We start from the raw sequence: 57,671 nt of genomic DNA on the forward strand, positions 1-57,671 counted from the left end.
GCTCCTGCTGTGCCTTCGGTTGCTCGCGCGTATCGCTTCTGACGTGCTGAGCCGCCGTCGCACGGTTGTTCGTATTCCATTCGTAGTAGTTGTAGATCTCCGAATTGTTCTTCACAGCCTCTTCGAAATAGCGCGGATAGAAGCCCAACGAGTTGTCGGGCTCGATCGGATAGATCGGCAGCCACCAGTTGAGCTGGCACATCGGCGCCGAGTACCACGTATCGCGATGCGGATGAAAGGCGTAGGCAATGCCCGAGGAAAGAAAATGCGACGGATACGCTGAACGCAAACGAGGAACGTCAAAGTACAAACTTTCCAGATCAACACCGTGCTCGCGCATGATCTGCGGTATGATCTGCTTACACTCGGGGTGATGAATGAATTGCGGCTTCAGCTTGCCAAGGATCGCCGCGACCTCCTCCGGCGTCTTCCACTTGTGAATCGTCCTGGGGTCATGAGGTGCGAATGCCTCCTCGAGCATCTGGCGCGCAAGATCGATCAACGCGCGCGTTCCCTCGGTCGGCGAACAGATGAAGATGTCTCCGGCATAGAGTCTGCTCCGCCGCTCCTCGTCCGTAATCTTGGAATCGATATACACTGAACCCATGATATCCTCCTCGGCCGGCGGGGCATGGTTGCTTGCCAGAATGGGGCTTGGTCGGATCGCAATCTGATCAATCAAGGCCAGACAGGTTTTGACGATCATCAACTTGCCGGCGCATATTTTAAGCTTGCCCACGGCTCTGATCCGTCCGGACCCAATCGTCTGCAACACCAAGCGGCCAGATCGACACTGTAAGATGCCGATCCCCTGTCATCGATGGCGTTCTGGACTTTCGCAGTGGATCGATTCGTTCAGCCGCTTGGCATCACAATGTGGCGACGACCAGGCTGGCGCACCGCGTCGCTATAAAAGGCGATGGCACGGGCAATACCGTCCGGCAAAGACGTTGTGGCACTGAAACCGAGGAGTTCGCGAGCCTTGGCTGCATCTCCGACGCGGACGATCTCCTCACCCCGCGCTCCGTCGCCAATCTGCAGAAGATGCGTTCGGCCAAGTTGTCGGCCAATTTCACGCGCTACGTCAGCAACACTGACCAACGCCCCCGATCCGAGATCGACCGTAGTTGGCACGTCCGGCACGCAAGCTGCAGCTAGCAGCCCCTCGACCACGTCGTCGAGATAGACCCAGTCGACAAGCCGTGAACCACTGCCGATGGCGATCCGTTGATTCGCCAACAGGGACAGGATCGTACTTGGCACGAATTTCCATTCCTTCTGCCCAGGCCCGAATGTCATCATGGGCCTGACGACACGCACATCCAGATCGTAAAGGTGCCGAAACATCCGGCCGTAGCCGCTTGCTGCCCATTTTGCGGCCGCATACGGCGACATCGGGGTCGGCTCCGCGCCCTCTGGCTCCTCGAGCGAAGCCGTCATGACAAACCGTTCGACCTTTGCGTCAGCGCTTGCTGCGCCGTGCAGAACATTGATCGTCGCTACGAGATCGTTGTGCACGCTTCCCGGCAACAACGAGAGTGCGCGCCCACCCTGACTATCGCTTGCGAGATGAAACACGACCGCCGGCCGAAAAGAGGAGAACAGCCGATTTACGAATTCAGCGTCGGCAGCGTCGCCGTGCGCCCAATGGATGTTCTCGGCATCGGCTTCGGGCGACTTCCGGCACACCGCACAAACCCTGGACCCGCCTGCCGCAAGACGGGTCGCAAGGGGACGGCCTAGAAAGCCGCTCGCGCCGACGACGAGGATATTCTTTCCCTTAATCGCAACGAGATCGTGCATTCAGCGCTCTTGATCTTTCACAGGCTGCTTCGAAGGAAGACCACTCGGATGCATTCGCCTGACGGTAGCAGATTCGAGCCGCTCGAACCCTCCCGCATCGAGCCGCAGGCGCTCACGATCGCGGAACGAACCCGCCCGCCGCATCAGTCGGTGAAACGCGGCCGCGTCCGGAGGAAGGCCGCAAGACAGAGCTTCGAGCGCCAGCGCATTGGGAGAAACACATCGGTCGCGCCGGCAGCTCCACTTCATCAATCTCCATGTCGCTCGAGTCGTCAGGCGGATTGATGGTCCCTGTATCCATCCTTTCTTTGCCGCGCCACGAACAAGCTCACCGGGTCCTCGTACCCGGCCATCAACTCGGACTTCTGTTGATGGCCCATCGACGCTCTCGCGATTTCCGGCCCGACAATAATCGTCAGACCAAGCAGAATGCCGCCGACCAGGGCCAGGATAATGAGATGCGGGACCTGCGGAAAAACAGGATCCGTCGGAGCGATTGGCCTTTGGACGACCCTCAGGCTCGAGAGCTGGGTCTTCTTGGCAACCTCGGCATTGATCTGTTCCTCGAGCATCCGATTTGCATAATGCGCGGCGGCCTGCGACGCCGCGGTGAGGATGCGCTTCAACCTGCCATACTCAGCTTCCTTCGAGGAGAGCGATGCCAGGTCCGCGTTCACGTTCTCGAGCTCCGTGCCAAGTTGGTTCAACAGCTCTGTCGCACCATTGAGATCGGCGCTGACCTTCATGAGCGTGGCCATGTTGTCCTGATAGACCTTCACCAGAAGCAACGGAGGCGTTTCTTCGAGCTCCTGCCTTGTCGCGGCTTCAGTCGGTCGTCGCGGATCCTGACCGCCAAGCGTCCCGACGATGCGAGTAACGGTTCTGGAGCTCGTGACCGGCTTGAGCACCTGCAGCTGGTCGACGATCGCCTGCTTCTGTCCTTTTCGTTCCTCGATAAGCCCTCGCGTCGTCGACATCTGGGTCGCCAGTTCGTTGGCCCGCCTGAGCAGGAGCTGCCGCTGTTCGTCGACCGCGTAGATCTGCGCATTAACCGAGAAGTTCTCCAGATTCGAAGCCGCCGTTACAGCCTCTTCCTCGAGGCGTTTCATTTGCTGGTAGAAGAATTCCTGCGCTCCCGGCACTTGAACGTCAGCGGTATGGATTGCCACCAGCGCATTGGCGAGTTCGTCCAGGAAACTTGCGGCGACGACCGGATTTTTGTGACGGAACGTTATTTTCAGAAGGTCAGATCTGCCCTCCTGCTTCGCAATGACACGATCCCGCAAGCTAAAAATGGCACCCTGTTCACGCTCAATAGCCGCCGTCGCTTCGTCCTTTTCCTTGCCGGACTCCTCAGCGGAATCCGCCGCTTCCGACTTGGGAAACAACCGATCGTAGCCAGTGTTCTTCACCGCCTCCTGCATCACGTGATCGATCTTGGCGATACGCGACAGGGATTCCATCCGGCTTTGAAGGTCAACGCCTTCTCCAAAAGAGACATTAGCGGTGCCCGAACGCTCCTTGATACCCTGCCCTGCGCGCAGAAGCACATAGGCCTCGTAGCGTTGCCCGACCAGCGTGTAGTAACCGAAGGCCGCCGCGGAGGTTAGAAGCAGACAAAGGTACAGGATCCATTGCCGGCGCCACAAGAGACCGAAAGTGTTGGCGAATATGGAGCTTATGCTGCGTTCCACTATCAACTCCGCTTGTTGGTACCTGTGTTAGCTCCAGCGTCTCGGCGCGCCGATGATGCTGCGATCGATGCTTCTTGCCACCAGCGGAAACGAATGCTTTTCGCCCGGGAACATGCGTCTAACCCGCTCGCGTTGCAGCGATTCGCTTGTACGCCAGGCGCAGCAGCGCGTGTTGACGTCCGTCAACTCGGATTTGGATCAATCACCTATATCCGTCTCTAACTGCCGCATTTCCTGGCAGGAGGCTCTGGCAGGCTGCCGAGGCCCTCTTCGAGGGACCTAAGCGCAAACCGTCCGTCGGGTGAGGTGGGAGAGGTTCGGTTGTGCAAAGCCTGACTGCAAGCAGGGAAGCGCCATACGTTGTTCCCGTATCGATAGCGATCCAGGATCTGTTCTTCCTGGCGACCTGCCTGGGGCTCGTATTCCTGAATCTGCTGACGTTCGCTTACCACCTGACCGGCTCGACGCTATTCAATACGCTCAGCAACGCTGTGAGCCTGCTGCTGATTTCATACTCGGTCTATGTTATATTTGTAGGCAGGGAAGACAGCGGCTTTTACAAGGTTCTTTTGGTGCTCGCCTGTGTTTTCGTCGGCGCGAGTTATCTGGCGAACTACGGGAGCTTCGAGACATCCGCCGCGATCAAGTACTTGTCGCTCTTTACATTCTACGTCGCGGGCCGAAGCGCTCCAGGACGTCTGCGGCCAGCTGAGAAGTGGTGCATCTACGCGCTCGCCGTTCTGCCATTCTTATTCAAACTGGTGGGCCAGACTAAAATCTTCGTAGGCTTCGAGTTTCCCGACGTGTTCGCCTACTTCCCGAACACGAATACGGCAGCGCTTTACTTTGCTGCTTTGTGTTTTTGCCTGTCGCCGTGGTTCGGCAACAAGATCCTGATACTGCAGTTCATCAACGCTGCGGTGATGAACAGAGCGGGCGCTGCCCTGGCCACCATCCTTGCCATCGGCATGTGGTCCTTCTTCCCGTTGAGACGAGAAGTGTTCCTCGTCCTATTTGCCCTGGCGATCGCCGGCTCTATTGCCTTCGCGCTTGGAGCAATGGATCGACTGCTGACGGGCCTGGAAAGCATGGCTTTGATCTGGAGCCTGAACCCCAGCACGGTCGCCCGCCTCACGTACAAGCAACTGATCGACTTGACCGGAACGACCGACCTCTCGGCTTTCTTCCGTATCATTCATTGGACGAACATATGGGAGTACTACACTGCGCAAGGGCTCGGAACCTTCTTGTTCGGTTATGGCGCAAACCAGTCTGCTCTCATCGCTTACATACCCATGCCGCCGCACAACGACTACTTGCGGGTCATGGTGGAATACGGGTTTTTCAGCTTTCTGATATTCGTCGTCTTCGTGATCAGCATCGTCATGTCGCTGAAGATGCAGGCTGCGAAGATCCTCTACACTGTGCTGCTCATCTATTTCTTCTCTGAGAACTTATTGGACAACTTTACATCGATGGCACTGTTTTTCTCGTATGCCGGTCGGTTTACGTCCGGGCGATCGTCGGACACGGGTGCGCGTAGCCCGCGTTTCGCCAACTGAACAGGGGACTTCAATGGACTTCTCGACCTCTAACGTAATCAAACAGAACACCCTTGGGCAGAGCGAAGGATTCCCTGTCGGCGTGCCCAAGACGTACAGCTGGTACAAGGGGTGGGACGGCCGAGGGATGCAAGCACCGCCTGCCGATTTCACCGCCGTCGAAGGTTGGGGCGCAATCTACCAGCAGGCGGGGGCACCGGCGTATTCGAACCCGGCCGCATCCGTCGAGGTCGCCAACGCGAAGACGTACATCCACCTGAAAGCGACTGGCCAATGGGTCCTGGTGCAAGACCAGTCAAGCAGCTCGCTCACAGGCGGCCATTTCGTCCCCGACTTCGTGGGAAATGCTGGGCATGAGATGAAGGTGACGTCACTCGCGGGCGGGGGCGCAACGTTCGCCGCTCCTCCGAGCGGGCATAATGATCACTTCTGGTATCAGTCGCGAGGAACCTACGCGGCCGGGACGATCGACAGCGTCTATGTTCAGATGGACATGAGGGTGACCGATCCGAACTTGAACCTGGTTGCGATCGTCGGTGCCGACTGGTGGCGCGACGCGCACGCCCCCTACCTTGACGACCACAGCAACAACCCAGCCGCCGGCAGCAGCAACTGGGTCAAGCTTTCGACGGAATGGAAGACCCTTGGCTATTACTCGATGAGCGCCGCAGAGCTTCAGAAGGATCTGCCGCCGTCGTTGCGCGGAGCTGCAACATCGACGCCGCCGATCGGCTCCAAGGCAGACAAGACGCCTCCTACGCCGCCCACGATTAGCGGCTTTGCGCTGGATGCCGGAGCGGCCGGGGCAACAAAGGCGAGCGCCTTGAAATTGTCTGGGACAGCGGAGGCCGACAGCACCGTCACCCTGTTTGATGGGTCGACACAGCTCGGTACGGCGCGTGCGAATGCGAGCGGTACCTGGACTATCACGACAGCTCAGTTGTCCAATACGACGTATAATTTTACGGCGACCGCCACGGACGCTGCCGGCAATACCAGTCCGACGTCATCACCATTGGATGTCGAGCTGGATGCGGTGAGAGCATCGTCGTCTCCATCGTCGCCGTCGCCGAATGATGCCCCCGGTTCGATGAAAAAGTCGTCTGACGCAACATCCGCGACGGCGGTTCAGTGGGCGAGCCTCGGCGACAACAACGGCGTCCATCAGCCCGGCCCGACCGCTGCGACGCACAGCTACCAGCTCGCCCTCAGACCCGATTCGACAGGCCCGATCCCACCAATGGAGCTTTTGACCAGCGAGTCCTTCATCTCACTGGCTTTGCTTTTTGGAGCGATCGCCAAAATGACTCGAAATGGCTCGTCCGACCGCAAGAGAGGCGAGAGCCGCAATCATAAGCGCAAGTGATTCTTAGGGGCAGAAGACATTCTGCCGGCCGCGCTTATTGAGGGTCGTCAACTTAGCCGCGCACGCCGCGGCTACCTTTGCGAACGCATCCAATCCGATTTTGGAAATGCAAAGGACTCGCCATGCACGGAACTGTCTCACTTGTCCGATCTGACGGCGACCAGATAAGGCCCGACCTGCTAGAGCTGCTCGCATGCCCAAAATGCCGTGCAGCGCTGACGCAAGGTTCGGGGGGACTGCGATGCACCGGCTGCGCCGCTCCTTACGAGATCAAGCAGGGCATCCCGGTTCTCGTTCCTGATGACGTCAACACAGTCCATCTGGAGGAAGAACAGAATCTTGCGCTGATGATGAAGTCGAGAGCGCACCATCCGGAAGAGCAATTCAATCTCGGCCAGTGGAGCCTTTCCAAGCGCGAGTTCTGGGCCATGGTACGCTCGGTCGCGACCGACTCTCCGCCCAAGCGCTTCGCCAATATTGGCTGCGGCTTTGACCCGAGCTGCGCTGAATTTGAACGCTTGGGCCACACGTTCGTCAATCTGGATCTGGTTTTCGACATGCTCGCGCACCTAAAGAAGGACTGCGGGGCAGCGTCTTGCGTCAATGGCGATGTAAACCGCATACCGCTCCAGACCGGCGCGTTCGACTATGTCGTCTCTATCGATTTAATACATCACGAATGCGAGCGACTTCCCGAACTGCTTGCTTCGTTTCGGGACCTGCTAAAGCCGAAGGGTATTTTGTTTCTGGAGGATCCCAACGCCTGGGGTCTCTTCCAAATGGCGAAATCGATCTTCATGCCGCGCTTCGCCTATCGTTCATTGCGATCCGCCTATCACACGTTGAAGCGTTCGGCCCACCGTCCAGCCGACTATGAGTTTCCCACCAACGTGTGGCGCGTGATGGCCATGCTTCGCGAACTCGGCTTCGAGGACATCAAGTGCTATCCGCATACTGCGTATCCAACCGTCAGCGAGCGTAGCCATCGAATTTACCGCGCACTCAGCGGCTCGGAATACGTACGCAAATACCACAATTATCACTACATGCTGAGCGCCGTGCGTAGCTGAAAAGGATAGGTCATCCTCGGGCTGCTCGTGTCGCGCGAATGCGGCATTGCGGTCAGCCACCTTTAATTCGGTGATTTCTGGAATCTGCCGCAAGCTAAGCATGGTGATACCGCGCCGCCGTGTTCGCGGCTAAATATTTTGGCCCCACGCTTTTATTTTCGCGGCTCAACCACGCGAATCACCTAAAATAATTCCGTAGATACCGTTGCTCATGATGGCAATGAGAGACGTTCGTGCTTGAAAATGGCTGCGGACGTTTTGCCGCGGGCACCAAGATGCTTTTGAACACAAAGGATTTTGCCGGCTGTTCTGCCGGCATTTTGTGCTTCACGCGCGAATATAAGATCGCAAACACATTAGCGACAAATTGCGTTGTCAGCGTCCCGCCCGCCTTCGCAGCACGACAGAACTGACGATGCGCCATGTGCAGACAAAGCTCGGCACTTGGGGAATGGCGAAACCAGAAGGGGACTGCTTCTAATGGCAATTTCACTATCGGAAATCATCAAGCAAAATACTCGCAACTTGAGCGAGGGCTTTCCGGAGGGCGTGCCGCAGAGTTGGGATTGGTACAAGGGGTGGGAGGATTACGGCATTCAGGCACCGCCCTCAAACTTCACCGCCGTTGAGGGATGGGGAGCGGTTTATCATCAGGAGGGAACGGCGCCGACCAATCCAAACGCAAACGTCGAAGTTGCCAACTCCAAGACGTACGTTCATCTCAAAGAGACGAACCAATGGGTTCTGGTCCAAGACCAGTCAAAGCTTCCGATAGCCGGTGCCCATTTCGTCCCCGACTTCGCGGGGAACGCTGGAAAGGAAATGGATATAACGACTCTGTCGAATGGAGTTGCATCTTTCGACGCACCTCCCGACGGGTACAATGACCATTTCTGGTATCAGTCGCGAGGTACCTATCTGGCCGGGACGGTCGATGGCGTCTACGTCCAGATGGATATGAGGGTGACGGAAGCGAATGCGAACGTGGTCGCCATGGTCGGTGCCGACTGGTGGCGCAATTCCACCGCCCCTTATCTCGACGATCACAGCAACAATCCGGTCGCCGGCAATAGCAACTGGGTCGAGCTTTCGACGCAATGGAGAACACTCGGCTACTACTCCATGAGCAATTCGGAGTTTCAGAACAATCTGCCGCCTCCGTTGCAGGGCAGTGTCGGCAATCCCCCGTCCGATCCGGATACCACGGCTCCCGCCACGCCTACCATCACCGGGTTCTCGCCTGACACAGAAACAGTTGGCGATGGTGTCACCAGCGCGAACCGCCTGACTTTGTCCGGAAAGGCCGAGCCCGAGAGCGTCGTCAAGATTTTCGATGGCTCAAGTCAGATCGGCACCGCAACGGCCAACAAGAGCGGGACTTGGAGCTTTGCGACCGCACAGTTGTCGAATGCTACGCACAGCTTCAGGGCCACGGCCACGGACGCCGCCGGCAACACGAGCGCAGCGTCGGCGCGGCTCAATGTGCAGGTGCAGGCCACAAGCACACCCCCACCAAGCAACGGCAATCTCCTGGTCAACGGTTCATTCGAGGCGACAACGGTCGCTGCTGGTGAATGGTCCGGCTCGCAAACCCTTCCGGGCTGGACGGCACTCTCCGGCAGCAGGATCGAGCTGTGGAATAACCACGTTGGCGTACGCGCCACCGACGGCTCCAACTTCGGCGAATTGGATTTCGGCGGCGCCGAAGACGGTTTCTATCAAACCGTCAAGACCGTCGCGGGACAAAGCTACGATCTTTCCTTTGATTCCCGCTCCAGGCCAGGCTTCGGTGCTGCGACATCCACGATTGAGGTCTGGTGGAACGACAAGCTGATCGCGAGCGTGCCACCTGGCAGCAACTGGTCGACGTACAGCTTCAAGGTCACCGGCACCGGAGGGCAAGACAAGCTCACCTTCCGCGAAGCAGATGGCCAAAGCCGCGACGGCCTGGGCGCGCTCTATGATAATGTCAGCCTGACCGCCGCAAAGACGCCCGAGCCGCCGACGAACGGCTCGAACCTTCTCCAGAACGGCTCATTCGAAGCAACGACCGTGGCAGCCCATCAGTGGGACGGGTTCAACTCGCTCCCCGGCTGGACCGCCGTTGCGGGCGGCATGATCGAGCTCTGGAACAACGTCAACGGTGTGCGCGCCACCGATGGATCGAACTTCGGCGAGCTCGACGTCGTCGGTGCAAGGGACGGCCTGTATCAAACGGTGCAGACCAACTCGGGCCAGCGGTATGAGCTCTCCTTCGATGCGAGATCACGTCCGGATTCGCCTCCCGCGACCGGCACGATCGAAGTCTTATGGAACGATACCGTGGTCGCGCGAGTGCCTCCCGGCGGCGAGTGGGAGACCTACAATTTCACCGTGACCGGCACCGGTGGTCAGGATCGTCTGACTTTCCGCGAAGCGCAAGGCCAGAGCGGGGACGGGCACGGCGCGCTGTATGACAACGTCAGCCTGGTCGCGGTGAGTTCAACCAACAGTGCGACTTCGAGTGCCGTCGCCCAGATGGACCGCGCCCTTGACATGATGACGCAATATTCTGCCACAACTCTCGCGGCATCAAACAGTGCGCCGAACGGCGTATTCAACCAGGCCGGAAGTCAGGACAGCCTCACCCCGACACTGACGCAAACGCATCAGCTCACCTAAGTTGATCGCGACCTCAACCGGGACGAAGCTTCAGCGTTCTTTGAAGGGCGCGAGTTAGCAAGATTCCCGCACAGACCGCGAGAACATCCACAACGAGATCCTGCCAGCGCGCATGCCGCGTTGGCAGGAACAGTTGGGTGATTTCGATCGCGAAACAGAAGCAGGTCAGCCCGATGAGCAACGCCATCGTCTGCTGCCGATAGGCAATCGCAAAGGCCACCCCAAGTGCGCCAAAGGCCAGGATGTGCTCGGCATAGTGCCCGCGCACGACAATCGGCCTTGCGCCGGCGGGAACGACGGTCACGAACAACAAGCCGAGCAGGATTCCCCAAGCCGCCCATTTCGCGAGCACGTTTATGACATTCGGCAAGTTGAAGACCTTTGTCGCTGCATACCGTTCACCTGTCGCATATTGCGACGCACCCGCCAAGCCGCAACGCATCAAACGGCTTTGGCCTGTGAAGGAGCTTCCGCATGATTGTGGAATCGCATAGGGCCGAAGCTCGATCGACAGACTCACGACTGAACCTACCCAGACGGTCGAGGGACACGACTGGCAGATGATACGTCTTTGAAAGGCCAAGGATGCTGCAGCATTTTTCCCGAAGGACAAAGTCGGACGACTTCCGGACACGCTCTGCTGAACGCGACGAGCTCAGCGACAGGAAGACGATTGCCGCGGTCGGCAAGGCGATAGATGAGGCGATCTCAACGCTGAAGGCGGAAGAGGACGGACTCAGTCGGCGCTTTGATGAAGCCCGCGACAGGGCCTCGGTTGCGATCGGCACCGAGCATGACGAGTATCTTTCGCGCGAACCGGCCATGCGCGCGGATTTGCGGCGACTCGAAGAACAAATGAGCCGCGCGACAGCCAGGTTAAGGGCACTGCACGGCACAATCGCGGATTTACAGTCGCTGCGCGCAGTGTTTCATTCCAAATTCGACGCTTCAGTCTGAGCGCGAAAGGGGTCCTGAACCACGGATCCTGAACGCCAGTGGACGACTTTGTTCGGAGTTGTCGGCTACGTCACGGTTGACCGTCCTGTGGCGTTGGCAAGTTTACTTTACTCCGGCTTGATTCCCACACCCTCCAGGAACTGGACGAACAACGGCGTCTGCTCGGCGAAAAGCTTTTGCGCCTCGTCGTGCGGGATTGGGGGATTGAGGAAGAACTGGTCCATCGTCTGTTTGACCTTCGGATCGTTCGCGCCGGCAACGATGACGCCGGAGAGCTTCTTGATGATGTCCGGCGGCGTTCCGACAGGCAGCGCAAAGCAGGTGAAGCCGCGCAGCTCGTAGAGTTTCGACTTGGCGCCTTGTTCAATCATCGTCGGGACATCGGGCAGCACGGGCAGACGTTGCAGTCCGGTCGTGGCCAATGTTTTGGCGCGGCCACTCTGCAACACTGGCAACGCCGCATTGTAGCTGCCCACCGCGGCATCCAGCGACTGGCCGCCCACGTCGGCCCACATCGGCGTCTCGCCTCGATAATGCACGGGCTCGATGTTCAATCCATATTGCTTGTTGAGTTCGACGGCGAGCAGGTGGGCAGCGGACCCGAGCGCCCAGCTGCCCAGACTCACCTTCTCATTCTTCTTCGCATACGCGACGAACTCCTTCAAATTGCCCGCACCGGTCTTCTCGCTCGCCGCCATCACCAGCCCGATCTGGGTCATCAGCGATGCGAGCACGAAGTCCTTATCGGCGTCATAGGGCAGGTTCTTCACCATCACCCGGTTCTGAATCATCGTCGCCGCGATGGTGACCATGAGCGTATAGCCGTCAGGCGGAGAGCGCTTCACCTCGACCGCGCCAAGAATGCCGCCGGCTCCACCCTTGTTTTCAACGACCACCGGCTGACCTAGCTGTCGCGCGATGTACTCGCCATAGGTCCGGGCGATGATGTCGGCCTGCCCGCCGGCGGGATAACCGACAACGATGCGGATTGGCTTGTTCGGATAGGCTTCAGCCGATACCTCGACGGTGAACGCCGGCAGCGCCGCGGCTGCCGCACCCGCAGCGAGAAATGTTCGACGATCCATCCCCAATCTCCTCCCGTTCTCTCCGACTATTCTTTGCGCTGCCTGTATGTCTTTCTCTCGCTTCGCGCTCAGGCCGATTGCGAAAGCTCCTCGAGGATCGCAGCTGTGTGCTCTCCCAGCCGCGGCGCGTGCCGGGGTCGGGATCGCGCCTCGCCTGTCCAGCGGAATCCTTCGTTGAGGATGCGCGCCGATGTGCTCCGACCGAGCGGATGCGCTTCCAGCTCGGAATCTACGCGTCCGCTCTGCACGTAGTGGCCGTCGAGATAGGAGGGCACCGTCTGGACCATGGACGCTGGTACACCTGCCGCCGCGAGTCGCTCCTCCCAGACAACAGCTCTCTCGGTTGCGAACGCCTTCACAAGCTCGTCGCGCAGTGCCTTGTTGTTGAGGTCGGACAAAAACCCGTCCGGCGAGCTGGGCAACTTCGGCAGAAGTTCCCTGTTGGTGAGAATATCCGGCCGATCAAGAACGCGGCAAAGGATCTGAAATTGGCGCAGCGTGTTCGCAGCCGTGGAAATCCAACCATCGGCGGTCGGGAATGTATCGGCGCCCGGACTGCCGACGAAGCCTTGATTGCCAACGCGGCGCGGCGCGATCCCGGCCAGCCAGTAATTCGCCACGGCACCAACCATCAACTGCGCCGACGCATCAACCATGGAGACATCGAGCACGATTGGAGACAGATCTCCCCTCGCGCGTCGCAGCAATGCTGCCAACATCGCGTTTGCTGCCATCATTCCCGTGCCGATGTCGATCATCGGGAAGCCCACCTTCATCGGCGGCGCTTCCGGATTGTCACCTTGTAACAACATCATTCCGGTGGCGGCCTGAATGACATGGTCATAGGCCGGCCGAGACGCATTCGGGCCGACCTGTCCCCATCCGGAGATGGAGCAATAAATCAATGTCGGCTTGATTGCGTGCAGTCGCTCAGGCGTCAGTCCAAGCTTTGCCGCCTTTCCCGGTCGAAAATTCTCGACGAACACGTCAGCCGTCGCCACCAGCTTTTCCACCGTTCGACGGCCTTCGTCGGTCTTCAGGTCCAGTACGATCGAGCGCTTGCCTGCATTGAGAGCGACGAAGCCAGGCGCCATTCCTTTCAGTTCGGGCTGCAAGGAGAGGCCGCGCGTCTGATCGCCCTGCCCCGGTTTTTCGATCTTGATAACGTCGGCGCCCAACATGCACAGCTGATGGGTCGAAAACGGACCAGCCAAGACATGCGTAAGGTCGATGACACGGATACCCTCCAGGGGGCGCATGAGGTTCTTTCCTACTCAGACCGCAAACTTTAACCCGGCCTCGACTATTGAGGCTCGATTCCAAACTTCTTTGCCTCGCGGGTGAAGTCGACGAGTTCCTGCTCCAGCCTGGCAGGAACGTCATCCAGTGCCCCCTCATAGGGCGAGATGCGAAGCTTGCGGAATTCCTCCTGCATCGAAGGAAGACGCAACACATCAGCCAATGCGGACTTGAGCTTGTCGATCACCGCAGGCGGCGTCTCCGACCTGACGAACAGTCCAAACCAGGTCTGCGCGTCGATTGCGGGATAGCCGAGCTCCGCGAATGTCGGAACATCCGGCAAGAACTCGACGCGCTTCTTGCTGGTGATGGCCAGAACATTGAGCTTGTCGGGATTGGCGTAAATCAGCGGCGCGGCCTGGGTCGGCAGCGAGAAATCCACGTCGCCGGTCATGACGGCCTGCACGGCTTCCGCGCCACCCTTATAATTTATGAGCGCCCAATCGATACCCGCAGCCTGCTTCAGCCTGGAGCCGATGACGGTTGCAACACCGTCACCCGTCCCCGAACAGTTCAGTTCAGCCGGATTCGCCTTCCCGTAAACGACCAGATCCGGAAGCGAAGAGAATTTCTTCGATGCGATCAATACCATGGCGCTCTGACCGAGCATGGCGACTGGCTTGAAGTCGGGCAACGAATAGCCCGGCTGCCTGAGCAAATACACGTTCGTGGCGAGAGAGCTCAATTGGAAGAGCACCGTGTAGCCGTCCGCCGGCGCGCTCTTCACAGCCTGGGTTCCGATGACGGTCGCGGCACCAGGCTTGTTCTCGACGACGATAGCCTGATCGATGACTTTGCCCAGCTCGGTCGCAAGCTTTCTGCTCATCGCGTCGGTGATAGCACCGGGCGGAAACGGCACGATGATCCGGATTGGACGGGCCGGATAAGCGTCGGCGGCGGATGCTGTGCCCCCGGCCGGGAACGCGCCGAGCAACACGCCAACGGCGCAGATCCACCCAAACGTCCGATCGCGAAGATGCATGGTTTGACGAGCTTTCCTTGGCGTTTCCACAGCTTGATCGTCCTTTTTCGGTCCAGAGCGTGGGCCTTGCGCATTGTTCGACCTAGCAAAACGCAGCCATCAAGTTAATCTGTTGGCCGGTGATATCTCCATTAGGATAACTTATGAATTTGTCGCTTCGTCAGTTGCAGATCCTCGTTCATGTGCATCGCGCCGGCAATCTTACGCGCGCGGCCACACAGCTTGGATTGACACAGGCTGCCGTCAGTTTGCAGCTCCAGCAGCTTGAGAAGGCTTTCGGCCTGCGCCTGTTCGACCGAACCACCCGCGAGCTTGTGCCAACTGGTGCGGGTGTGCAGGCAACTGCTGCGGCCGAGCAAATTCTCGCCGCCACGGACAATCTCACCAATCAGATGCGCAATCTCAATGGCGTGAACACCGGCAAGCTGGCGATGGCCGTCTCGGCCGGGTTTGCATCGACATTCATGCCGCCGATCCTCTGCCAGTTCAGGAAGGATCATCCCGGAGTCGACATCGTGCTCTATGACGTGTCCGCGAGCCAGCTCGTCGACAAGCTCCTGACCACCGATGCGGAATTTGCGATCGGAAGCGTGCAGGGACCGATACCGGACGTCACGATCGAACGGATCTTGAAAGGCCGCATCAGCGCCATAGGAGTTGCCAAAGGATCATTTGGCACAAAGAAGCAGATCTCCTGGAATGATCTGCCGTCGTTCGCAACCATCTGCATGCGCCAGGACAACATGGTCAGGGCGGATATCGATACAGCGCTGGCGAAGTCGAGCAAGAGGTTCGACCCGACATTCGAAGTATCGTTGTTTAATACCGCTATGTCGATGACGGCGTCCGGCATCGGGCTCACGATTCTGCCCGACTACCTCCTGGTTCGTCAGCAGTTTCCCACATTGACCGCGAAACCGCTGGTGGGTCCGGCCATAGAGTATCAAATGTCTCTCATCCGGAAGGTCGGCCGCACCCTGTCGCCGGCTGCCGCGAAATTTGTCGGCCTTGTGCGTGCGCAGCTTGGCCGGATATCCGGATCGAAACGACTTATCGACGACGCTTGATCGACCGCGCGGCCTCCCGCGCGCGACCGCTTTCCGGATATTTCCTCGCTCGGTCCGGGACGAAGTCCAATGCGTAGTTGAGGAAGCTCTCCACCGCCGGTGAGAGTGATGCCCCCGGCCGTACGAACGCCGCGATGCTCCATCTTACGGTGGGTTGCTCGAGCGGCAGAAACTGCAGCCCGAAGCCGCGCACGAGTGGCTCCGCCATGGAGGGACAGATCACGGCACCTTGCCTCACCCGCAGCATGGACAAGGCGGTATTCACCCGATGCACGGACACCATCTGCCTTGGGTGATGCCGAGATGGAACGTTGGCCAGCACATTGATCGCAATGTTGGGCATGTAGTTGATCAGCGGTCGATCGCGCAAGCCTCTCCAGCTGACCGCTTCGCCTTCTGTCAGCGGGTCGTCGGCCCGCAAAGCTACCCAGAGCGGATCAGCACACATAAAGTGCACGTCGACCGTCTCGTCGGTCACGACCCCCGCAGGCCCGAAACCGATATCGGTGCTGGCGTTGTCCAAACCTGCAAGCACCTGCTGAATCGGCACGTCATCGAACCGCACATCTACGCCTGGGTAACGACTGCTGTAGCTGGCAATGAGCTCAGGCAGCAGCGTGCAGGATAGTGTCTCGGGCGCCGCCACCCGCACCAGCCCGCGACGGAGATCCTTGAGGTTGGTCAGTCCCTCCAGCGCCTCGTCCAGGTTGGAGAGCACACGCCGCACCAGCGGCTCGAACACCTCACCGACCGCGGAGGCGGACACCCTTCGGGTGCTGCGATCCAGCAGGCGCACGCCGAGGCGGCTCTCGAGCTCCTTGATGAGCCCGCTGAGTGCCGCTTGGGACAGATGCATGGCTTTGGCCGCCTCCGAAAAGCTGGAGGCATCCAGCACGGCAACGAAAGCGCGCAACTGCCGCAGTGTCACATCCATCGCCATCCTCAGTCTCTAATTACCCTGGCGACATTCATAGGGTAAGCCGATTAATATGTCGAAAAATACACATTGTCCTATAGGGATCGCATATCTATCGTCGCCCGTCAGAGGATAACGCGCCATTAGCCGGCAGCGTGACCGCGCTGCAGCTCCGATGAAAGCAGGCGCGGCCGACTGCGTCCGAAAGGGCACCCGGCTCTCGGCCCCGGGGAGGCTATTCATGAAGGTCACACGCCGAACTTTACTGGGCACTCTTGCCGCCAGCCTCTGCGCAGGTTCATCGTTGCGGGCATTCGCGCAGGACGATTGGCCTTCGCATCTCGTGCGGCTTGTCTCGCCCTACGCCGCCGGCGGAGCAAGCGACATCTCGCTGCGGATCCTCGCCGAGCAGTTGGGGCGCGGTCTTGCTCAGCAGTTCATCGTCGAGAACAAGCCGGGTGCGGGGACGCGCGTCGCCACCGAATTCGCAGCGCGCGCCGCGCCGGACGGATACACGTTCCTCTATGCGGCCGCGCCGTACGCGACGGCCGAAGCCCTGTTCGGGAAATTGAATTACGATCGCAAGGACCTGCAGCCGGTGGCAATGGCCGTCGTTGCGCCGCTATTTTTGATCGTCAACGCGCAGGCCAGCTTCAAGACCGTTCAAGAGCTGATTGCCTACGGTAAATCACGGCCCGACGGCCTCACCTTCGCCTCTCCCGGTGCTGGTTCTCAGCCTCACCTCGCAGCCGAACTATTGTTTAGAGGCGCAGGAGTCAAAGGCCTCAACGTCCCCTTCCGCGGCGATGCTCCGGCTTATACCGAACTGCTCGCCGGGCGCGTCGATGCGACCCTGACCGCAATCAGCACAGCCTTGCCGCACATCGAGAGCGGCAAGTTGCGCGTGCTCGGCGTGGCCTCTGCCAATCGGAGCCCGATCTATCCGCAGGCTCAAACCTTGCGGGAGCAAGGCCTGCCCAGCGTGATCGCCTCCGGCTGGTATGGTTTTATGGCTCCGGCTGCGACGCCCCGAACGATCGTCGATCGGCTGCAGACGGAGATCAATCGCGCGACTGCCGATCCCGAGGTCAAACGGAAGCTGCTCGTCCAGGGTCTGGAAGCGCGCGGCAGCACAGCCGCCGAGTTCGGCAAGTTCATCGACGACGAGACGCGCAAGTGGAGCGAATTGATCCGTGAGGCGAGCCTCAAAGGCGAATAGCAATCGAAACTATTTCTTCTTCATCGATTCGAATTCGTGCCAATCGAGCGCGACCACAGTGGCCCGTCCGGAGGGATGATCTTGCAATGCGGGTGACCTCGAACTAGTTGCGAAGAAGAGGGTGTGGCGAACTAGCGACTTTATATGGCTCCCTCGGCAGGAGGGATCATGAATCTCGTGCCTGAAATCAGAGAGCTGACGACACCTCAGCGAAAAGTCGTGGTGGCAAGCTTTCTCGGCTGGACCCTCGACGCCTTCGATTTCTTCATCCTTGTGTTCGTTCTCAACGACATCGCCCAGGAGTTCGGAACGGACGTCAAGTCGGTTACGGTCGCGATCCTGCTGACTCTCGCGATGCGGCCGGTCGGAGCACTGCTCTTCGGGCTCGCGGCCGATCGCTTCGGACGACGCCCCACCTTGATGGCCAATGTGCTTCTCTATTCGGTGCTTGAGTTCGCATCAGGGTTCGCCCCGTCGCTCACTGCACTTCTCGTGCTGCGCGCTCTCTATGGCGTGGCCATGGGTGGCGAGTGGGGCGTTGGCGCCTCGCTCACCATGGAAACCGTCCCGGAAAAGGCACGGGGAATAGTCTCGGGCATCCTGCAGGCCGGTTACCCGACCGGGTATCTTCTCGCTTCGATCGTTTTCTTTGTGCTCTATCCGTATATCGGCTGGCGCGGAATGTTCATGGTCGGGGCCCTGCCCGCATTGCTCGTCTTTTACATTCGCCGGCATATCGAGGAATCACCCGCGTTCGTGGCGCGGCAGCAAGCGGTCGTTCGTACCGGCATCGTCGATGCGATTCGCGGCAATGTCGGCCTGTTCGTATGGGCGGTCGTCCTCATGACGGCCTTCAACTTCTTCAGCCATGGCACCCAGGATATCTACCCGACCTTCCTTGAGACGCAGCGCGGATTGTCGAGCCATACGGTCGGCGCGATCGCTATCGTCTACAACATCGGAGCGATCATCGGCGGTCTGACGTTCGGTGCGCTCTCGCAACGCATTGGACGACGGCGAGCAATCGTGATGGCGGCACTCCTCGCCCTGCCCGCCATTCCCCTGTGGGCTTATGCCAGTAGTCCGGTCTGGCTCGCGATCGGCGCCTTCATCATGCAGTTCGCGGTTCAGGGCGCCTGGGGTGTCGTGCCGGTTCATCTCAACGAGCTTTCGCCTGACGCGGTACGCGGAACCTTTCCGGGCTTTGCGTATCAACTCGGGAATCTTCTTGCCTCCGCAAATGCGACCATGCAGGCAGGCATCGCCGCAAATTACGGCAGCGATTACGCCTTGGCGCTTGCCGTTGTTGCGGGCATTTTCGCGGTCGCGGTCGCCTTGCTGGCCGGCTTTGGCGCGGAAGCAAAAGGCGTCCGATTCGGAAGCGGACGAAGTTGAGGTGGCTCAAATCGTCAGACGCGCTGGATTGTGACTATCCTTTGCGGCTCGTTGCCGGCGGTCGTCGCCGGTGCTGCGCTTTCGCTGCCTTGATCGCGCCGCTTTGCACGCGAAGACCGTCGACGAACACATCCACCAACCGAAGAACCGTCGGCTGCCAGCCAGGCTGGTCGTGCATGTAGCACATGCCAACAAGCGCCCGCAGAAGGTCTTCAGGACGAATGTCGGCGCGAACTTCGCCCGCAGCGACCGCCCGCTCCAGCAAGGCGCCAACCGCTTTCGTCAACCTGTCGAATGTGTACGCGTGAAGCTCCGACGAACCATACGCCGCAAGCGCCAGCGCGGTCGCCATTCCCTTTTTTGTGGCAACGAACTCGACGTTCGATCTGAGCCAGCTGCGCAAGGCGTCAACCGGTTCAGCCTCGCTCTTCAGCCGCTCAGCGAGGTCGCTTAGCTGCTCGACCTCGCGCCGATAGACAGCCTCGAACAACGCCTCTCGCGTCGGAAAGTGGCGGTAAAGCGTACCGATTCCGACACCAGCCCGCTTTGCCACCGCTTCGAGGCTCGCGTCGGCACCTCCGGCGCTGAACACGGCTTTTGCGGCTTCCAGAACGCGCTCGCGGTTGCGAACCGCGTCGGTGCGGGGCCGTCGAGCCGTTGCGGCGGGCCGATCCGTCGTTCGCATTCTTTTGATCGTCCCTCTCTTGAAAACGGAGGATGCCTCCGTATAATAACCGACATACGATCCTAAAGCACGTGGCGTCGCGGACCAAAACCGTCACCACGGAGCGCCACACATACAACGCAAGCGTTGACTTCGCGACGCCATGGCTGCGCTCGCCCCGCCGTGACCGTCGCACTCCATCCCTAGCCCCTGAGTATCTGCATGAGCTTTTCGATTAGCCTCATCGTCAACGGCTCGCCATGCGATGTCGAGCTTGATGATCCCCGCGTCACGCTGCTCGATCTCCTGCGCGAGCGGCTCCAGCTGACTGGAACCAAGAAAGGATGCGACCGCGGTCAATGCGGCGCATGTACCGTGATCGTTGACGGCCGGCGTATCAATTCGTGCCTGGCTCTCGCGGTCAGCCACGACGGCGCTGACCTCCTCACCATCGAGGGTGTTGCAACCGGTGATCGGCTGCATCCCGTGCAGGCGGCCTTCATCACGCACGATGGTCTCCAATGTGGTTTCTGCACGCCGGGGCAGATCATGAGCGCGATCGGCTTGATCCAGGAAGGACATGCCGCTGACGATCCGGAACGCGTCCGGGAGGGCATGAGTGGAAACCTCTGCCGCTGCGGCGCTTATGCCGGAATCACAGAGGCGGTGCTCGATGCAACCGCAGCGATGGCTTTGACCGACCGGAGGCGCTCCGCATGAAAACGTTCGACTATGTGAGGCCTTCGACAGTTGTCGACGCCATCGCCGCAGCGGCGGCGCCCGGAGCGGCCTATCTTGCCGCCGGCACCAACCTGCTCGACTTGATGAAAGGTGGCGTTGTCAGTCCGAAGCGACTGGTTGACGTCACACGTCTGCCCGGACTTGATCGCATCGAGCGGCTGCCTGATGGCGGCACGCGAATCGGCGCACTGGTTCGCAATGCAGATCTCGCGCACGATTCGGAGTTCGCCAAGAGCTATCCGGCGGTTGCCGAAGCACTGCTGTCGGGCGCATCGGCACAGCTGCGTAACGCGGCGACGGTCGGCGGCAACCTTATGCAACGAACGCGCTGCAGCTATTTCTACGACGCTGCAAGCGCCTGCAACAAGCGCTCGCCGGGCGCGGGCTGTGATGCGCGTGAGGGCGAGAACCGGCTCCATGCCGTGCTTGGCTGGAGCGACGCTTGCATCGCGACCCATCCGTCCGACTTCTGCGTGCCGCTCGTTGCGCTTGACGCCGTGGTCGAGATCGAGGGACGTGACGGCGGTCGTGAGATACCTGTCCAGTTTTTTCACCGGCTACCGGGAGATGCGCCAGAGCGCGACAGCGTCCTTGAACCTGGTGAGTTGATTGTCGCAGTGCGGTTGCCCGGCGAGGCCCGCACGTTCGCAGCCCATGCGCGTTACCTAAAGCTGCGAGAACGCACGTCGTATGCCTTTGCGGTGGTCTCGGCAGCCGCATGCCTTAAGATCGAGCAGGGTATCATCAAAGACGCGCGGCTCGCGCTTGGCGGAGTCGCCGCCAAACCCTGGCGTGCCCGCGAAGCGGAAGACGCCTTGATTGGCGCACATCCCGATGCGGCCGCCTATCGCTGGGCCGCGGAAGCAGCGCTTGCCGGTGCCAAGCCGTCCGGCAACAACGCGTTCAAGATTGAGCTTGCGCAGCGGATTATCATCCGCGCCCTGACACTCGCCGCGACCGGAACGCCTGCGCGCATTCCCGCCCTGCCCGCTTCCCCTTTCTCCTCTGCCGCAGGAATACCGCATAATGTCTGATATCAGATTGACCGAGGCTTCTTCCCACATGCGGCACGGCTCAAACATCGGTCAACCGCTGACGCGTCGCGACGGCATTCTGAAAGTCACGGGACAGGCCCGCTACGCCGCCGACAATCATGTGCCGGGAATGCTGCATGCGGTTCTCGCCGTCAGCAGCGTTGCTCGCGGCCGGGTGACCTTCCTCGACGTGGAGGCGGCGAAGCGCCATCCGGGCGTCGTCGATGTCATGACACCTGTTCACAAGCCGCGGCTTGCTGAAGACCCGGACGCGAAGACGCACCCGTTCATGTTCCGCCTCGAGCTCCTGCAGGACGACACGGTCCGTTATGCCAATCAGGCGATCGCAGTGGTGATCGCCGAGACCTTGGAGTCGGCGACGGAGGGTGCTGCGCTTCTGGCGCCTCGATATGAGACGCAGCCTGCGCGGGTCGGCCTCGACGGTGACAAGAGCTTCGCGCCGCCGGCTGTCGGTGTCGGCAATCCCGCAGAGGTGCGGCACGGTGATGTGAATTCCGCACTCACAGACGCATCAATGCGTATCGAAGCGACCTATGAGACACCAGCTCAGTATCACAATGCCATGGAGCCGCATGCGATCGTAGCCGCGTGGGACGGCGATACGCTATCGATCGACACGCCGAGCCAGGGCCTGGCCATGGCGCAAGCGCGAATTGCCGGACTGTTCGGAATCCCGCCGAGCAATATCCACATCCGCAGCCCCTTTCTCGGCGGCGGATTCGGCTCCAAGGGCCTCATTTCCGGCCCGCAGATTCTCGGCATCATGGCCGCGCGCCTGGTCGGCAAACCAGTCAAGCTCACGCTGCGTCGCGAGCAGATGTACGGCCCGGTCGGCCATCGCGCGCCTACGCGTCAGACCCTGCGGGTCGGCATGGACGGTGACGGCCGCCTGACGGCGATCGACCATCACGCCAGGACTGCAAGCAGCAGCTTCGACGATTTCTTCGAACCTGCGGCAGACGCCTCGCATACGCTTTACGCGAGCCCTGCCATTGCCACGTCGCACGAGGTGGTCCGCCTGGATACCGGAACGCCGCTCTTCATGCGCGCGCCTGGAGAGGCGCCCGGATCGATCGCCCTCGAAAGCGCGATCGACGAGGCGGCATGGATGTGCGGCATGGATCCGCTCGCTTTCCGCCTAAAGAACTACGCTGACGTCGAGCCGATCACCGGCAAGCCATTTTCGTCGAAGGCGCTGCGTGAGTGCTACGCCCAAGGTGCCGAGCGGTTCGGCTGGGCGCGCCGTCCGCTCAAGCCTCGTCAGCTGCGTGACGAGGCAGGCTTCCTGGTTGGCTGGGGCGTTGGCACGGCGACCTTTCCCGCGCTGATGTTTGCTGCCGATGCCCGCGCGGTCATCCGCGCCGATGGCTCTGGACTGGTCGAGTCCGGCGCCCATGACATGGGTCAAGGCGCATGGACAGCACTGGCGCAGATAGCGGCGGACGGACTGGGACTTGATCTCGCGCAGGTGGAGTTCAGGGCGGGCACATCCGACCTGCCGGACGCAGGAATCGCCGGCGGCTCCGCGCACACGGCCACCGCCGGCATGGCGATCCATAACGCCGGAGCAGCCGTCACGGCCAAGCTTGCGGACCTCGCGATGAGCGATGAACGCTCGCCGCTTTTCGGTGCAGGCAACACCGGCGTGATCGCGCGCGACGGCCGGCTGTATCGCCGCGACGACGAGAGCTGGAGCGAGGATTATGCCGACATCCTGACGCGTGCGGGCCTTGCAGAGATCGAAGCACGCGGCAAGGGCGGCATGGATCCCGCCGCACAATCCATCTACGCCATGCATGCGCACGGTGCGGTGTTCGCCGAAGTCAAGGTCGACCCGGACCTCGGCCAGGTGCGCGTGTCGCGCATGGTCGGCGCGTTTGCCGCAGGCCGCATCATCAATCCTCGCCTGGCCCGCAGCCAGCTGTTCGGCGGGATGATTTGGGGCATCTCATTTGCGTTGCATGAGGAAGCAGTGATGGATCCACGCTCGGGCCGGCTGTTAAACGCCAACCTTGCCGAGTATCACGTGCCCGTAAATGCCGACGTGCCATCGCTCGATGTCCTGACGGTCGAGGAACATGATCCTTATGTGAATGCGCTCGGCATCAAGGGCGTCGGCGAGATCGGTGTAACCGGCTCGGCTGGCGCCATTGCAAACGCGGTCTGGCACGCGACAGGATTTCGCGTACGCCGGTTTCCCATCAGGATCGGTGATCTTGTGGTGCCTGCGTCGGATTGAATCCAGCTGGGTCACTGCGCGTCGAACGACATCGGCAGCAGTATCGTAAGCTTGTCCGGCAAATCCGCCGGAATCGCTGGAAGCGGTTGCGCTCGGCGAATGGTTTCGGTTGCAGCCTGGTCCAGCAGAACATGGCCCGAGCTGGTTCGCACCCAGGTTTCGATCACCGTCCCGTCCCGACGCATCGCGAACAAGACTTGGACAACGCCGCGCACCCCATCTGCCTGCCCGCCATTGGGATGGCGCTTGTAGCGTGCGATGTGGCTAAGCAGCTGCCGGCGGAAGGCAGACGCAGACCCGCTCGGCATGGCGCTGACACGCGCCGTCGCGCTGCGAGCTGGCGCTGACTCGGCCGGCACCGTTGTTGGAGCGACAGAGGCCATCGTCGTCGTCTCTTCAGGGATCGAACGCTCCGGTGCTGCAACCAACGGCTCGGGCCGCCCCGTGCTGATCGCGATATCCGGACGCGTCACCACAAGAGGCGCGGGTTCGCGGGCCGGCTCCTGGACCAGCCGGACTTCGACCAACGGACCTTCCGCGTGCCGCTGCGAACCCGGCGGCACGTGATGAAGCCAATATACGCCGGCGGACAGCATGATCGGCACGAGAATGGCAATTCCGACCAACCAACGCACATCCAAATGAGCAGCCGGGGCGGAATGACGCGTCAACGCGGACGCGCGATCAAGCTCCTGTTGATGACGTCCATCGTCGTGTGAATGAGGCACGGCGTTGGGGCCTACAAGGATCGCACGACGATCATGACACGAACGGGTTGCGGCGTGCGTGCAGGCGCGGACTGCCGAATGACTAAACCTTGCAGCACTTCGGAAACAGCAGAGTCGCGCCCGATGTCACCCGTCGAGCGAAATATCTCCGCCTTGCGGATCGTGCGCGCCTGATCGACCCAAAGGTCAACGCCAACCCTGTACGTGCCCGAGCCCGTCTTTGCCGCCCTGCGAAGCGCCTGCTGCACATCCTGCTGAATCGCACCGACGTAGTCCGTCAAGGCGTTGCGATCCGGCCCATTCCGAGACGCGTTCACGTGCAAGGTATCGAGCGCCAGATCAGCCTCACCGAGCAATGTCTCGGGCGGGTCATTGGCGCTCGCCATGAGCGGATTGACCAGGACGACCGAATCCGCGCGCGCATAGCGAGGCACGAGGTTGTTGTCCCCTAGCAAAACGTTGAGTGCCGCCTCTCTGGTGAACTCGCCCTGCACCGCGGAGGATCGTAAGCCGATTTCCACGCCGCTTTCGTACAGGACATGCACGCCGCTGACGGCGCTGTAGGCTTGCAGGGCCGTGACAAGCGGCTGCGCGGGAATGCTGAACATCAGCTTCGGGCTGAGCGGCGTCTTATCCTCGTTGGCGAACGCCGCAAAACCAATCGCCATCGCAAGCAAGGCCAAGCCAACCACACCCCGCTCTCGGATGCACCGTCTGGCCGCCGCAAAAAGGGCGCGCCGCTTGCTGGGACACGGCATCCCGACGGCGCCCCCGTTGTTGCGGCACATCACGACTCAATACTTCACTTGTTGACCGGATTGACCTGGCTCATTCCCTCGATCCGCCTCGTCATCCCGCGGGCGGTCGAGCAACGAAGGGCAATCCCTACTCTGACTTTATGACAGTTTCTTCAAGGCCGAGAGGGGGTGTGAGTCGAGGCCTCGACAGGCACATGGCTGTGGTGCGCGGGACACAGCAGCGGATCCGCCGCACCGTCCGCGCTCGCGCAACGCGTGTATGTCGTCGATATTACCGTCGGCCGACCGGCGAGCTGTATGTCGGCAGCGACGGGCGATACGGGATAACGGACACGCCGAAATTCCGTCCGTACTGCTGTTGGACGGCGGGCATATTGACGACGCCGACGCGAATATCCTGTGACCGCGCATCGACAGGGGGGATGTTCATGCTCGGATTGACGCGGTCAACCTGACGCCTGAGCTTTTGATTGAGGCAGTTGAAGGCACGGCTCGATCCGATCTCGACTTCTACGCAAGTTTCCGAAGCAATTGAGACTGGCGCGCCGCCGCCAATCAGAATTTCCGGCGAGGCGGCCGGTCGCTCTTGGGCGACACTCGGCGCGACAGAGCCGAGGACTGCAATGGCAACAAGAAAAGGAATACGCATGTGCATCTCCAGAGCGTCCGTGCGACGACACTGACAGGCTTATCATTCGCAGTGATGTGTTGCTTGCATTGGCCTAACGCAATCCCAAGAAGGTTGAGATTTCGCTGAAATGACAATTTTATGACGAAGTTTTCGCATCGAGCCGCGCGATCGTGAATCACTTCTTGCGATTGAGAGAGAAGCGCAGATTAATCGGCTGAAGCATTTCCGGCGGAGGCGCTTCACCAACATTGCCGCGGGTCAGAACTGTGCGAAGATCCTCCGTGGCGCCGGCATCCGCAAAGGCAGCAAATGCTACCCGCCCTACCGTGCCGTCCGGATTCACCCAGGCCCGTACGGTCAAAGTCGATGGTGGCCCATCGGATGTGCCGGCGTGCGCCTTCAGATAAACGCGAAATCGTGCGGCAATAGGATCATCACTTCCGACCCATTCCTCGAAGCGGTACTGCAACAGCTTGGCGAACTGAAGCCAGGACGGCGGTGCCTTGCCCGGTTCGCGGAAGTCGAGCGTTTGAGCCGATGCCGGACCGACGGCAAGGGCGCAAAGCAGAATCCCGACCATGGCCGGCACGGCAACGCCGGGAGAGATGGACGAAAGCCTGAAGGTCATGAACCCGCTCCGAAAGCTTCGGCGCAATCTCCAGGATCAGTTTTGCAGACACATGACAGTTGCCGAGATCGAGGCCGCGCGATGCGCGCGCGAAGCCGACCCGGCCAGCTGCGGACGATCGTCCTGCACGATCCGCACGCCGGAGGCCGTCAGGAATGACGTTGTTTCGGCAACTCCCACCGCCAGAACGCGATTGGGCAAGGCACGACGGCTGATCACGCCTTGCACGAGGCCGTTTCGATCGAGCACCGGCGCACCGCTCGCGCCGAAGGTGACAGAGGATTCAATCGCCAGATGACCGCTTTCGCTACCGCCCGAGGACGTCGTAACGCGGGCATTGGCAAGGACACCTCCCCCCACGCGCAATCCCGGCAGCGTGTCATAGGCGCCGGCAAAGACCATATCGTTCGGGCTGGCGACGACACTGCGCGGAAAGACCGCAGCGAGTCCAAGCGTTTTCGGCGCCTTAAGCAGAGCGAGGTCATGGCGCGACGACTGCGCCACGACGCTCGCCAGAACGCGATGTCCTTCCTTCACGACGACGACTCGCGCGCAATTTTCCACCGCATGGCGCGCGGTGAGCATATGACCTGCGCCGTCGACGAAGAAGGCTGTGCTCTTGAGCTGGCGCTGAACCGGCGCCTGAGGCGGCAGGGCCAACGGCTTTGAACTCTCCAACGATCGCGACGTCTGGGGCAGCGGAAATTGAGATCGCGCATCTCCCGGCTGCAACACGACCACGCCGAAAACCGCGATCGCCGCGCAGATACCGGCACGCTGCCGCGGTGACCGGACCGAGGCCGCTCTCATGACTTCAATCGATAGTTCGCCAAGCGTTCGGACCCGCAGAGCCGTGCGCACACGAGACCGCCTGACGCCGTCGACGGCCTCGTGCTGCGCGTTCGTCATCTTGCAGTTTGTGTCCGCTTCTCCGCGGCGAGCGCCGCGACCTGATCATCGCTCAGCATGCCTACACCAAGAATTTGATAGGGGCTATTGCCATCGTAGCTTTGCCGATCGCCCGGCCCACTTCGACGATTATCGTTGTTTTCTTCGCCGTCCTGCGCGCCTCCGAATCCGAGCACCTCGACGATGATGATCGAGGCCTGGTCCTTGTCGCCGGCCTGAGCCGGAGCCACGGTTTGCTGCGCGGCTCCAGCGGTGTTGCTGGCCGCGGTCAAGGCGGCCGTATTGTTGGGCGTGGTGGGCACGCCGAGCGACGTACCGCTCACCTGGATGTTGTCGGCATTGCGGACGAATTGTGCGGCGATCGTGAGATTACCTGAGACGCGAATGCCAGCATCACCTGCGTCGACGGTGCCATGCGGCGCCATCAGGACGACGTCACCTTCCTCGACGCCTGCCAAGGTCTGCAGCGTGCCGATTCCACTGCCGGTGGCCTCGCCCGACAGTTCGGTGCGATAGCTGCCGGTCTGCGAGTCGTAGATCAGGCGTGGCGGCGGCGCGCTGAGGGCGGTCTTTGCGCCCTTGCCGGCATCGATATCCCCGTCGGATGACCACATGACGATATCGCCACCCCCTAGAGTGAAAACACGGCTCTGGTTCACCAGCACCGAACCCGCGCTGAAAACGTTGATGGCGCCATCCTTCATCGTGATGAGGCCGAGTTCACCCGGACCACGCCGCTTGCGCATGCCACTGGTCTCGCTGCCGGCGATGTCGGCCGTCACAATGGCGAGACCGGCATTGATCTTGCCACCGGGCACCAGGATATCGATTCCACCGCCGCCCATCGTTTTGATCTGGCTGTAGAACATGTCGAGATCACCCGCGTAGCCCTTCGCCGGGAACAGGGTCGCGATGGCCTCGTAACCGGTGTTGTAGTTGTCGTATGTGGGACTGCGCTCTAGCTTGGCTTGCTCGCCCGTTGTCCTGAGCTCGCGGAAGAACACCCGCCGGACGAACCCCGCGCGCTCCGTCGTCGAGAGTGTCTGGAACAGCTCCCATGCCTCGTTGTCGGTAAGGTCGCGGCGGCCGAAGCGTTCAGCCATGAATGCGACGAGGTCAGGCGTGTAATTGCGCGAGACAGCGCCCGCATGCGCCGGATTCAGATATTTGTCGGCAAAGGCATCATAGGCCACGTTGCTCGCGAGGCCGGTTATGACCGTGATGTCGGCGCCCTGTGCTTCCGGCATGTGCGGGTTGCGGCGGTTGCCGACCGAATAGATGCCGTCGCTGGCGGACAGCTTGATGTTGCGGCCGGCAAGCACCTCCAGCCGGCCGGGACCTCCGATCTGGATGGAGTTTCCGGTCTGCGCGTTTTGCCGGTAATAGCCGAACACGATGTCGCGCCCGGCCTCGATCGTCGTGACGTCATCCGCCTCGAGATTCTGGCCGAGAAACAGGATGTTCTCGATGTCCAGGCCCGCACGAATGATGGTCGGCTTCGGCGTGATGATGTGCACGCCGGCGACACTTTGCTTGTTCACCGGCTCGCCGCCGAGAATGCTGCCTTCGAGCGCATAGATGCGCACAGGTTCGAGATCGTCCTTGCGGTAGAGCGAGGCCGCGTGAATGCGGCTCGTGTCGAGCCCCAGTGAGTTTCCATTACCTGCCGTGACAATAACGCCATCGCTGAGCCGGTCGAGCAGATCGTTGTAGAGCTGGTCGCCGGGATTGAAGATGCCCGGCATCAGCGCCGGATCGGCATCCGAAACGATGATGTAGTTGCCTCGCGCCGGGAGCCCATCATTGGCAGTGAGGTCGATCGAGTTCGCAGCCAGAAGGGTGAGATTGCCGTTAGCAGCCGGAAACAGCACCAGCCGGCCGGAAGCGGTCGGGGCGCGCCCCACCGCGATGTCTCCCTGCAACGCCGTGGCCTTCACGTGCGGCGGATAGAATGTGGGTGAGGGAAAAACGGTGCTGTTGTACTGGCTGATCGCCCCGAACTCCGTCATGACTGCCTTGAGCTCATCTGTTGTCATGGACGACAGCGTGACCGTGCCGCCGGTCGATTGGACGTCGAGCCGACTGTCCGGCGCGTAGGTCGAGAAGAATGCACCGTTCACGACATCCGGCTCGGTGTAGGTATTTTGCACGCCGGCCATCGTCGGGTTGTACATCGCCCCGATGTCGACGTTTCCGGCCGCGGTGACGGCGAAGCTGCCGCGACCAAGCGCCAGGATGGTGCTGACGCGAGTGATCTGAATGGATCCCGTCGCCGTTGACTTGGCTTGCGCATTCACATTGCCGATAGAGCCACCGACGTCGACTTCGCCATGCCCGTTCGCCACGTAGAAAAAGTTGCCGTCGGCGTTGCCGCCAGCGCGGACGGTGAGATCGCCACCGCCGAACGTCTCGAGCATCGCACCGTTCATTACGCGACCGCTGTCGGAGACGACGGCGCTGAGCCGGCTGATGTCGCCGCCGGCATCAATCGACACGTCGCCGCCACCGAGGGTGCCGATGCCCCAATTGAACTTGCTGACGTCCGGCCCCCAGGCGGTGAGCGGGTTGCCCGCTGCATCGTAGCCGCCCTGACGCAACAGCCAGTCATAGAGAGAACCGCGCCCCACTGTCAGGAGCCTGCAATCGGTTCCGCTGCAAAGCGCGCTGGAAGGCGTCGGTCCCAGCAGCGTAGAGAGCGACGGCCCCAGGACATCCCTGCCGACAGCCAGGGAGAGATCGCCTCCGCCTTGCGCAAAATTGATGGTGCCCGTGCCGGCCGTCGGTGACGCCACGACGGACGTCACATCAAGCACTCCGGAGAGACTCCCCGCGGTGTAGATCTGGCCTTCCCGCCCGAGGCTGGTGGATTTGTACGTAATCTGCGCCTTTGCCTGACCGTAGGTCCACCAAGTGGCGTTCTTCTTGATGTCACCCGTGTAGAACTGGCCGGTGGCCGGATTGATCAGATAGTTGATATCGACTGTCGTCCCGTAATCGGCTGTCGTCCAGCCGCCTCCAGCGCGCACAAGGTGAACTCTTTGTGTCCCGGGTACGGCGGCAAAGCCAAACAGACGCAGATCGAGCGTACCATTGGGCAGGAAGCCATCCATAATGTCGCCAATAGCCGGCATCTGCATGGTCTGGAGTGCAGGATTGTAAACGGTGGACGTCGCACTGCTGAACGTGCCGAGAACCAACGTAGCCGAGAGCGCTCCACCATCGGCGAACTTCCAGCCCACATAAAGCGGGTTGAGCGTGCCGTCAGCGCGGAAAGCGTCGAGAAAATGCACGGTCTGCGACGGATCGACGGGGTTGAAGATAATGTCTACACCAGTCCCACTGCGATAGCCCGCGTAAGCGGTGTTGAGCTTGCCATCGAGCCGGAACGCGGTGAGAAGACTCGTAGGTCCGGTCTGAATTGGGTTGGCAGGGTTGTAGATCAGCGGATTCAGCGGGAGGACTTTCCAACGGGCGTACGCCGGAAGGATCTTTCCGTCAGGACCGACGATGTCCTCGAGATCAAGCATCTCCGAGGGGTTGTCCTGGTTGTAATAGACTTTGCCGCTCTTACGATCGAAGCTCAGATCGCGGCCAGCCGCGATATCAATGTCGCCGGTGCCGGTGCGGACGAGTGCGTCGGCTTTTACCGTAAGGTCGCCCTTACCGGCGGCCTGCAGCGCCGATATCGGTTGCACGGTCATGACGTCGGCCGCCGACAGATCAGCACCGGAGACGAGCCGATAAGACCACGACCGACCAGTCAGCAAGCTTGCCCCCAGTGTCGCATTGCTGAAACCGTCGCTGAGAGACTTCTCGAAGTTGAGATTGCCGGCGGAGCGAAGCGTGAGATAGCCGGGACCACCGCCCGGCCGCAGCGTGTGTAGGTCCCAGTCGGCGACGAGAGTCATGTCGCTCGATGACGCAAGCTCGATGCCGGCCGCGAGATCGAAACTGCCAACGCGATCAGGCGCCTGCAGCATGAAGACGGTGGCGGCACTCGAAACGTTTGCGATCACGCTCTCATCGATAGTCGAGACGCCGCTATAGACCCAGAAGGCTTCAGCTTCAGCGCTGGTGGCGCCGATCACCGTGCTGTCGAGGCGGCGCGCCTTGATGCCGCCCGCTGTCTCACCGGTGCGCGAAGCGCGAACGTGCACCCTGCCGCCGGCAGCGCCGCTGACATCGAGCGTCGAGCCCGCTGCAAGGTCGAGAGAACCCGCCGACGTTTCGAGATCGATGCTGCCGCCCTTGCCGACGGTGCCGCGCGCCGAGAGGCTCACCCCCGTTTCGACAACGAGGTCGCCATGCGCGACGAGTCGGATGCTGCCGCCTTTCTCGCCATCGACATTCAGGACCGTTCCTGTCGAGACGATGATCTTCCCGGCGTCGGCAACCACCTTGAGGTCATCCACCTGGGTCGTGCCTGCGAGCACGACGTCGCCGCTGCGAAGCTGAAAGTGGCGTTTCGTGAAGAAGCCGCCGGCATTGAGCTGCGCCGACAGCGCCGCGAAATCCGGAATACTACCGGCGTCGAGATCGAACGAGCCCTGCAGCGCGCTGGCGGTCGCCTGGCCACGGACGTCGCCCGCGAGCGTGAAGGCGCCGCGCGGCACCTCCACGGCGAGCGTGCCGGCATTGCCTCCGCCGGGCGCCGACATGTCGACGACGGCAGCCTGCGCGATGGTCGCGCTGCCGTTCGCCGCGACAAGCTCCACCCGACCGGCGGACGCATATTCGACCACGTCGAAGAACTCTTTCCGCTGCGCCCTGACGTCGATCATCGAACCCGCCGTCAGCAGCACACCGTCGGCCGCGCCAGGCCCCATCGCCTCCAGCCGCACCGTGCCGGCAGGCATCACGATCGTGCCGCGGTGGATGACCCGCGCCGCCGACAAGGTGAGCTCGCCGCCAAAGGACGTCAGGCGGTCGAGGTCCGCCGGCGCCGCGCTCGCTGCCGTCTCGAGCCTGCCGATCGCAATCACCGCCTGGACTGCGCCACCGGCTGCCGTTATCCGCGGCGCTGTCAGCACGAGATCGGCGGCATTTGCCGCCGTGCCGGCTGTGAGCCCGCCAGCTCCCGCAAATACGATCTCGCGTTCGGCGACCAGTCGCGCCTCGCCGAAGCCACGCATGGCGCTCTGCCCCGCGTCGACCGTCAACGTGCCGGCAGCCAGTGTAAGAGCGCCTGCGTTGGCGACATCGTCTCCGACCGCGAGCCCGCCGCCGCTGTTGCGCAGCGTAAGACGGTTGGCCGTCACGCGCACGTCGCCGGAGCTGCGCTGCAGCAGCGCAGCTCCGTCGAGAGTCAGTTTGTCGAGATCGAGGCCGCCAATGCTGACTGGCCCCCAGAAGTCGATGGTGCCATAGCTGCGGAGCGTCAAGTCGCGAACACTGGCGAGATTCGCGAGCGTGGCCGGCGACAAGACCAGACCACCTGTCCCGACCGGCGTCGCACCGAAGTTGACGCGGCTCGATGCTGCGACCAGCGCCTTTGCCTTCAGGATCGCGCCTGAAGATACGACGGTATCACCGGTTGCGTCGAGGAGGAGCTCATTGTCCGACGCGATTCGCGCGCCCTCCTGGATATCGAGGGTACCACCGGTCACACCGCCCGCAGACGCAATGTCATAACGCGCTACATTGGCATTTTCGGCGGTGGTGGCGATAAGGAGCGCACCCATGCCGGTTCCGCCCGGCGTGGTTGCATTCTTGTTGCCGATGATCAGCGTGCCGTTGCCATCGCCCGAAACGGCGCCGCGCGCTCGGATCACGCTTCCATTCTCGACCACAACCGCACCAGGCGCACCGCCGGCGGCGAGCATGATCTCAGGGCCAACGAGAGCCGCGGCCTCGTCGTTCGAGACGAGCACCTTCGCCGAGACTGGCGTAATCATCATGCCAGCTTCGGTCTGGCTGCGCACGCCACCCACCAGCAGGCTCTCAGCGCCGAGCCTCGACAACGCGTCGCCGTGCAAGGTCAGAACATAACCGGAAACAGGCCCTTCACCTGCTCCGACGATCGCGATCGATGCCGCCGCGATATCGAGCAAACCGCCACGTCCGCCTCCTCCGGCGGCGAATTTCATGGCGCCGTCGAGGATCAAAGCCTGCGTGGCCTTGAGAACGACCTGACCGGCATCGGCAGCGAGGCGCGGGACGCTGCGGTCGTTGTCGCGCGCATACTGCCCGAAGAAGGCGCTTCCCGTATACTCGTCATACTCGGAGTAGGTACGGGCAACCTCACCCGACATCACGCGGAATACCGACGTCTGCGAGTCCTGCATGGATGTTCCGGCTGTGCCGAACTTGCCTGTGACGAGATACGACCCGTCCCGCTGTTTGGCCGAGAGATTCGGAGCAGCATTGACATTGGCGGCGGCCATCGTGACGCGATAGGCACCGGGCATCAGCGCGTAGTGCCCCGGCAGCAATGTGTACCACCCGGCGGACAGTCCGGGCACGCCCGCAACGTAGACGCTGTCGCCGACCCGCAGTCCGGTATTGTCTTCGGCGTAGACGTCGCGTGGCGCCGGACCGCTGTAGCCGGGCACGACCGCATAGACCGGCGCGCCAGGTTTCGACGCGAGGATGTCGCGCGAACCGCCTGTACTCGGGACCCAGTCGAACGCCACCGCATCGCCGCCGCCTGTCACGTCGATCGCGGACCCTGCCTGCAGCTCGACATCGCGGCCTGAGATGCTGACCCTCTTCTCCGGCGGTGTGACCAGATCGTACAGGGTCGAGCTGCTCTCCGCGAGGTCGCCGAAATACCAGGTGTTGCCGTTGCGCACCCGGCCCATGGGAATGAGGTTTCCTTCCGCCGACACGGAGGTCAGGCTGCCCGGCGCCAGCGTCACCGAACCGGTCTCGCCAGCATCGAGCGCGATGGCTCCGAGTGGCGCGCGCACCGTGCCCGCCTGGACGATCATAGGCGCCGACACGGTCAAGCTGCCGCCGGCCGAAAGCGGCATCGGCGATGGCAGGCCGTTCGATCGGAATGTCACCGATGTCGTACTCTTGAGCGTGAAAGCGCTCATGGTCGTCGGATAGACCTGGGCGGCGATCAGCTCGAGATCGCCCGCAATGGTCAGCGTCCCCGTGACGTTCGGATCCTGTCCTTGTTTCTCCTCGCTCCACGTCGATCCCGGCAGACCAACGAGCCGCAGGTCGCCCGTGCTGGCGAAGGACGCCCGGCCGACGTTCCGCAACGCGATATTGCCGACAATGTCGACGATGTTTCCGGACACCTCGAGCTGACCTGCACCTGCGGTCGGCGCGAGCGTGAACGACGTATTGGTCAGCGCGTAGCTATCGCCGATCGAGACGTGCGGGGCGTTGATGCGCACCAGCACGTCTGTCCCATTCGTAGCGATCCTGAGCATCGGTGCGTCGATGACGACGCTGCGCCCAGCCGTCAGCGTGGCGCCACCTTCGAACACAAGCGTATCAACGTAACCGTTCAAAATGCGGGAGTTCAGGGAATCGAGCGTGACGCTATCGAAGCCGGCAGCGCGTACTCTGTCGCTGGCAACATGCGTCTCACCATAATAGAGGTATACTCTCGGATCGTCGGGATAGTTGGCCGGCGGCGTCTTCGATGGATCACGCTCGCTGACGAGAAGCGAGCCCATGGTGTCACCCGGCTCGAGCCCGTCGGGCATGGCCGGCCCCGATGCGCCGACGACGATACGGGGATTGAGGTCCATGCTCTGATCCCGGAGGGCAGAGTTCGGATTGTTCGGATTGGTCCGCACCTTCACAATAGTCTTGCTGATATCGAGCGAGGAGATCAGCAGGGCTCCGGCATGCGCCGTTTCACCGCCCGCGAAGGCGCGCATATCGCCGTCGAGATAACCGCCGCGGTTGCTCTTGAACGTGATGGTGCCGCCATCGCTCTCAATCTTGCTTGGCTGGTATCCCCCTTTCATGCCTGCGGCGTGCCGAGGTAGATCGAGCACATCCTTCGCACCGGAAACGTTGATGAGCGAGCCAGCCTCGGTCACGATTGCTCCGCGCAGGCCGTCATCGAATGTCACGCTGCCGCCGTCCAGAACCTGGCCGATACGCCGCCCATAGGGATCGAACTGCAGCACGGTCGTGCCGCTGGCATCCAGCACGCCCGACGCCATGAGCCAGATCGCCTGGCTGGTATCCGCGACGCCGGCCTCGATGTCACCGCCCCTTGCAATGCCAAGGGTGATGTCGCCGCCGTGCGCCTCGACGGTACCGCTGACCGTCAGCAGGCGGCCGGCCTCGAGGGCAATCGTGGCGCCGGGGTCGACGCGTAGAACCGCGCCCTCGGCGACATTCAGCGTCCCGGCGAGATTGACGAAACCGCCATCGAGGGTCGGACCTGCGCGGCCTGTGGACGACAGGGCCAAGTCCACCGGTTGCCGGCGACTGACCGGCTGCTGCCAATCCCAGGTGATGATCGACGCGAGCGGCGTTCCACTCGGCCGCTTGAGATAGTCAGCGGCAGGGATGGCCACGGCGCGAGCGGCCTCGACCACCGTGCCTGGCGCCACCAGTAGGCTGTCGTAGCCGTTGAGCTCGTATCGGCCGAAACCGCGTCGGAAGAAGGCAGGATCGAGCAGCAACGTGTCTGCACGCGTCGTACCACCGATCTGAATGCGGGGCACCGTCAGCGAAAGCGTGCCGCCGTCGCCCAGGGCATCGCCTGTCACCGTTCCGTCGAGTCTCAATTCAGCAGCCTCGAACGTGATCGAACCGCCATCGCCTGCGTTAAACTTTCCGCTCATGGCGACGTGACCGCCGCCGGACGCATCGAGAGCGCTTCCCTTCGTGAGCGTCACGATGCCGACATCCGTGGGCTCGACCCGGCTGATCTGATTGTTGGAATTTGTTTCAGCGACCTTCACGGCGCGGCCTGGCGTCAACAGCGAGATCGAGCCGCCATCGATCGTCAGCATGGACATGGCGCTGCCGTCGAGCCGGTCGTTGATCCATCTGCCGCTGACGTCCAGCACGGCGCCTGCACCGATCGTGATGTCGCGCGCCGTCTCGAAGAACGGCCCCGTGGGCTGCTGCACCGACACGCTGGTCAGCTCGATCGTGCCGCCATGGACCGTGATCCGCCCATCTACTTTTAGCGACTCGGCGTAGAGCTTCACGCTTCCGCGGTCCGGCAAAGCGAGATCGGCATCCTGCGCAACCTCGATCTCGCCGTTGCCGTAGACCTCGACATTCCCGAAACCGCCGTCCGCCAGCAGTTCGGTAGAGAGCGTCAGCGGCGCCACGAGGAGCGGCGGATCATCGAGCTTGAGCTCGGGCCCGGGTGCAATCGACCGGGAGGTGATCAGGACATCGCCGAGCGGATATTGCGTCTCTTTGTTGTTATCCGAGACGTACCCGATCGCCAGCGTGCCGCTGAGCGATGCGTCGTTGCGCTGACGCTCGCCGCGGGTCGCTTCGGCGGCGATATGACCGTCGAGCACCATCTGGCGCCTCGCCGCCAGTTCGATCGTTCCTGCAGGGCGGCCTTGCGTATAGCCGGGGTCGTAACGACGACCGGACATCAACGTTGACGTCCAGGTTTCGCTCACGCCCCAGCGCGCATTGTCGCGCGTGAACTGACCGGCAACGCCGATGTAGGTCTCCGAGGGATGGGCGTCGGCAATGTCGACGATCCGCCCGGTCGAGGTGACCAACCGCGTGGTGCGGATTTCACCCGGCAAGTATTTGATCGTCCCACCTGATGCCGTTACCGACGAGCCGGCGCTGATGGCGAGATCGCCAACCGATCTGAGCGAGATTGATCCGGCCGCCGTCGACAGCTCGCCAATTCCTCGACGGATCAATCCAATGTAACCCGACGCATCAGCAAGCTGCGTGCCGTACCATTTGCCCGGCTCGGCGGCGAACCACCCAACACCCTTCATCAAGTCGTCGCTGAACGTGCCGCTCCTGCTCGCGTCGACGACGATCTTCTTTCCGTAAAGGAAGGAGTTTCGCTGCAGCGGAGAGTCGCGCAGCTCGTTTCCACGCAGCTCCACCTCCACCATATTGCGTTCGATAGGAATCTCGATGTCGGTCAGGCCTGACACATCGATGGCGCTGCCGGCCTCCGCGAGAATGCGTGCCTGACTGTCCTCCGCCCCCCGACCGTCACTCGTATACTGCGCCTGAAAGCTCACATTCCCGCTTGGGGCGGCGATCAGGGAGTCGCTCCGCAGATGGATTTTCCAGCCCGCAACATCGACCGTGGATTTGTCGATCAGGGACATCGCTGCAACGGTGCTGGCATCGTCGAGCGCAGGCAAGGCCGCTGTGACGCTGCCTTCGCCAAACGTAACGAGGCCGCTGCGCTCGTACATGCTGCCGTTATCGTAAGTGAAACGGTCGCGCGCATGCAGCGTGATCGAGCCGTTCATCGTCACGGCTGTTGTCGTTCGCAGGATGCCGTTCTGTGCGATATCCAGGGCGACCATCGTGATGTTTCCGCGGTCGGCCATGATCAGGCCGTCATTGACTGCGCCGCCGCCGCCTCTGTAAATCGTGTCGGTGCCGCTCTTGGTGTCCCTGAAGTATTTTCTGATTTCGAACTCGAAACCGCGCAGGTTCGTCTCTGCGCTCGCGCGCAGGGCGACGTTGTCGCCGGCGACCAGTGCCACCTGACCACCAGGCGCACTGATGGTCCCACTGTTGCGCACGTTCGGGGCAAACAGCATCACGTTGCCGCCGTCCGCCTGAATGGCCGTGCCTGCCTGCACCGTGACGTCGCCGGCAACCACGTTCAGCGAAGCGGCAAACACGGGCGCCGTCGTGACCGGGTCCCAGGTCGTCGTCGCAATTTCCGCAAGGAAACGCGCATTTGAAATATCAAGGGAGGAGGCAACCAGCGCGCCCACGTTCACCTGGCTCGAACCACCGAAGATGATACCGTTCTGGTTGATGACGTAGATTTGTCCGTCGGCCTTGATCGTTCCCAAAATGCGGCTCGGCGCCGCCGAAGGATCCAGCACGCGATTGAGCGCGACCCAGCTGCGGCTGCGTTGCTGGAATGTGAGATCGGTTCTTTCGCTGAGATTGAAGGTCTGCCAGGTGAGAATGGCCTTGTTCTGCGTCTGCTCGACCGCGACCTTCGTGCGATCCCCATCGGAGAATTGCGTCGGCAGATTGGCGCCTTGCCATATCTCTGAGCCAGGCTTCGCGCCCGGTGCGACCTGCAGGCCGCCCGGCACAAGCCCATGTGGAATCCCGCTCGGCGTCGCAGCGAGCGCTGCTCGCGCTGCATCGCGGGCTGCCTGCTGGGTCGCCTGCATAGCCTGGATCGCAAGCGTCGCCCGCTTAAGCGAATTTTGTGCCTCTCGCGCTGTGCGTGCCGCCTCCCGTGCGCCCGATTGCGCCGCTGCAACTGCAGCGGCCGAGGGTGCAGGCGTCCACCCGCCAAGCGGACGCGCATTCGCGTTCGGGGTCATTGTCAACAGCGCCACCGCGCTCACGGTAGCAAGCAAGCCGTCACGCCGGAAAGACCACGGACGCGAGCGGACTTGGCGAAGGACCAGCGGATCGGACATGATGGGCGCCTCAGAGACACTGGAGCGCCGCTGACTGGCGATCCTCAGCAGGAGGATGATTGACGGGGACAACGACCGAACAGTTCTTCAGCTAAAATATCGAAGGCAGAGTCCATTTTTCGAGCCGACGCCCGTCGCTCACCTCTCACGTGAGAACGATGATGCCTCCCGGCATTGTTCGGGCTTTCGCTCCAAAGATGCGCACGAGTTGAACGACAACCTTGTCGGTCTCGGTGGTGCGCAATCGAGCTGTCAGCAGACGCTGGCCGATTGCATCGTTCATCAGCACGATGCGGCGGGATCGATAGCGATTGATCTCTTCAATCACCTGGCTGACCGGCGTGTAATCAAAGATCAGCAGACCATGTCGCCAAGCTGTCACAATATCGGGGTCGGCGGTGGTCACGGCACCGATGCCCCGGTCCGCGTACCTCACCTGCTGACTTGCACGGAGCGATATGGCAGCGTCATTTCGCTGCACCGCCAGCTCCCCGCCAAGGCATGTGATCGAAACGCGCGCTCCTTCGCATCGAACATTGAACTCCGCGCGATCCGTGACGATGCGTCCGCCTGCGGCCAGGAGAATCAATTCCGGCGAGCCGGAATCCGTGGAGACCACGGCCTCTCCTGCGATCAATTCGAGTTGCGTGGCATCCTTCGTTTGCGAGCGGATAATAAGACTGGTCTTGGTATTGAGGTTCAGCGAGGCAGTCGCTGGAAGCCTCACCTGCCGTTGCTCTCCCGCGCCTGTGCGAAGATCTGCCGTCAATTCTGAGAAGGACGGCCAAAGATCAAGCGGCGGACGTGCGATCCCATAGACGGCGGAGGCGGCGATCGCAGCTCCCAGGAACGTGCGACGGCCGAATGACGGCGAAGCGAGCACGGGGCCAGCGATACTCCGACCGGCCTTCTTCGTTCTTGCGAATTCGTCGGCCCGTCCGGCAGCAACCTGACCGAGCCCGTTCCAGACGCGACGGGCCTCGGCATAGGCGTCAGCATGCTCCTTGCTCCGACCATGCCAGATCTTCATCGCGGCCAATTCGGCCGGTTTCATTTCACCGCGCAGAGATCTGACGACCCAGTCATAGGCCTCATCCCGAATCGTGTCTCGATCGGCGCGCGTCCCATCAATTACCGGGGCGGCCGGCGCGCGCGTGGGCTCAGGCGAGCTTCGATCAGTCATCGCAGCCTTCATGCGAGGGAACAGCTCTCACCTGTTCCTGGGATGATTGAGCCACCCGTGGACCGAACCGCCGTATCACTTCGCGATCGAGCTTCGATCCGCATTGCATCAAGGCAATCTTCAGCTCCTTTTCGACCTGCCGCTGCGACAGGCCCAATTCCGTTGCGATATCGCACAACCGTTCGCCCGCCAGACGGGACGCGAAGACGATGTAGCGTCGCCGCGGAGTGAGGTCTTCGAATGCCTGCTGCAGCGCCGCGATCGCCTCGCGCCCTTCGAGAACCTGCAGCGGATCCGGAGCGTTATCGACGAGACCGACGGCGGCGTCGAGGTCAGAAAGACTTGTCCACCGCCGGCCGCGGCGAAAGCCCATTCTTGCGATGTTGGTGGCGATTGTCAGCAGATAGTGCTTGGGACTGGTGACCGGGCCGATGCCCGTGGGACGCTGCAGGTGCAGATAGGTTTCTTGCAGCACGTCGCCCGCCAGATCTTCCGATCCCAGGCGGCGTGCAAGCAGCCGCTTAAGCTCGTCATATTGGCCGATGAGCAATTGGCGCAACGTCGTCGCGTTCGCGAGTTCATTCATGAACGGACGCCCGAGCTGGATTCGAGCTGGCGGCGCAGTCGGCTGCGAGGACCGTATTTTGCGGCAGGATCATGAGCGTGACGGGCTGCGGCATGTTCAGCGGTGGAGGCGCTGCGATAACAAAATTGCGCAGGGCCGATGCATAGGACCGGTCCCGCTCCTCAGATCCGGTCGAAGAGACAAGCTCGGTGCGGACCACGAGCCCGGATGGAGCGATCCAAAGCCGAACGAGGAGTTCTGCCGGATGGGTTTGCATACCGGAGGTCCGGCAGAACATTCCGCGCAGGCTTGACTGAATCAGCGCGAAATATGGGACGAAGGTTTCGGACTTGCTTTTGATAGCCTTGAGAGCTGCGCGGCCCGCCTGTTTTGGCTGCGGCAAGATCGTCGCGGTACCTGCAGCAAAAGACTCAGAATGAAGTCCACTTCCTCCCAGCAAGATGTTCAGCGCCAGGTCGGGCGGATATGCGCCACGAACCTCCTTGGACCGAAGACCGGCGATCACACTGCTCTCATAAAAGAGTTCGATTCCAGCAATCGTCCCATAGCTCTTCAGAGCCGACATCAGCGGTTGCGCAGGGACATCAAACTCAATGGACTTATTGGCGTACGGTGCGGGCTGAGCCGAGAGCGCGCACGGGAAAAGCATGACGACAAAGACGATGCTGAGAAACGGCGCACGGCGGCGGCGCCCACGCGACACCCACAAGCGCTCCGGCGCGTCATATCTCAATCGCTGGTCCATCCACGGACGCCATCATCGCATGGGGACTTTCAGAACCGTGACGCGAAACGCGATCTGGCTCAGCTTGTTGTTGATGGCCGCAAGGTTGGGGCCGCCGCGCGATCCCGCCAAACACCTGCCCGAACAGCGGCCATCACCGGCCGGTCGACCGAACGTCGCGATCGGCACAGCACCGGCGACCGCAAAGCCGCGGGACGCGAGCCGCGCCCGAACTTTCAGGCAGTAGTCGACGGAAAGGTGCGAGAAACGGCTCTCGCCATGGCCGGCACGATACTTCATGACCGCCGTGCAAAGGTCACGGCCGGCCAGCCGCCACGCCTGAGCAAGATAAGTCACGCCGTAGCGAATGTTCGTGTCGGCCGCTGCAAGTTCATCCAGCGAGCCAGCAAAGCCCATCATCCGCGCTGTTGATGGGAGGACCTGCATCAAGCCGATTTCTCCGTCAGCGCCAATCGCGCGCGCGTTGAAGCCGCTTTCCGTGTGGACGACGGCCTCAGCGATTTCCGCCGGCAATCCGTGCCGCTTGGCCTCCCGTTCGATCGTCGCCAGGATCTCCGCGCGGCTCGTGGGCTCGCGCGCTCGCAAAGGTCGACCGCCACGCGGCGGAGGTTCGAGCTCCGGTGCGGTCAAGTTTGGCGTTCCGCCCTCCGACTTGACAGCTTCGGAGTCTTCCGTGGTTCTTGTCGGCCGGCTCGCTTCAGCTCGAAAATCCGGCTCGGCCCATGCGGTCCCCGCCTGTCCAAGTCCACCGACGGAGGAGGCGATCACAAGGCCACCGATTGCTGCGACCCGTCGAAACCGCAAACGGCCGACAGCCAGCAGAGCGTTGAGGAAGTCCATCCCGGCCTCGTCTCACTCCGCGCGGCCGAGTGACAGCCTCAGATGCACCGGTTGCAACATCCCCTGTGGCGGCACGGCTCGCACGTCGCTTCCGATCATGATTCCGCGCAACCTGCCGGCAAGCTCGGCCTCGAGTCCTGGAACCTCGAGCCGCTCGACCGCACCCAGCGAGCTGACCCATATCCGCGCCACGACATCCGGTGCTTTGGCGTCGATCGCCGCCTGGTCCTCGAGCAGACGATGGAATTGGCGAACCGGCGCTTCATCGTCTGACAGTCTTTCGCGCAATCGCAGTTGCACCCGCTCGGCGAAGTCTCGCCACGCGACGGGTGCACCACCTGACGCCTGATAGTCACCCGCTTCTGCCGAACTCGATATCGGAAGGGTTGCCGTGCCCGTGCCGACCGCGAGGCCAAGGAATCCAGCCAGCGTGCAGTAAGAAAGTTTCAAGCGCGACCGTAAGCTTCTCCGCTGACGTTGTCCTTCTCCGGCCGTGACAGCCATGACCATCGCCCCCAATCAGATCTGTCGATACGTGTCTGCGATATCCACTTTATGACGCAGCGGCCTCGGCGACCGGCGTCGATACGACTGGAGCCACCGGTTCGGCCGGGCTCTGCACGCTCGCAGCGGGGGGATTCGCAGCAGGATCGATCGTCGGCATGAGCTTGCCGAGTTCTTCGCGCAGCCAGGGGATCAGTTGCTGCACCAGGCCATCCCAAAGGTCGACTTGCGTCCGCAATTGGCGACGCGTGACACCGCCTGCAACAGAAACGTCCATGCAGAAGACAAGGAAGTCGAGCGGAGCGGCCGACTGGTCGAGCACGACGCGATCGAGAAACAGGCGACCGAACCGATGCGTCTTGTTCCAGCGATTGACCAGATCGAGCGGCAGCGCGCCGCGAACGGAGAAGAGAGCCACGAAGCTGAGGTCGATGAACTGGCCGGCTCTGCCTAATAGATTGCTGCCCGGCCGAATATCGAATGCAAGGCCATTGGTTGCAGACCGCAGGAACGTTACCGACCCTTCTGTCAGCGTTTCCACACGGTAGCCTGCGCCCTGCAACAGGGTGCGCAGGACATCCAGATCCAGATGCATTACAACCGCAGCGTCGTCGCCGCTCGTTGCGACCTCAGCCTGGCGAGGCATGCTGCCGTTCGCTTTGTTGGACATGATCACTCCGATTATTGACTGTTGATGATAAGGGCGCCGCGTTCCGCGGTCGCCTGTGGATGAGGAAGGCGAGGCTGCGAACGAGCGGTAACCACGCCCGCTGCGCCAAGGGTCAATAGCTCGGGCAGAACCATGCTTGCCAGCTCGTCGCAGATGACGAGCCTGATCGCGCGCGCTTCGGACGTCATTTCAGGGACCGCCCCATCCGCTCGGATTAACCCGCTCCGACCGGCCGCAACATCGCCGACAACTTTGACATCCACATGAACGACAGGGCCCGACGCTTGCGTCGGACACTTGCTCACACGAAGGCCATGGAGGGTTTCCTTTGCATCCGCGACCAGCAATTGCATCATCGCCAGACAAGCCCCGCCCTCCCGTTGCACGAAGCTGCTGCTGATGTCTCCGCAGAGAGTAAATACGGCGTCAATGCGAATGGCTCGCACGCATTGATGATCAACCGAAAAAGTCCTGGTGATACGCCAGCGTCGCAAGCGATCCGAGCCAAGGTCACCGCCGACGTCGATTTCAACGTCGAGGGTTGCCACGGTGGTGTCGGCGGCACCGTCCACCCGCCCTCCGAAGCGGAGCGCCATGACAACCTGGTTCGACCGCACTGTCGCGCGCGAATTGACGTCGACCGCGCTCACCTCGTAGCCAAGCCGCTGCAGTTCCGTGAGGACACTGTCAATAGCAGTTGCAGAAGACATCGTGCGACAGACCTTGGGTTACAGCCGGTTTAGCGCGAAGGACTCGCATCGGATTGCTTCAACGCCTTGGTCAGCGCGATCTCATTGATCGCCGGCGGGCTTTCTTCGAGTTTGCGCGCGACATAGGCGCGCCGGATCGCGTCAGCACGCTGCGCCCGAAGCTGCTGGACGATCGCGTCACGAACCTCCGTCAGCGGACGCGTGTAGGCGGCTTTGGTCTCCATGAGCTTGACGATATGCCAGCCGTCATCGAGCTTCATCGGCTCGCTGACGGCATTGTCGGCAAGGCCCATGACCTGCGCCTTGATTTCCGGTCGGATCTGATTTTCGGCAACCCAGCCGAGCTCTCCGCCCCTCTCGCCTGTCTCACGGTGATCCGATGCTTCCTTCGCAACCGCGGCGAAATCGGCTTTTGACTGCTTCAGCTTGCTTTGGATGTCGGCGAGCTTCTTGCGGGCCTTTTCGTCTGTGTCCTTGTCTGCGCCAGCCGGCAACGAAACGAAGATCTGCGAGATCCGGAACTGCCGCGGCACGAGGAAAGCGGTCTTGTTGCTCTCGTAGGCCTTCTGGACCTCAGACTCCTCCGGATAGGTCTTCGGTGGCGTTGAAACGGCCTGCAGGTAGGACTCGACGATCGTCGCGTCCCTCACCTGTTCGAGTCGAGCCGCGACTGCGGCTTGCTCGTGCCACTTCTTCGACTCGGCCTCCTTCAGCACGAGTTCGTTGGCCAGCATCAAACGTACGGCCTGGCTGAGCAGGGCAGGATCGCGCTCAATGGCAACCTGCTCCCGCGCGCCCAGAGCGCCAATGAAGTTGCGCACTTCGGTCGCGCTCACATCCCGACCAGCGACGCGCGCGACGATTTCGTCATTCGCGCGTGATGCGCCGGATGTCGTCGTGCGCGCCGCCGGCGCCGCGGCCGTTGGAGGTGTCGGCCGTGCGGGAGCTGACGCAGGCGCCTGTTGCTTGGCCGAAGGCTGCTTCACTGGTGGCTGTTGCAACTGAACCTGCGCAAAGCTTGCCGAGCATGCGAGTACGCTGGTCAGAACAGCGCCGATGATCGGCCGGGCTGTTCGGGGGTTTGGCATGATGCGGTAGCGTTGAGTTCTGTTCATTTCGGCCTCACGGATCTACTTTCTGATTGAGAACCTTGTCGCCATAGTCCTGCAAGAGGCTTTGGACCTTCACCCGTCCCAAGCCGGTGAGAGGTTCGCTTGCAACGAAGGCATCGCCCAGCGTGACGCTCTCGTATTGCGCGAGGAGATCTCGCCCAACTTTCACGAGTTCCTGGTTCTTCAGGGTGCAATTGCGCGTGCTGGCCTTGAATGCCTTGGACTCGGCCTCGAACTTTGCCCGTTCGGAGTCCTTGGTCCGCGCGACAGTCGCTGCCTCCGCATAGGCCTCTTTCCACTTTTCAAGCGTCTGGTTGCGTTCCTCCAACCGGTCATTGAACTCGCGCACGGCCTGGCGATAGTCGACCTCCGCCTTCTTCGCCTGAGCTTTGGCCTCGTTCACCTCGCTCTTGAGCGCATCGCGAGCCCGCGTCGTCTCGGCAAGCTGTGCCTGCAGAGACGTACGTTGGTCTTCGAGGGCGCGCACCTGCGCGGTGGCGCTGCGCAGCGCCTCGCGCAAGCGATCGGTTTCCGATTGGGCAGACGCCTCCACGGACGTGAAGACAACCCCGACGACAGACACGACGACAAATATACGGTTGAACATATCAGAACTTCGCGTTGAGATCGAGTTGGAAGATGTCGACCGCATAGGGCGCACCGTCGATCGCGTTGGCGCTCAGCCAGCGCGCCGAGGCCCAGACGTTCTTCGCCAGGGCGACATTGCTGCCGACGAAGTACCCTTTCAGGTTGGTTCCGCCGAGACCGAAGTCGCTATCGGCGAAGGCATCCATGACGGCGTCGGACTCCAGGTACTTGTAACCGACATGGACATTCCAATCGCCGAACTGATTGAGCTTCGTGTGCCCAACCGTGACACGCGTCAGCCATCCCAGGTTGCCGCCACTGAACGGGCCCGGCAGTTGGCCTGGAATGAGATCAGGAGCCAGATTGTTGACGGCAACGGCTGCGACTGCAGCCCGATCGAAGGCCGAATTCCATACGAACTCACCGTCTGCAACGATGTGGATCGGATCGAAGTGGGCGAAGTCGAAGCGAGCGGAAGCGACGACGGGCCGAAACTCGCTCGCCAATCCAAAATATTGCGGCATGGGATACAGGAAGTCCCCCGGCGGCGGAATGATATCTCGCAAAGCCATGTAGGTGTTACCCTTCTGCGCAAAAGACGGCCGCAGGTGGTCGGTGTCGCACGCAGGCGCGACCGACACGTCGCAGGGGCTCGAGAGTTGCCCGCGGACGTTGCTGTAATCGAAATAGGACACAGCGAAGGTGACATCGACGAGAGGTGCGGCGCGCCATTGGAAGCCAAGCTGGGCGCCGAACAGATACTTGTCTTCGCTCTTGAACTTTACGAGGTCCCTGCTCGAGAAATCGAGGCTGGTGTTGAAGATGGGAAACGCACCGGCGACCAGGAACGGAGCAAAGCCCGACCACACCTCGTGCTGGGCCTGCACGGCGACGCCATCGAAGCCGAGATCCGTATCCCACACGAGCTCGGTCGGCGACCAGAACGGATTGTCGAAGCGGCCGATATTGAAGGTGAGCGAGCTCGGTCCGAAGCCGTTGTAGGCCGCGAAATCGGTGAAATATGGATACTTGAACGGCTCGAACTTGACGTAGGCGCGGTCGAGCCACAGCGCGTATTTGGAGAAGTTGCCGCCTGATCCTCCGAGCGTCTGATTCGTCGAGACCGGCGAGCTATCCGATCCGGTGCCGATACGTAGGCCGGCCGTGAACCCTTCGTAGAGGTCCGCATCCAGGCCAAGTCGCGCGCGAAGGCGGGTGCGATTGCGGTCCTTCGTCGTATTGTAGAGCGGCGGATCTCCTTGCTCCAGGTCAGACACGTCATATGGCGAGCCGGTGTTGATCGTGTTGAAATCGACGATCTGACCTGTGGAATTGAACCCGCCCTTCGGATACCAGATGCCTTCCCAGCGAGCGCGGACGTCGCCGGAGAAACGGATCCGCGAGGCCCACTCGGGATAGGTCCCTGGCGATGCCCAGCCTTCCGCCTTGGCCTGGGACATCACCTCCTTGCGAAGATCCTCACGCAACTGCCGCTTGACCACCTCAGGCACATAGGTCACGCGCTTGCTGCCAGGCGGCGATGCGGCCGCAGCTGCGGCCGTTGCGGCCTTCGCCGCATCATCAGCCTTGACGGTGGCATCGCGGGCTGCTTCGCGCGCGACATAGGCTTCATCTTCCGCCTGCTTGATCAGCGCGCCAGCCTGCTCCTCATTGAGGACACCTTGCTGCACCAGCAGATTGACGAGATTGACCGTGGCGTTGGAGGATGCAGGCTTCTTGCGCGAAACAGTCGGCCGGTCGTCCTGCGCGAATGCAGATCCCACCAGGACAGACGGCATAGCAACCATCAACGCAAGAAGCGACACAGAGAAAGCCGGAGCCTTCGACCGATTGGCGTAAGTAGATCTCTTTGACATTATTCCCCAGCTCACTTCTCACTCTGACAGTTTCCGTTCGCAGACTTCGCGATCAGATGACGTGGTTCTTCTTTCAACTCGGCCGCCGCAGCGTGATGCGCGTGACGATCGGCATCGGCATGTCGCTCGGCGGCCGATCACGCAGTGCAAGACTCGCAAGAACCTCACCGCGAATGACCGCGTCGATCTCGGCATCGGCAGTGGAGGAGACGATCTGCACGCGGGTGACTCGGCCCGTTGCATCGGCCCATAGACGCACCTCCACCCGCGCAACGCTGTTGCGTGTCTTCGGGTGAGCACGCACTGCCGCCTCGATCTGCTGCTGCACCATCGCCGCGTAGTAGCCCCATTTGCTTCCACCGCCCCCGCCACCACCCAGCAGGCCGCGGCCACCTGGGCGACCCGCGAGATTGAAGTTGTCGCCCGGCCCCTCGGCGGCCTGGTCGAGACCCAGCGGGCCAGGCGGCGGTTCGTCGCTCGGTGCGTCCGGCGGCGCATCCTTCGGCTCCTCGACCTTCGCCTCCTCCTTGATCTCCGGCTCGGTGATCGGCTGCTGCTCGATCATTTCCGGCTCCGGCAGCTTCTGCTCCGGGGGCGGCGGTGGAGGTGGTGGCGGCGGCGGGACCACATTGACAATGGTGAAGTCCTGAACCTTGCGCGGCGGCGGCGCGTCATCGCCGATCACGAAAAAGATGACCAGGACCGCGACCAGTGCAACGCCACCGACACCAGCACCCGTCGCTGCGCCGTATCGGCGCGCGAACCGTCGCAACGCTGACGCCTCCTGCTCCATATCCTGATCGCCTGGAGCTAGCTTGAAGTCCGGGTTATCCCTGCGACGGCGGTCCGCTGCCCTCATGATTGGACCTCCGCGCGGCGCGCGTCCGTGAGACGCGCCATGACGTAATAGCGGACGAAATCGGAAATCGAATCGAAGTCGAGCGTCTCCATCGTGAGTCGGGTCTCAAAGACGCTGTCGAGAACGGCCCGATAGCCGATCTGCGCGCCGCGGAACTCGACATAAGCCGTGCTGTCGATCCACAGGCGCGGCGTGGCGCCACCTTCGATGCACAGCTGCAGCGGTTCGCGATCGCCAAGGCGCTGCTTCAGATCTCTGGCGAGGCCGATGAGACGCGCCTGTTCGACGCGCGGAAACGCGACGATCTCGGCGCCCTTCGCAAGGCGATCACCGCTCCCGGCGCGCGCAACTGCCGCCGGGCAGTTCGCGTGTGATCTGCGATCGTCCATCCGGATAGCCGCCGACATGTCGGGCTCAGGCAGAATCACGCCTGGCCTTAAGGCGGCGATCCAGACGCGTAAGCGCTGCACCAGACCGCCGATCGGCGTGGTGTCGTCTGCCTTGAGCGGGAATGCCAGCGGCCGCATCGTCAGCGTTCCATCACTTGACGAGCGGCTTGGTGGCGAGACCGACCTGGGTGATGCTCAGACGGCCAAGCAGATCGAGAACGTCCATGACATTCTGATACTGGGTCTGCGCATCGCCGCGCAGAACGACAGGAAATTCCGGCGTCAGGGCCTTTTGCTGCACCAGCCGTTGCTCGAGCTCAGCGAGCGTCACCGGAATGGTGTCAAGGAAGATCTTGCCGTCGTTGCCGACGGTGATCGCCTTGGTCGTCTGCTGCGAAAGGCTCGGCGCGGCGGACGCTTTGGGAAGGTTGACCTTCATTCCCTGAACGGTCGCCGTCGTCATGACGATGAAGATGATCAGCAGCACGTATGCCAGATCGAGCATCGGCGTGACGTTGATATCGTCATACGGCTTGCTGTCGGATTGAATTTGCATCGCTCTTACTCCGCGGCCATGCGATGCATCATCGGGCCAGGCCGATCGGTGCTATAAATCTCGGCCATCTTCGTCGTGAACTCATCGACGAAGACCTGCATGTCGCTGGTGAGATCTTTGATGCGGAGCGTCAGCCAGTTGTAGCCGAACAGCGCAGGGATCGCGACGGCGAGGCCCGCGACAGTCGCCATCAGCGCGCCGGCGACGCCCGGAGCGATCGCGTTGATGTTCACGTCACCCGACATGGCGATCGCGGCAAACGTGATCATGACGCCCATGACGGTTCCGAGCAGGCCCAGAAACGGACCGCCGGAAATCGAGATCGTCAAAATCACCATCAGCCGGTTGAGCACCTGTATCTCGCGCACCAGACCGGCATCGAGTGCGGCGCGGATGGCGGCGATCGCTTCGGCGCTCAAGGGATGTGTGCGCCCGGTCGCGTCGTCGGGGAAGCGGCGGATGATTTCGTCCGCACCGATCTGATAGATGCGGAAGAGCGAGGAGTTCCGCATCACATCCTGACGTGCATCAAGACTCTTGCCGCCGCGCTTTCCTTTGCCGACCTTTTCCGTTGTGACGGATTCCAAGCCGGCACCGTCAGCGAGCAGCGTCAGATCTTCCTGCAAGTGGCGGAATGCATTGATGAAGGTTCCGTTCCCCCTGCGCTGGCGCGTGAGGTAGCCATGCTTCTCGACCATCACGACCCAGCTCGCGAGCGCCATGATGATGAGAATGCCGATCACGACCCAGCCGTCGAAGGTGACAGCCCTGAGCAGGACTCCGAAGTATCCCGAGAGCCAGTTCGCGGTCTCTTCATCGGTGCTGAAGGTGATGAGCTTGGAAGGATCGCGTCCCTGGCTCGTCGCAGCGAACTTGATGAAGCCGGCCGTTCGCGCCGCTTTCGCGATGTTGAGTTCATCGAGCTCGCCCGCAAATCCGGACATCGCGGAGGCAGCTGCCGGGACCGGAGCGGCCGGCACGGACGGCGCACTCGCAGGATCGGTAGCAGCTTCCGCCGTGCCGACGGCATCGGTGCTCGCGGCGGGAGCAACGGGAGCGACCGCAGGAGGTGGCGCCGCTCCAGCCGTGTCACCACCGAGCAGCGCAACGGCGTTAAGTGCGGGCAGAGACGTGTTCAGCGACGCATAGGCGTTACCGTCGAGATACAGCGTGATCAGTCCTGGCGTCGCCACCATGGCCACGTGATGCCAGCCACCGGGGGCGACCGGCGCAGATGCGGAGGTCCGCTGGACGGTCCCGTTGGCGTTGACCTCGACAAATGGCACGCCGTCGTCCAGCCCGATCACGAGGGCGTTGGCGCCCTCCCGGCGACTATAGATCGCCGCGCTGCGCTGCAGGTTGGCCGGCTTGATCCAGGCAGACCAAGTAAGCGTCCCGCTCTCGGGCAGAGCGAGCGACGGCGAAGCCGGCAATGTCAGCGGTGTTTGACCGTCGAGACGCAAGCCGGTGCCGATGATGGCGCCGTCGGCGGCCTGCCCGGCATTCTGCGCGTTGTTTGCCCATGCCGACGAATCAAGCGCCGGCGTGCCGCGTTGCGTGAAATGGTAGGCGAGCAGGGTGTCCGCATCGTAGGTGCCCTTCGGGTCGCCGGCAGCTACCTTCTGGTTTCCATAGTAAAGCCAGATGTTGGCCTTGGCGCCGGCCTGCACGTTGGGAACGCCGACCCACACCAGCGCCTCGCCGAGCAGGGAGTTGTAGCTCTCGATATGATGCCTGAGAGGTGTCTTGTCGTCACCGGCGACGAACCGCAGGTCGCTGCCGTCTTCCTTCGCCGAGGCAAAACGGAAATTGCCGACATGAAGGCGCACGAGCAGCGGTGTGGTACCGATTGCATCCGTGATGCCCGCGCCGGCTGGACTCGTGTCGATGCTGATCTGCTTGCGCATCGACCATTCTTCATTCCACCACGCCTGTGCCGTACTGGTCAGTGCCAGGGTCGCAGCAGAAGCAGCAAACACAAACGCCGTCAGGCGACGCCTGATCGCGTGCTGCGCCGATCCGATTCGATGTGGTCGTGCGTTTGACATTGAAAGCCATCCCTTGATCATCAGAATTCTCCGGATGCACTGAACAGCACGCGCGGATCCTTTGCCCCGGTCTCACCCTGACTGACCATGGGCACCGCTAACGCCACCATTCCCTGGAGATAGTCGAACAACTTGAAGCGCGTGCCGACGCCGTAGCTCCACATGTCGAACCGCGACTGCTGCTCTTCCAGCGGCCTGTAGATCGTGGCGTGGCCGGCATCGACGAAGCCAAACACGCGCCATTCGTTGAAGGTCGTGAAGCGAGCTGGGCCCTGCCCCGTCTCATCCTTGATATGACTCTGCAGCATCGGGCCGAAATCGGGGCTGCGGATCTCCAGCGTGCCGGCAATGCCATTGTCGCCAATCGTTTCGGATTCGAGATAGCCTCGCACCGTGTCCACGCCGCCCAGGCTGAATTGCTCGCTTGAGATCTGCGGCCCGTCCGAAACCTGCCCCTTCACGCGGCCGAAGAGTTGGAAGCCTTCCGGCAAATCATGGGTGTGCGACAGGTCGGCATTGAAATGAAAGAAGTTGCTGTCGGCGAAAGCGCGCTTGTTCCAGTAGTCGTCGAACTGACTGCCGGGGCCGCGCAGGTTGAAGGTAAAGCCGAGATTGAGCTGCGTCAGCGCCCCTTCATTTTGCCAGGTCGCGCCGTAGCTGGCGTTGGCCGGATAGTAGGTGATCGGCGTCGAGAACGTGTCGGTGCCCAGATTTACCGTCTGCCCGAAGTGCTTGTAGTCCACACCAAGAGACAGTGAATGGAAGAAGTTATCGCGGGTCGGCAAGGTCATCACCACCCGTCCGCCGAGGATCTGCCCCGGACCAACGACGTTCATGCCGCCGATGGTCGCGACATCGCTCTTCGAGTCGACGCCGTAGACGAGCACGCTGGTCCAGTCCGTCACACGCGCCAGATAGGAGCCGGACAGGACCTGGGCATCCTCAGGACGCTGAGGGGCGATCTGGTAGCTGGCGCTGAGCGAATGACCGAGCTGCCACAGGTTGTCGTACTTGACGGTGGCATTGACGCGCGTCGCCGTCGTGTTGGGCGATTGCCGGTTGTTGACTTCGACGCTGGCATGCAGCGGAAATTTGTCTTCGACATTCAGGTCGACGTCGACGGTGCCGGGCGTCACGCCCGCGCGCAGCGCCGGGGTTATTCGCCGATCAGACCATTGATTGAGCGCGACGATATCCTTCGTCACCTCGTTGAAGTTCGGCAGAGTCCCCTCTTTGAGAGACGATGCCTGCTTCTTGATCCGATCGACATCGAAGTAGCGCGAATTCGTGACCCGTAGCCGCCCGACCTTTCCTTCGACGACCTTCAGCACCACAACTCGGCTGGCGACGTTCTGTGCAGGAACGGCAACGCTGACGGTTTGAAATCCCTTGTCGTGGTAGGCCTTTTCCAGCGCAGCGCGCGCCTTCTCGACATCGTCCGCATTCCGCTTCGGTCCGAGGAAGGGGTAAACCGCCTCCTCGACCTCGATCTGCGGCAGCTTATCCGCGCCATCGACGCGAAATTCGTCAATGTCGAAGCGCTGGTTGGTCGAAGAGGCCGGTTGAGATACCGGAGCGGCCTCCTGGCCCGCGGGGTCTGTTTGCGCGAGCGCCGCATGTGGCGATCCGACCGCCAAGGCACCAAGAGCCAGCGTGGCCACGAGCTCCTTCCTCAGCGACCGTGCGCCGCATTGCCCGGAATTCTTGTTCTGCACGTCAGCTCGACCCCACCCAAACGCAGCCGCCCGCAAGCGATCGCGTCGCCGCCAGCAAGTCCCATGTCTCTAAGACACGCGGGCCGAAGCTATTCCGCCAAAGAAAGTTAGAAGTTTTTTCAGGACTTCGTGGGCGCCGGCCGCGATTCGCTTTATGGATCGCGAAGCGGGGCGATCAGCTGAGGAGGACGACGCCGCCCGGCAATGCCCGCACGCCGGCGCCGAACAGCTCGCGGACCTGGCTTGGAAAATTATCGAGCCGATCGAGATGGAATGTCCCGTTCACAAGCCTGCGGGCAAGCGCGACGTTGGTAACGATGACGCGGCCAGGGCGATAACGGTTCACTTCTTCGACGACCTCGGCGAGCGGGCGATCACGAACGACCAGAAGGCCTTTCTGCCAGGCCGTCGCCGCATTGACGTCGGTGGCGACGGCCGTGCCGAGCCCAGCCGCCGCTGAAAACTCGACCTGCTGTTCTGGGTTGAGTTGGACCAGATTGCGTTCATGCTCGATATCCAGCTGTCCATCGATGCAGGTGACCGAAACCCTCCCATCCAGGCAGCGCGCGTTGAAGGAAGCGCGGGTCGCGACCGTGCGGACGCCGAGCGCCTGCACGACCACCGACCGGCCCGCTGCACTTTTTGCGCTGAAGACGGCCTCTCCGGAAATCAATTCAATCCGCGTGTCATCGCGATCCGACAATACCGAGAGACTGGTCAATGTCCCTAGCGTTACGTCGACACCGTTTGCCAGGGCAAGCTCACGCCTTTCCCCTTTGCCCGTGCGGTAGTCTGCCGCGAGCTCACTCAAGGAGGGCCACAGATCCATCGGCGGATCATAGGCAAGGTAGGCTGCCGCCACGCTTGCGACGGCTCCGCCCATGAATGCTCTGCGCGAGAGGCTCCAGGGAACCGGACGATACCCGCGCATCGGGGAGAGTTGAGCGCGTCGATGCACGCCCAGCGCGTCCGCGCTCAACTTCAGATCGCGCCACAGGCCGGCTGCCAGGCGGAAGGCTTGTTCGTGATCGGGGCTCTGGCTCCGCCAGCGCCGGATCGCCTCAAGGTCAGACTTTGTCGCCTCGCCTGAACGAAGCCGAACCACCCAAGCGAGCGCCTCCCGCATCAGCGGATCAAGGTCCTCATGATCATCTGGCGGTACGGTCACGGGTGAATGGCTCGTCGTCCGGAGGCCATCTCAATCTGGCGTGTCAAACGGATTCATCAATATAATCCATGCTTGCCTCTCCCACTGATTCCGGCAAGGCCCCTTGAGGGTCGCAGATGCACGCGTCAAGAGAAGGCGATCAACGTTCTGCATTGGGACGTCCGACATCGAATGCCGGCAGCCAGGCAGACCGCCGACGTCCATGATTCCTCTCCTACGACGAGCCCCTCATGAAATTCGGGTCCGCTAAACCATAGACACCCGAATGAACCCTATTCCGAAAAGAAAAGCGAAAAGAAATATTGAACAATCGAGCACGCAGTCGCCTTCCGTGATTTGAAAACGACAGATCATGCCGCTTGGTGGTGAAGTGAGCCGGCGATCAGGCGCGGCGGCGCGGGCCGCTCGGGCGGCGCATGAGATTGCGACCGAGACGCCTGGCGCAATGCTCGATAGCCTGTTGGATATCGCGCTCCACCGTCCGTAGCGACACGCCCAGGCTTTGGGAAATCTCGGGATAAGGCACATTGTCGAACAGCGCTGCCTCGAACACCTTGCGCACCCGCGGCGGCAACTCCGTCAGGACAAGCCGCAGGGACTCCATATCTGACTGCGCTTCGACGGCTTGAGCGGGACTTGGTGTTTCGTCAGCGACGCTGAGCATTTCTTCTATCTCGGCAGCCGTGGCCCGATAGCGCTCCGCACGCCGCCGATTTTTTCCGATATTGATTGCCGTTCGAACAAGATAGTCCTTGGGACTGTGCACCTCGGTTGTATCCGGGATACGGTCCAGGCGCGCGAATGTGTCATGGAGCGTTTCGCTGGCGAAGTCCGCACAGCCGAACGTACGGGTCAGTCGTCGCACGAGACTTTCATAGTCCGCGGCGAGCACGGCCTGCAAAATGCTACGGTTCGACGCGCCCACTCCAGACCACCCCAACGCTGCCGCGACGCCAGCTGCCCCGAAACCGCCATACATTCGCCGGACGTGAGTAGCCAGCAGGAATGACAGTCGGATGACAGACGTGGAAGGTTAAGTCCTAGCCGCCTAGCGCTACTCCGTCTGCTCTTCAGTCAAGGACCATGGCCGATGTCGCCGCCAGTTACCGGCATCCAGGGTGACGAGACGCGGCCGCGAACCGCCGACGCAGCCGCGCGACACATAGGGCCGGCCAGACGAGGAGCCCGCCGACGGAACGGACCTCGGCGAACCGGGCTTGATGTAAAGAAGGACGCCAGCCAAGGAGCAAGTTCGATGAAAGCCTACGAGCTACTGGGACCCGAAGGAATCGACGGCTTAAGACTCGTCGAGAAGCCGATACCAGCACCCGGCGCAGGACAGGTCCTGGTACGGCTCAAGGCAGCAACGCTGAACTACCGCGACCTCCTCACCGTAAAGGGCGGCTACGGCTCGCGACAGAAATTTCCACTCATCCCTCTTTCCGACGGTGCGGGCGTGGTGGAAAGCGTCGGTGCAGGCGTGACGACCTTTGCACCTGGCGACCGTGTCATCGGCAGCTTTTTTGAAGGTTGGCTTGGCGGAGAGCCCAACCCAAGCAAGATGCGCACCTCGCTCGGCGGCGCTGTCGATGGCGTCCTGTGCGAATACCGCCTCTGGCCGTCGCAGGCACTTGTGCGTACGCCGGATCACCTCACTGATGCGGAAGCCGCCTCCCTGCCGTGCGCCGCGCTGACCGCCTGGAGTGCGGTTGTGAAGCTCGGCAACACAAGGCCCGGTCAGATCGTACTCACTCAGGGAACCGGCGGTGTATCGATGTTTGCGCTTCAGTTCGCAAAAATGGTCGGCGCGCGCGTGATTGCGACCTCGTCAAGCGAGGCAAAAATCGCAAAGCTGAAGCAGCTAGGGGCCGACATCACGATCAACTACAGAGCGACGCCCGAATGGGGCAAGCTTGCGCGGCAGGAGACCGGCCAAGGTGTCGACCTTGTCGTGGAGGTGGGCGGCGTTGGCACGCTGAACGAATCGATTCGTGCGACAAAGATTGGCGGCACGATCGCCTTCATCGGCGTGCTGGCCGGTCAGCCGCAGGCCGAGCCACGTATCTCGCTCATGGTGATGCAACAACAGCGTCTGCAGGGCACCACGGTAGGGTCGGTGGAGGATCTGCAGGCAATGGTTGACGCGATCACCACCAATCGCATGAAGCCGGTCATGGACAGCACTTTCACGTTTGCTGACGCCAAGGAAGCTTTTGCCTACATGGCAAGCGGAGCGCATTTCGGAAAGGTGGCGATCGCGATCGGCTAAGCCGGTCGACCCTTCGCTTTGCGGCATCCCGTCTGGGCGGGCCGTGAGCAGACACAAGGCTCACAGCCCGACGCCAGTTCCTCATCACGGGATCGTGTCACGGCAGGCCGCGATTTGTGACAGAATTATCACGACGAAATGTCGGTTCGGTCACACGCGGAGCGGTCTATGAGTTTGCAGCGGCGGGCGCGGGCGCGGGCCCGGTCAAATTCGCTAACCTGGTCAAACCCCTTGGCTTGGTGGTGGAGTCTGCTGACGCTGGTGAGCGGCGCAAATATCGCGTTCTGGTTCCTGCTGTACCGCCAGTTTCACGAGCAGCCGGCCGGCAGCGTCGGCGCCACCTCCGGCATCGGACTCATGCTCGTCCTCTGTGCGGCATATGTTTTTGGCTGCGCGTTCAGGTCGTTCCTGCCTCGCGCGGATGTTCAGCGAATCTGCTTGTTCGACACATGGCTGTCGAGCGTCGTCATCGGCCGCACCGTCGCAACTGTCGCCGAGATCTGCTTCGCGGCACAGTGGGCGATCGTCCTGCACCAGCTCGGTACAATGACGGGATCGGAAACCACGGTGAACGTCGCGCGGGTGATCGTACCTTTGATCCTCATCGCGGAATGCTTCTCATGGTACGGCGTGCTGACCACCAACTACTTGGGCAACGCCATCGAGAATTCGATATGGGCCGTCACCTTCTTTCTCGTCGGGATTGGCCTTTGCCGGCTGCTGCCGGAGTTCGAGGGTCCGGTTCGCGCGGCACTCCTCGTCGCGATCACCGGCATCGCAGGCTACCTGGCCTTCCTCATGACCGTCGACGTGCCGATGTACCTGAGCCGGTGGCGTGCAAAGCTCGCCGATGGCGGCAAACTTTTAAGGCCACTCGAAGGCCTCC

Annotated in this window: 44 protein-coding genes (2 of these 44 running past the window's edge); 12 read left to right on the forward strand and 32 right to left on the reverse strand. The window is 61.7% G+C overall.

The window, feature by feature from the left end; genetic code table 11:
• From RCO31_RS10065 to RCO31_RS10075, 3 genes are all read right to left on the reverse strand, one after another.
• Positions 1 to 607, reverse strand: partial view of a hypothetical protein gene (locus RCO31_RS10065; protein ID WP_308968183.1) — the 5' portion only. 371 nt of this gene lie to the left of the window's left edge; 607 of the gene's 978 nt are visible here — the first part of the coding sequence; it begins with the start codon at positions 605 to 607; the stop codon falls past the left edge of the window.
• A gap of 248 nt (positions 608 to 855) precedes the next feature.
• Positions 856 to 1,803, reverse strand: coding sequence for an NAD(P)-dependent oxidoreductase (locus RCO31_RS10070; RefSeq protein ID WP_308968184.1), 948 nt, complete (start codon positions 1,801 to 1,803; stop codon positions 856 to 858).
• A gap of 272 nt (positions 1,804 to 2,075) precedes the next feature.
• Positions 2,076 to 3,497, reverse strand: coding sequence for a hypothetical protein (locus tag RCO31_RS10075; RefSeq protein ID WP_308968185.1), 1,422 nt, complete (start codon positions 3,495 to 3,497; stop codon positions 2,076 to 2,078).
• A gap of 323 nt (positions 3,498 to 3,820) precedes the next feature.
• Here RCO31_RS10075 and RCO31_RS10080 point away from each other — a divergent pair, with 323 nt between their 5' ends.
• From RCO31_RS10080 to RCO31_RS10095, 4 genes are all read left to right on the forward strand, one after another.
• Entirely contained in the window at positions 3,821 to 5,059 is a 1,239-nt protein-coding gene (locus RCO31_RS10080; RefSeq protein WP_308968186.1) for an O-antigen ligase family protein, read from the forward strand.
• Between the two features lie 13 nt (positions 5,060 to 5,072).
• Positions 5,073 to 6,425 (forward strand): Ig-like domain-containing protein, encoded by a 1,353-nt coding sequence (locus RCO31_RS10085; protein ID WP_308968187.1) that lies wholly within the window; start codon positions 5,073 to 5,075, stop codon positions 6,423 to 6,425.
• Positions 6,426 to 6,547: 122 nt separating this feature from the next.
• Positions 6,548 to 7,495, forward strand: a complete 948-nt coding sequence (locus RCO31_RS10090; protein WP_308968188.1) for a methyltransferase domain-containing protein — start codon at positions 6,548 to 6,550, stop codon at positions 7,493 to 7,495.
• Positions 7,496 to 7,939: 444 nt separating this feature from the next.
• Entirely contained in the window at positions 7,940 to 10,156 is a 2,217-nt protein-coding gene (locus RCO31_RS10095) for an Ig-like domain-containing protein (protein WP_308968189.1), read from the forward strand.
• Positions 10,157 to 10,169: 13 nt separating this feature from the next.
• Here the strand turns inward: RCO31_RS10095 and RCO31_RS10100 are convergent, their stop codons facing one another.
• The 4 genes from RCO31_RS10100 to RCO31_RS10115 all read right to left on the reverse strand — a co-directional run bounded on the left by RCO31_RS10100 (position 10,170) and on the right by RCO31_RS10115 (position 14,479).
• Complete coding sequence (locus RCO31_RS10100; RefSeq protein WP_308968190.1) at positions 10,170 to 10,526, reverse strand: VanZ family protein; 357 nt, start codon at positions 10,524 to 10,526, stop codon at positions 10,170 to 10,172.
• A gap of 694 nt (positions 10,527 to 11,220) precedes the next feature.
• The gene (locus RCO31_RS10105; RefSeq protein ID WP_308968191.1) at positions 11,221 to 12,198 is read right to left on the reverse strand and encodes a tripartite tricarboxylate transporter substrate binding protein; all 978 of its coding nucleotides are present in this window, start codon (positions 12,196 to 12,198) and stop codon (positions 11,221 to 11,223) included.
• A 68-nt stretch (positions 12,199 to 12,266) separates the two neighbouring features.
• Positions 12,267 to 13,457: a CoA transferase gene (locus RCO31_RS10110; protein WP_308968192.1), complete on the reverse strand. Its 1,191-nt coding sequence runs from the start codon at positions 13,455 to 13,457 to the stop codon at positions 12,267 to 12,269.
• A 44-nt stretch (positions 13,458 to 13,501) separates the two neighbouring features.
• Entirely contained in the window at positions 13,502 to 14,479 is a 978-nt protein-coding gene (locus tag RCO31_RS10115) for a tripartite tricarboxylate transporter substrate binding protein (protein WP_308968193.1), read from the reverse strand.
• Between the two features lie 143 nt (positions 14,480 to 14,622).
• Here RCO31_RS10115 and RCO31_RS10120 point away from each other — a divergent pair, with 143 nt between their 5' ends.
• Positions 14,623 to 15,546: a LysR family transcriptional regulator gene (locus tag RCO31_RS10120; protein WP_308968194.1), complete on the forward strand. Its 924-nt coding sequence runs from the start codon at positions 14,623 to 14,625 to the stop codon at positions 15,544 to 15,546.
• Here RCO31_RS10120 and RCO31_RS10125 read toward each other — a convergent pair.
• On the reverse strand, positions 15,530 to 16,486 hold the full coding sequence (locus RCO31_RS10125) for a LysR family transcriptional regulator (protein ID WP_308968195.1): 957 nt from the start codon (positions 16,484 to 16,486) through the stop codon (positions 15,530 to 15,532). The genes RCO31_RS10120 and RCO31_RS10125 overlap by 17 nt on opposite strands.
• 217 nt (positions 16,487 to 16,703) lie before the next feature.
• Here RCO31_RS10125 and RCO31_RS10130 point away from each other — a divergent pair, with 217 nt between their 5' ends.
• Together RCO31_RS10130 and RCO31_RS10135 are read left to right on the forward strand one after the other, a co-directional pair.
• On the forward strand, positions 16,704 to 17,681 hold the full coding sequence (locus RCO31_RS10130; protein ID WP_308968196.1) for a tripartite tricarboxylate transporter substrate binding protein: 978 nt from the start codon (positions 16,704 to 16,706) through the stop codon (positions 17,679 to 17,681).
• Positions 17,682 to 17,849: 168 nt separating this feature from the next.
• Positions 17,850 to 19,076 carry an MFS transporter gene (locus tag RCO31_RS10135; protein ID WP_308968197.1) on the forward strand — a complete coding sequence of 409 codons (1,227 nt, stop codon included), beginning with the start codon at positions 17,850 to 17,852 and terminating at the stop codon, positions 19,074 to 19,076.
• A gap of 34 nt (positions 19,077 to 19,110) precedes the next feature.
• Here RCO31_RS10135 and RCO31_RS10140 read toward each other — a convergent pair whose 3' ends face one another.
• A complete protein-coding gene (locus RCO31_RS10140) occupies positions 19,111 to 19,761 on the reverse strand; it encodes a TetR/AcrR family transcriptional regulator (protein WP_308968198.1) in 651 nt (216 codons plus the stop codon).
• 201 nt (positions 19,762 to 19,962) lie between these two features.
• Between RCO31_RS10140 and RCO31_RS10145 the strand changes: the two genes are divergently transcribed.
• Genes RCO31_RS10145 through RCO31_RS10155 form a run of 3 tightly spaced genes read left to right on the forward strand, consistent with a single transcriptional unit; the run spans position 19,963 to position 23,775 of the window.
• The gene (locus RCO31_RS10145) at positions 19,963 to 20,460 is read left to right on the forward strand and encodes a 2Fe-2S iron-sulfur cluster-binding protein (RefSeq protein ID WP_308968199.1); all 498 of its coding nucleotides are present in this window, start codon (positions 19,963 to 19,965) and stop codon (positions 20,458 to 20,460) included.
• Positions 20,457 to 21,515 carry a xanthine dehydrogenase family protein subunit M gene (locus RCO31_RS10150; RefSeq protein WP_308968200.1) on the forward strand — a complete coding sequence of 353 codons (1,059 nt, stop codon included), beginning with the start codon at positions 20,457 to 20,459 and terminating at the stop codon, positions 21,513 to 21,515. The genes RCO31_RS10145 and RCO31_RS10150 overlap by 4 nt, the downstream gene beginning before the upstream one ends.
• The gene (locus tag RCO31_RS10155; RefSeq protein ID WP_308968201.1) at positions 21,508 to 23,775 is read left to right on the forward strand and encodes a xanthine dehydrogenase family protein molybdopterin-binding subunit; all 2,268 of its coding nucleotides are present in this window, start codon (positions 21,508 to 21,510) and stop codon (positions 23,773 to 23,775) included. Before RCO31_RS10150 ends, RCO31_RS10155 begins: the two co-directional genes overlap by 8 nt.
• Before the next feature lie 11 nt (positions 23,776 to 23,786).
• Here the strand turns inward: RCO31_RS10155 and RCO31_RS10160 are convergent, their stop codons facing one another.
• The 23 genes from RCO31_RS10160 to RCO31_RS10270 all read right to left on the reverse strand — a co-directional run bounded on the left by RCO31_RS10160 (position 23,787) and on the right by RCO31_RS10270 (position 55,441).
• A complete protein-coding gene (locus RCO31_RS10160) occupies positions 23,787 to 24,401 on the reverse strand; it encodes an energy transducer TonB (protein WP_308968202.1) in 615 nt (204 codons plus the stop codon).
• A gap of 113 nt (positions 24,402 to 24,514) precedes the next feature.
• Positions 24,515 to 25,195, reverse strand: a complete 681-nt coding sequence (locus RCO31_RS10165; protein ID WP_308968203.1) for an STN domain-containing protein — start codon at positions 25,193 to 25,195, stop codon at positions 24,515 to 24,517.
• A gap of 337 nt (positions 25,196 to 25,532) precedes the next feature.
• Positions 25,533 to 25,916, reverse strand: coding sequence for a hypothetical protein (locus tag RCO31_RS10170; protein ID WP_308968204.1), 384 nt, complete (start codon positions 25,914 to 25,916; stop codon positions 25,533 to 25,535).
• A 151-nt stretch (positions 25,917 to 26,067) separates the two neighbouring features.
• Positions 26,068 to 26,520: a hypothetical protein gene (locus RCO31_RS10175; RefSeq protein WP_308968205.1), complete on the reverse strand. Its 453-nt coding sequence runs from the start codon at positions 26,518 to 26,520 to the stop codon at positions 26,068 to 26,070.
• Positions 26,521 to 26,556: 36 nt separating this feature from the next.
• Entirely contained in the window at positions 26,557 to 27,180 is a 624-nt protein-coding gene (locus RCO31_RS10180) for a serine protease (protein WP_308968206.1), read from the reverse strand.
• 245 nt (positions 27,181 to 27,425) lie between these two features.
• A complete protein-coding gene (locus RCO31_RS10185) occupies positions 27,426 to 38,966 on the reverse strand; it encodes a filamentous haemagglutinin family protein (RefSeq protein WP_308968207.1) in 11,541 nt (3,846 codons plus the stop codon).
• Between the two features lie 145 nt (positions 38,967 to 39,111).
• Positions 39,112 to 40,149, reverse strand: a complete 1,038-nt coding sequence (locus RCO31_RS10190; protein WP_308968208.1) for a FecR domain-containing protein — start codon at positions 40,147 to 40,149, stop codon at positions 39,112 to 39,114.
• Complete coding sequence (locus RCO31_RS10195; RefSeq protein ID WP_308968209.1) at positions 40,142 to 40,735, reverse strand: sigma-70 family RNA polymerase sigma factor; 594 nt, start codon at positions 40,733 to 40,735, stop codon at positions 40,142 to 40,144. Before RCO31_RS10195 ends, RCO31_RS10190 begins: the two co-directional genes overlap by 8 nt.
• Positions 40,728 to 41,480 carry a TonB C-terminal domain-containing protein gene (locus RCO31_RS10200; RefSeq protein ID WP_308968210.1) on the reverse strand — a complete coding sequence of 251 codons (753 nt, stop codon included), beginning with the start codon at positions 41,478 to 41,480 and terminating at the stop codon, positions 40,728 to 40,730. Before RCO31_RS10200 ends, RCO31_RS10195 begins: the two co-directional genes overlap by 8 nt.
• Positions 41,481 to 41,492: 12 nt before the next feature.
• Entirely contained in the window at positions 41,493 to 42,320 is an 828-nt protein-coding gene (locus RCO31_RS10205) for a transglycosylase SLT domain-containing protein (protein ID WP_308968211.1), read from the reverse strand.
• A 12-nt stretch (positions 42,321 to 42,332) separates the two neighbouring features.
• Positions 42,333 to 42,770: a hypothetical protein gene (locus RCO31_RS10210; RefSeq protein ID WP_308968212.1), complete on the reverse strand. Its 438-nt coding sequence runs from the start codon at positions 42,768 to 42,770 to the stop codon at positions 42,333 to 42,335.
• Between the two features lie 103 nt (positions 42,771 to 42,873).
• Entirely contained in the window at positions 42,874 to 43,494 is a 621-nt protein-coding gene (locus RCO31_RS10215) for a YbjN domain-containing protein (protein WP_308968213.1), read from the reverse strand.
• A gap of 11 nt (positions 43,495 to 43,505) precedes the next feature.
• Positions 43,506 to 44,204, reverse strand: coding sequence for a hypothetical protein (locus RCO31_RS10220; protein WP_308968214.1), 699 nt, complete (start codon positions 44,202 to 44,204; stop codon positions 43,506 to 43,508).
• Between the two features lie 29 nt (positions 44,205 to 44,233).
• Positions 44,234 to 45,319, reverse strand: a complete 1,086-nt coding sequence (locus RCO31_RS10225) for a peptidylprolyl isomerase (RefSeq protein WP_308968215.1) — start codon at positions 45,317 to 45,319, stop codon at positions 44,234 to 44,236.
• A gap of 7 nt (positions 45,320 to 45,326) precedes the next feature.
• A complete protein-coding gene (locus RCO31_RS10230) occupies positions 45,327 to 45,923 on the reverse strand; it encodes a hypothetical protein (RefSeq protein WP_308968216.1) in 597 nt (198 codons plus the stop codon).
• Position 45,924: 1 nt separating this feature from the next.
• Entirely contained in the window at positions 45,925 to 47,703 is a 1,779-nt protein-coding gene (locus RCO31_RS10235; RefSeq protein WP_308968217.1) for a putative porin, read from the reverse strand.
• Positions 47,704 to 47,854: 151 nt separating this feature from the next.
• Complete coding sequence (locus tag RCO31_RS10240; protein WP_308968218.1) at positions 47,855 to 48,640, reverse strand: TonB C-terminal domain-containing protein; 786 nt, start codon at positions 48,638 to 48,640, stop codon at positions 47,855 to 47,857.
• Positions 48,637 to 49,167 carry a hypothetical protein gene (locus RCO31_RS10245; RefSeq protein ID WP_308968219.1) on the reverse strand — a complete coding sequence of 177 codons (531 nt, stop codon included), beginning with the start codon at positions 49,165 to 49,167 and terminating at the stop codon, positions 48,637 to 48,639. The genes RCO31_RS10240 and RCO31_RS10245 overlap by 4 nt, the downstream gene beginning before the upstream one ends.
• Before the next feature lie 13 nt (positions 49,168 to 49,180).
• Complete coding sequence (locus RCO31_RS10250) at positions 49,181 to 49,585, reverse strand: biopolymer transporter ExbD (RefSeq protein ID WP_308968220.1); 405 nt, start codon at positions 49,583 to 49,585, stop codon at positions 49,181 to 49,183.
• Between the two features lie 5 nt (positions 49,586 to 49,590).
• The gene (locus RCO31_RS10255; protein ID WP_308968221.1) at positions 49,591 to 51,633 is read right to left on the reverse strand and encodes a DUF2341 domain-containing protein; all 2,043 of its coding nucleotides are present in this window, start codon (positions 51,631 to 51,633) and stop codon (positions 49,591 to 49,593) included.
• Positions 51,634 to 51,653: 20 nt separating this feature from the next.
• Entirely contained in the window at positions 51,654 to 53,294 is a 1,641-nt protein-coding gene (locus RCO31_RS10260) for a ShlB/FhaC/HecB family hemolysin secretion/activation protein (RefSeq protein ID WP_374991458.1), read from the reverse strand.
• Between the two features lie 229 nt (positions 53,295 to 53,523).
• Positions 53,524 to 54,516 carry a DUF4880 domain-containing protein gene (locus RCO31_RS10265; RefSeq protein WP_308968222.1) on the reverse strand — a complete coding sequence of 331 codons (993 nt, stop codon included), beginning with the start codon at positions 54,514 to 54,516 and terminating at the stop codon, positions 53,524 to 53,526.
• Positions 54,517 to 54,898: 382 nt separating this feature from the next.
• Positions 54,899 to 55,441, reverse strand: a complete 543-nt coding sequence (locus RCO31_RS10270) for an RNA polymerase sigma factor (RefSeq protein WP_308968223.1) — start codon at positions 55,439 to 55,441, stop codon at positions 54,899 to 54,901.
• 330 nt (positions 55,442 to 55,771) lie between these two features.
• Between RCO31_RS10270 and RCO31_RS10275 the strand changes: the two genes are divergently transcribed.
• A complete protein-coding gene (locus tag RCO31_RS10275; protein ID WP_308968224.1) occupies positions 55,772 to 56,785 on the forward strand; it encodes an NAD(P)-dependent alcohol dehydrogenase in 1,014 nt (337 codons plus the stop codon).
• 168 nt (positions 56,786 to 56,953) lie between these two features.
• Positions 56,954 to 57,671, forward strand: the 5' portion of a protein-coding gene (locus RCO31_RS10280; protein WP_308968225.1) for a hypothetical protein. The gene runs 251 nt beyond the window's last position; 718 of the gene's 969 nt are visible here — the first part of the coding sequence; it begins with the start codon at positions 56,954 to 56,956; the stop codon falls past the right edge of the window.

The sequence above is a fragment of the Bradyrhizobium sp. LHD-71 genome (genome assembly GCF_031157255.1).
GTDB lineage: Bacteria > Pseudomonadota > Alphaproteobacteria > Rhizobiales > Xanthobacteraceae > P52-10.

Excerpts from the sequence above, each read along its gene's own strand:
- RCO31_RS10240 (WP_308968218.1), bottom strand. The coding sequence starts at position 48,640 with ATGAGGGCAGCGGACCGCCGTCGCAGGGATAACCCGGACTTCAAGCTA.
- RCO31_RS10220 (WP_308968214.1), bottom strand. The coding sequence starts at position 44,204 with ATGTCTTCTGCAACTGCTATTGACAGTGTCCTCACGGAACTGCAGCGG.
- RCO31_RS10195 (WP_308968209.1), bottom strand. The coding sequence starts at position 40,735 with ATGAATGAACTCGCGAACGCGACGACGTTGCGCCAATTGCTCATCGGC.
- RCO31_RS10145 (WP_308968199.1), top strand. The coding sequence starts at position 19,963 with ATGAGCTTTTCGATTAGCCTCATCGTCAACGGCTCGCCATGCGATGTC.
- RCO31_RS10200 (WP_308968210.1), bottom strand. The coding sequence starts at position 41,480 with ATGGACCAGCGATTGAGATATGACGCGCCGGAGCGCTTGTGGGTGTCG.
- RCO31_RS10105 (WP_308968191.1), bottom strand. The coding sequence starts at position 12,198 with ATGGATCGTCGAACATTTCTCGCTGCGGGTGCGGCAGCCGCGGCGCTG.
- RCO31_RS10185 (WP_308968207.1), bottom strand. The coding sequence starts at position 38,966 with ATGTCCGATCCGCTGGTCCTTCGCCAAGTCCGCTCGCGTCCGTGGTCT.
- RCO31_RS10215 (WP_308968213.1), bottom strand. The coding sequence starts at position 43,494 with ATGTCCAACAAAGCGAACGGCAGCATGCCTCGCCAGGCTGAGGTCGCA.
- RCO31_RS10110 (WP_308968192.1), bottom strand. The coding sequence starts at position 13,457 with ATGCGCCCCCTGGAGGGTATCCGTGTCATCGACCTTACGCATGTCTTG.
- RCO31_RS10125 (WP_308968195.1), bottom strand. The coding sequence starts at position 16,486 with ATGGCGATGGATGTGACACTGCGGCAGTTGCGCGCTTTCGTTGCCGTG.
- RCO31_RS10170 (WP_308968204.1), bottom strand. The coding sequence starts at position 25,916 with ATGCACATGCGTATTCCTTTTCTTGTTGCCATTGCAGTCCTCGGCTCT.
- RCO31_RS10245 (WP_308968219.1), bottom strand. The coding sequence starts at position 49,167 with ATGCGGCCGCTGGCATTCCCGCTCAAGGCAGACGACACCACGCCGATC.
- RCO31_RS10190 (WP_308968208.1), bottom strand. The coding sequence starts at position 40,149 with ATGACTGATCGAAGCTCGCCTGAGCCCACGCGCGCGCCGGCCGCCCCG.
- RCO31_RS10235 (WP_308968217.1), bottom strand. The coding sequence starts at position 47,703 with ATGCCGTCTGTCCTGGTGGGATCTGCATTCGCGCAGGACGACCGGCCG.
- RCO31_RS10205 (WP_308968211.1), bottom strand. The coding sequence starts at position 42,320 with ATGGACTTCCTCAACGCTCTGCTGGCTGTCGGCCGTTTGCGGTTTCGA.
- RCO31_RS10135 (WP_308968197.1), top strand. The coding sequence starts at position 17,850 with ATGAATCTCGTGCCTGAAATCAGAGAGCTGACGACACCTCAGCGAAAA.
- RCO31_RS10085 (WP_308968187.1), top strand. The coding sequence starts at position 5,073 with ATGGACTTCTCGACCTCTAACGTAATCAAACAGAACACCCTTGGGCAG.
- RCO31_RS10230 (WP_308968216.1), bottom strand. The coding sequence starts at position 45,923 with ATGTTCAACCGTATATTTGTCGTCGTGTCTGTCGTCGGGGTTGTCTTC.
- RCO31_RS10090 (WP_308968188.1), top strand. The coding sequence starts at position 6,548 with ATGCACGGAACTGTCTCACTTGTCCGATCTGACGGCGACCAGATAAGG.
- RCO31_RS10070 (WP_308968184.1), bottom strand. The coding sequence starts at position 1,803 with ATGCACGATCTCGTTGCGATTAAGGGAAAGAATATCCTCGTCGTCGGC.
- RCO31_RS10155 (WP_308968201.1), top strand. The coding sequence starts at position 21,508 with ATGTCTGATATCAGATTGACCGAGGCTTCTTCCCACATGCGGCACGGC.
- RCO31_RS10150 (WP_308968200.1), top strand. The coding sequence starts at position 20,457 with ATGAAAACGTTCGACTATGTGAGGCCTTCGACAGTTGTCGACGCCATC.
- RCO31_RS10140 (WP_308968198.1), bottom strand. The coding sequence starts at position 19,761 with ATGCGAACGACGGATCGGCCCGCCGCAACGGCTCGACGGCCCCGCACC.
- RCO31_RS10225 (WP_308968215.1), bottom strand. The coding sequence starts at position 45,319 with ATGAACAGAACTCAACGCTACCGCATCATGCCAAACCCCCGAACAGCC.
- RCO31_RS10175 (WP_308968205.1), bottom strand. The coding sequence starts at position 26,520 with ATGACCTTCAGGCTTTCGTCCATCTCTCCCGGCGTTGCCGTGCCGGCC.
- RCO31_RS10275 (WP_308968224.1), top strand. The coding sequence starts at position 55,772 with ATGAAAGCCTACGAGCTACTGGGACCCGAAGGAATCGACGGCTTAAGA.
- RCO31_RS10115 (WP_308968193.1), bottom strand. The coding sequence starts at position 14,479 with ATGCATCTTCGCGATCGGACGTTTGGGTGGATCTGCGCCGTTGGCGTG.
- RCO31_RS10130 (WP_308968196.1), top strand. The coding sequence starts at position 16,704 with ATGAAGGTCACACGCCGAACTTTACTGGGCACTCTTGCCGCCAGCCTC.
- RCO31_RS10250 (WP_308968220.1), bottom strand. The coding sequence starts at position 49,585 with ATGCAAATTCAATCCGACAGCAAGCCGTATGACGATATCAACGTCACG.
- RCO31_RS10120 (WP_308968194.1), top strand. The coding sequence starts at position 14,623 with ATGAATTTGTCGCTTCGTCAGTTGCAGATCCTCGTTCATGTGCATCGC.
- RCO31_RS10255 (WP_308968221.1), bottom strand. The coding sequence starts at position 51,633 with ATGTCAAACGCACGACCACATCGAATCGGATCGGCGCAGCACGCGATC.